This is a genomic window from Rhizomicrobium electricum (assembly GCF_011762045.1).
GTDB classification, from domain to species: domain Bacteria; phylum Pseudomonadota; class Alphaproteobacteria; order Micropepsales; family Micropepsaceae; genus Rhizomicrobium; species Rhizomicrobium electricum.
In genome coordinates, this window is the sequence record NZ_JAASQS010000001.1 from 169,173 (window position 1) to 211,773 (window position 42,601).

General features: G+C 64.1%; 37 protein-coding genes and 1 tRNA gene (1 of these 38 running past the window's edge). 18 read left to right on the plus strand and 20 right to left on the minus strand.

What is annotated here, in order from left to right; genetic code table 11:
• Positions 1 to 593: the end of a PAS-domain containing protein gene (locus FHS84_RS00830; protein ID WP_166929300.1), read on the plus strand. It extends 1,813 nt beyond the left edge of the window; 593 of the gene's 2,406 nt are visible here — the last part of the coding sequence; its start codon lies beyond the left edge, outside the window; its stop codon occupies positions 591 to 593.
• A 327-nt stretch (positions 594 to 920) separates the two neighbouring features.
• Positions 921 to 1,265 carry a PilZ domain-containing protein gene (locus FHS84_RS00835; RefSeq protein ID WP_166929302.1) on the plus strand — a complete coding sequence of 115 codons (345 nt, stop codon included), beginning with the start codon at positions 921 to 923 and terminating at the stop codon, positions 1,263 to 1,265.
• Between the two features lie 96 nt (positions 1,266 to 1,361).
• Here the strand turns inward: FHS84_RS00835 and FHS84_RS00840 are convergent, their stop codons facing one another.
• On the minus strand, positions 1,362 to 2,567 hold the full coding sequence (locus tag FHS84_RS00840) for an NAD(P)/FAD-dependent oxidoreductase (RefSeq protein WP_166929304.1): 1,206 nt from the start codon (positions 2,565 to 2,567) through the stop codon (positions 1,362 to 1,364).
• Positions 2,568 to 2,660: 93 nt separating this feature from the next.
• Between FHS84_RS00840 and tsaE the strand changes: the two genes are divergently transcribed.
• Genes tsaE through trxA form a run of 6 tightly spaced genes read left to right on the plus strand, consistent with a single transcriptional unit; the run spans position 2,661 to position 11,636 of the window.
• On the plus strand, positions 2,661 to 3,125 hold the full coding sequence (tsaE, locus tag FHS84_RS00845; protein ID WP_166929313.1) for a tRNA (adenosine(37)-N6)-threonylcarbamoyltransferase complex ATPase subunit type 1 TsaE: 465 nt from the start codon (positions 2,661 to 2,663) through the stop codon (positions 3,123 to 3,125).
• A 5-nt stretch (positions 3,126 to 3,130) separates the two neighbouring features.
• Positions 3,131 to 4,237 (plus strand): phosphotransferase, encoded by a 1,107-nt coding sequence (locus FHS84_RS00850; protein ID WP_166929315.1) that lies wholly within the window; start codon positions 3,131 to 3,133, stop codon positions 4,235 to 4,237.
• Positions 4,234 to 4,959, plus strand: a complete 726-nt coding sequence (locus FHS84_RS00855) for a nucleotidyltransferase family protein (protein WP_208393604.1) — start codon at positions 4,234 to 4,236, stop codon at positions 4,957 to 4,959. Before FHS84_RS00850 ends, FHS84_RS00855 begins: the two co-directional genes overlap by 4 nt.
• A gap of 39 nt (positions 4,960 to 4,998) precedes the next feature.
• Positions 4,999 to 7,929, plus strand: coding sequence for a double-strand break repair protein AddB (addB, locus tag FHS84_RS00860; RefSeq protein WP_166929317.1), 2,931 nt, complete (start codon positions 4,999 to 5,001; stop codon positions 7,927 to 7,929).
• Positions 7,926 to 11,282, plus strand: a complete 3,357-nt coding sequence (addA, locus tag FHS84_RS00865; protein ID WP_166929319.1) for a double-strand break repair helicase AddA — start codon at positions 7,926 to 7,928, stop codon at positions 11,280 to 11,282. The genes addB and addA overlap by 4 nt, the downstream gene beginning before the upstream one ends.
• A gap of 30 nt (positions 11,283 to 11,312) precedes the next feature.
• Positions 11,313 to 11,636 (plus strand): thioredoxin TrxA, encoded by a 324-nt coding sequence (gene trxA / locus FHS84_RS00870; protein ID WP_166929321.1) that lies wholly within the window; start codon positions 11,313 to 11,315, stop codon positions 11,634 to 11,636.
• On the opposite strand, the gene FHS84_RS00875 is transcribed toward trxA, so the two are convergent.
• The 3 genes from FHS84_RS00875 to FHS84_RS00885 form a co-directional block, all read right to left on the minus strand.
• On the minus strand, positions 11,633 to 12,199 hold the full coding sequence (locus tag FHS84_RS00875; RefSeq protein ID WP_166929323.1) for a DUF805 domain-containing protein: 567 nt from the start codon (positions 12,197 to 12,199) through the stop codon (positions 11,633 to 11,635). The genes trxA and FHS84_RS00875 overlap by 4 nt on opposite strands.
• Before the next feature lie 132 nt (positions 12,200 to 12,331).
• On the minus strand, positions 12,332 to 12,937 hold the full coding sequence (locus FHS84_RS00880; RefSeq protein ID WP_166929325.1) for a DUF805 domain-containing protein: 606 nt from the start codon (positions 12,935 to 12,937) through the stop codon (positions 12,332 to 12,334).
• A gap of 218 nt (positions 12,938 to 13,155) precedes the next feature.
• Positions 13,156 to 13,503, minus strand: a complete 348-nt coding sequence (locus FHS84_RS00885; protein WP_166929327.1) for a hypothetical protein — start codon at positions 13,501 to 13,503, stop codon at positions 13,156 to 13,158.
• Positions 13,504 to 13,757: 254 nt separating this feature from the next.
• Here FHS84_RS00885 and FHS84_RS00890 point away from each other — a divergent pair, with 254 nt between their 5' ends.
• The 3 genes from FHS84_RS00890 (at position 13,758) to FHS84_RS00900 (ending at position 15,864) form a co-directional block, all read left to right on the plus strand.
• Positions 13,758 to 14,324 carry a GIN domain-containing protein gene (locus tag FHS84_RS00890; RefSeq protein ID WP_166929329.1) on the plus strand — a complete coding sequence of 189 codons (567 nt, stop codon included), beginning with the start codon at positions 13,758 to 13,760 and terminating at the stop codon, positions 14,322 to 14,324.
• A 94-nt stretch (positions 14,325 to 14,418) separates the two neighbouring features.
• Entirely contained in the window at positions 14,419 to 14,979 is a 561-nt protein-coding gene (locus FHS84_RS00895) for a GIN domain-containing protein (protein ID WP_166929331.1), read from the plus strand.
• Between the two features lie 66 nt (positions 14,980 to 15,045).
• Complete coding sequence (locus FHS84_RS00900) at positions 15,046 to 15,864, plus strand: CPBP family intramembrane glutamic endopeptidase (RefSeq protein ID WP_166929333.1); 819 nt, start codon at positions 15,046 to 15,048, stop codon at positions 15,862 to 15,864.
• A 73-nt stretch (positions 15,865 to 15,937) separates the two neighbouring features.
• On the opposite strand, the gene FHS84_RS00905 is transcribed toward FHS84_RS00900, so the two are convergent.
• From FHS84_RS00905 to FHS84_RS00930, 6 genes are all read right to left on the minus strand, one after another.
• The gene (locus FHS84_RS00905) at positions 15,938 to 17,233 is read right to left on the minus strand and encodes a bifunctional folylpolyglutamate synthase/dihydrofolate synthase (protein ID WP_166929335.1); all 1,296 of its coding nucleotides are present in this window, start codon (positions 17,231 to 17,233) and stop codon (positions 15,938 to 15,940) included.
• Positions 17,233 to 18,162 (minus strand): acetyl-CoA carboxylase, carboxyltransferase subunit beta, encoded by a 930-nt coding sequence (gene accD, locus FHS84_RS00910; RefSeq protein ID WP_166929337.1) that lies wholly within the window; start codon positions 18,160 to 18,162, stop codon positions 17,233 to 17,235. Before accD ends, FHS84_RS00905 begins: the two co-directional genes overlap by 1 nt.
• A gap of 48 nt (positions 18,163 to 18,210) precedes the next feature.
• Positions 18,211 to 19,008: a tryptophan synthase subunit alpha gene (gene trpA, locus FHS84_RS00915; RefSeq protein WP_166929339.1), complete on the minus strand. Its 798-nt coding sequence runs from the start codon at positions 19,006 to 19,008 to the stop codon at positions 18,211 to 18,213.
• Positions 19,005 to 20,216 carry a tryptophan synthase subunit beta gene (gene trpB / locus FHS84_RS00920; protein ID WP_166929341.1) on the minus strand — a complete coding sequence of 404 codons (1,212 nt, stop codon included), beginning with the start codon at positions 20,214 to 20,216 and terminating at the stop codon, positions 19,005 to 19,007. The genes trpA and trpB overlap by 4 nt, the downstream gene beginning before the upstream one ends.
• Complete coding sequence (locus tag FHS84_RS00925; protein WP_243850564.1) at positions 20,213 to 20,887, minus strand: phosphoribosylanthranilate isomerase; 675 nt, start codon at positions 20,885 to 20,887, stop codon at positions 20,213 to 20,215. Before FHS84_RS00925 ends, trpB begins: the two co-directional genes overlap by 4 nt.
• A 326-nt stretch (positions 20,888 to 21,213) precedes the next feature.
• Positions 21,214 to 22,896 carry a carboxylesterase/lipase family protein gene (locus tag FHS84_RS00930; protein WP_166929343.1) on the minus strand — a complete coding sequence of 561 codons (1,683 nt, stop codon included), beginning with the start codon at positions 22,894 to 22,896 and terminating at the stop codon, positions 21,214 to 21,216.
• A gap of 442 nt (positions 22,897 to 23,338) precedes the next feature.
• Between FHS84_RS00930 and FHS84_RS00935 the strand changes: the two genes are divergently transcribed.
• Complete coding sequence (locus tag FHS84_RS00935; RefSeq protein ID WP_166929345.1) at positions 23,339 to 24,463, plus strand: energy transducer TonB; 1,125 nt, start codon at positions 23,339 to 23,341, stop codon at positions 24,461 to 24,463.
• Positions 24,464 to 24,596: 133 nt separating this feature from the next.
• Here the strand turns inward: FHS84_RS00935 and pyrF are convergent, their stop codons facing one another.
• Positions 24,597 to 25,295 carry an orotidine-5'-phosphate decarboxylase gene (gene pyrF, locus FHS84_RS00940; protein WP_166930120.1) on the minus strand — a complete coding sequence of 233 codons (699 nt, stop codon included), beginning with the start codon at positions 25,293 to 25,295 and terminating at the stop codon, positions 24,597 to 24,599.
• 668 nt (positions 25,296 to 25,963) lie between these two features.
• Positions 25,964 to 26,257 (minus strand): integration host factor subunit beta, encoded by a 294-nt coding sequence (locus tag FHS84_RS00945; protein WP_166929347.1) that lies wholly within the window; start codon positions 26,255 to 26,257, stop codon positions 25,964 to 25,966.
• 523 nt (positions 26,258 to 26,780) lie between these two features.
• On the opposite strand from FHS84_RS00945, the gene FHS84_RS22005 reads away from it, so the two are divergent.
• Complete coding sequence (locus tag FHS84_RS22005) at positions 26,781 to 26,915, plus strand: hypothetical protein (protein WP_279589248.1); 135 nt, start codon at positions 26,781 to 26,783, stop codon at positions 26,913 to 26,915.
• 66 nt (positions 26,916 to 26,981) lie between these two features.
• Complete coding sequence (locus FHS84_RS00950; RefSeq protein WP_166929349.1) at positions 26,982 to 29,624, plus strand: hypothetical protein; 2,643 nt, start codon at positions 26,982 to 26,984, stop codon at positions 29,622 to 29,624.
• Between the two features lie 995 nt (positions 29,625 to 30,619).
• Here the strand turns inward: FHS84_RS00950 and FHS84_RS00955 are convergent.
• The 3 genes from FHS84_RS00955 to cmk all read right to left on the minus strand — a co-directional run bounded on the left by FHS84_RS00955 (position 30,620) and on the right by cmk (position 35,647).
• Positions 30,620 to 32,920, minus strand: a complete 2,301-nt coding sequence (locus tag FHS84_RS00955) for a glycoside hydrolase family 2 protein (protein ID WP_166929351.1) — start codon at positions 32,918 to 32,920, stop codon at positions 30,620 to 30,622.
• Between the two features lie 189 nt (positions 32,921 to 33,109).
• Positions 33,110 to 34,855 carry a 30S ribosomal protein S1 gene (rpsA, locus tag FHS84_RS00960; protein ID WP_166929353.1) on the minus strand — a complete coding sequence of 582 codons (1,746 nt, stop codon included), beginning with the start codon at positions 34,853 to 34,855 and terminating at the stop codon, positions 33,110 to 33,112.
• Positions 34,856 to 34,990: 135 nt separating this feature from the next.
• Positions 34,991 to 35,647 carry a (d)CMP kinase gene (gene cmk, locus FHS84_RS00965; protein ID WP_166930122.1) on the minus strand — a complete coding sequence of 219 codons (657 nt, stop codon included), beginning with the start codon at positions 35,645 to 35,647 and terminating at the stop codon, positions 34,991 to 34,993.
• A 114-nt stretch (positions 35,648 to 35,761) separates the two neighbouring features.
• Here cmk and FHS84_RS00970 point away from each other — a divergent pair, with 114 nt between their 5' ends.
• Both FHS84_RS00970 and FHS84_RS00975 read left to right on the plus strand, forming a co-directional pair.
• Positions 35,762 to 36,046 (plus strand): type II toxin-antitoxin system ParD family antitoxin, encoded by a 285-nt coding sequence (locus FHS84_RS00970; RefSeq protein ID WP_166929355.1) that lies wholly within the window; start codon positions 35,762 to 35,764, stop codon positions 36,044 to 36,046.
• On the plus strand, positions 36,043 to 36,366 hold the full coding sequence (locus tag FHS84_RS00975; protein ID WP_166929357.1) for a type II toxin-antitoxin system RelE/ParE family toxin: 324 nt from the start codon (positions 36,043 to 36,045) through the stop codon (positions 36,364 to 36,366). The genes FHS84_RS00970 and FHS84_RS00975 overlap by 4 nt, the downstream gene beginning before the upstream one ends.
• 6 nt (positions 36,367 to 36,372) lie before the next feature.
• Here FHS84_RS00975 and FHS84_RS00980 read toward each other — a convergent pair whose 3' ends face one another.
• The 5 genes from FHS84_RS00980 to aroA form a co-directional block, all read right to left on the minus strand.
• Complete coding sequence (locus FHS84_RS00980; RefSeq protein ID WP_166929359.1) at positions 36,373 to 36,663, minus strand: hypothetical protein; 291 nt, start codon at positions 36,661 to 36,663, stop codon at positions 36,373 to 36,375.
• A complete protein-coding gene (locus tag FHS84_RS00985) occupies positions 36,660 to 37,310 on the minus strand; it encodes a nucleotidyl transferase AbiEii/AbiGii toxin family protein (RefSeq protein ID WP_166929361.1) in 651 nt (216 codons plus the stop codon). Before FHS84_RS00985 ends, FHS84_RS00980 begins: the two co-directional genes overlap by 4 nt.
• Positions 37,311 to 37,371: 61 nt before the next feature.
• Positions 37,372 to 39,615, minus strand: coding sequence for a glycoside hydrolase family protein (locus FHS84_RS00990; RefSeq protein WP_166929363.1), 2,244 nt, complete (start codon positions 39,613 to 39,615; stop codon positions 37,372 to 37,374).
• 61 nt (positions 39,616 to 39,676) lie between these two features.
• Positions 39,677 to 40,237, minus strand: coding sequence for a TIGR00645 family protein (locus FHS84_RS00995; RefSeq protein WP_166929365.1), 561 nt, complete (start codon positions 40,235 to 40,237; stop codon positions 39,677 to 39,679).
• Positions 40,238 to 40,248: 11 nt separating this feature from the next.
• Entirely contained in the window at positions 40,249 to 41,589 is a 1,341-nt protein-coding gene (gene aroA / locus FHS84_RS01000; RefSeq protein ID WP_166929367.1) for a 3-phosphoshikimate 1-carboxyvinyltransferase, read from the minus strand.
• A 191-nt stretch (positions 41,590 to 41,780) separates the two neighbouring features.
• Between aroA and FHS84_RS01005 the strand changes: the two genes are divergently transcribed.
• A complete protein-coding gene (locus FHS84_RS01005; RefSeq protein WP_166929369.1) occupies positions 41,781 to 42,266 on the plus strand; it encodes a TIGR02300 family protein in 486 nt (161 codons plus the stop codon).
• 115 nt (positions 42,267 to 42,381) lie between these two features.
• Positions 42,382 to 42,457: transfer RNA gene (locus FHS84_RS01010), tRNA-Ala, on the plus strand.
• Positions 42,458 to 42,601 lie beyond the last annotated feature (144 nt).

A 42,601-nucleotide genomic window follows, 5' to 3' on the forward strand; every position in this document is an offset into this window, starting at 1 on the left:
CCTCCACCCTCACGAGCCTGGTCAGCGACATTCTCGATCTCGCGATGATCGAATCCGGCGGCCTGCGCCTCGAACTCGAACGCGTCGACCTCTATCCGATGCTGAGCGAAGTGGCCTCGCACGCCCACGAATGGGGCGGCAAAGTCGGCCTTAACCTCAAGATCGACTGCAGCGAAGACGCCGGCTTTTTCCTCGCCGATGCGCGTCGCGTGCGGCAGGTCGCGTTCAACCTTCTCTCCAACGCCTTCAAGTTCACGCCCAAGGGCGGCACCATCATCCTCGGCGGCCGCATCGACGGCGAAGACGTGCAGCTCTGGGTCAAGGACGACGGCCCCGGCATGGACCCGGAAATGCGCGCCCGCGCGTTCGAAAGCTTCTCGGCGAAATCGACCGCCGGTCAGCGCGGCGGTGCGGGTCTCGGCCTCGCGCTCGTCAATCGCTTCGTCGAACTGCACGACGGCTGGGTCGAAATCGACAGCGGCAACGGCAGGAAGGGCAAGGAAGCCGTCGGCACCCTCGTCCGCTGCCACTTCCCCCGCCGCATCCACGACACTCCCCCACCGCTCTCCGAGCGCGAGCGGGAGATGGTGTGAGCCTTTCCGCTCCCGCCGGCGGAACTCCATCCGTACACGTCCTTTCTGCCCTCCGCTTCTTCTCGGGTGTACATGCACCATCGAAGGCGCACCTCCGGTAGAGAAGCAAAGGATCACGGATTATCCGACCGACACACGTATATCGCGAGACCTACAACCCTCGCGATCATGGCGAGGCGAAATCCACCGCCAACATGCTCGATTGCGCAAAACCGTTGCTTTTGACGCGTAGGCATACGCTTCAGGACATACGACAATAGAAGTCCTGGAGCCGCACCTTTTGTGGCGGACATAACGCTGGGCCGGCCCGAAAAGGTCGGCAATGGAATGATCGGAAAGCCGGATAAGAAACAAGAAGCGCGCCGCGAAGCTCGCCGTCGCCAGTTGGCGAGTGGACGATTGGTGGCCGCTGACGGCGCCACCTACATCGACTGCACCATTCTCGACACATCGGCATCGGGCGCACAAATCCGTATCGGACAAGGTCGCACGATTCCGGACAACGCCCGCTTGATCAACGTGCGCGACCGCACTGCGCACGATTTCACGGTGGTGTGGCAGCGCGATGGCCGGGCGGGCCTGCGCTTCGTGCACACCTACCCCTTGAGCAGCAACATGCCCGAACATCTCGGCTATCTGCGCAAGCACTGGCTCGACTGCGCCTGCCGGTAAATGGCGGCCGTACGATCAGCCAACAACCGACGGCTAACGCACTCGGCACATTTAGGGGTGTGGTGCAGACACCGTTGTGAGCGCGACAACGCTCCGTCACACCACGTTCTTGATCGCCACCGACATATCGCCGAGCCGTTCGGCGGAGACTTTTGTGCCTTCGGCAATCAGTTTGCGGCCGACGAGATATTCCGGCGCCATGTTCACCGCTTCCACCGCCGCCACCGCGCCGTCGCGCAAATGAAACACCGCGAACTTGCGGGCCACGGGATCGCCGCGCACGACCTGGACATCGTCCGGGCGCGTCAGTCCGGCGATCTGAAGCTTGAGATCGAACTGGTCCGACCAGAACCACGGCACTTCGTTATAGTCGCGCGGCTTGCCCGCGATTGCCGCCGCCGCGATCTTTGCCTGGTCGATGGCGTTCTGCACGCTTTCGAGCCTGAGCCAATTGCCGTCACGACCTTCATGCCAGGTGCAGTCGCCCGCCGCATACACGTTCGGATCGGAGGTGCGGGCGTTCTTGTCGACAACGATGCCGTTCTTGCATTCGATCCCAGCTTCGGCGGCAATCTCCACATTCGGCAGCACGCCAATACCCACCAGAACGACATCGGCCGGATACGACTTGCCGCCCGCACGCACCGCCGTCACCGCATCTTCGCCGTCGAACCCTTCGACGCCGGTATTGGTCACGATGGTCACGCCCGCGGCGCGATGCGCCCCTTCGAAGAAATCCGAAACGGTCTTCGAAACGGCGCGCGCCATGACGCGCTCCAAGGCTTCGAACACGGTCACTTCCAGCCCGTGCTTGGCCGCCACCGCCGCCACTTCGAGGCCGATGAAGCCGCCGCCGATCACCGCAAGCTTCCTGCCCTTGACGATCTCCGGCTGCAACGCATCGACATCGGCGATACTGCGCAGATAGTGAATGCCCTTGAGCTCGGCGCCCGCGCACTTGATCGGCCGGATGCGCGTCCCCGTCGCGATCAAAAGCTGGTCGTAAGAGAACTCGCGCCCGTCGCTTGACGTGACCGTCTTGGCGGCGCGGTCGATCGCCTTGGCGCTGGCGTTCAGGATCAGCTCGCACCCGGCTTCGGCGTAAGCATGCTCCGGCTTGAGGAACAGCCGCTCCCGCGCAAACGTGCCCATGAGATAGGCCTTCGACAGCGGCGGACGCTGATACGGCACGAACGCCTCGTCCCCCACCATGACGATGGAACCGGTGAAACCTTCGCTCCGGAGGCTGGCCACCGCCTGGGCGCCCGCCTGTCCTGCTCCAATGATAACGATCTGGCTCATGGCGGCCGGGTACCACGCCCGGCCCTGCCCCTGCAATCTTTCTGGAATTGGTCTCGTTGAGGCGCCCGCGCCGCCGGGCTAAAAGCCTTGGAAATGACCCAGGATTCGCCCTTTACCGCCCGCTTCGACCTGCCCGATCTGGCTGCCACCGCCGCCTTGGGGGCAAAGATCGCCTCCGGCTTGCAGGCCGGCGACCTGGTGGCGCTGGCGGGCGATCTCGGCGCCGGCAAGACGGCCCTGGCACGCGGCATCCTCACCGCCCTGGGTCTCTCCGGCCCGATGCCGAGCCCGACCTTTACGCTGGTTCAGGTCTACGAGGCGCCGCGTCTCGTCGTCCACCATTACGATCTTTATCGCCTCGAAGACCCGCGCGAACTCGCGGAGCTGGGTCTCGATGAGGCGCTCGAACAAGGCGCCGTTCTGGTCGAGTGGCCCGATCGCGCCGGCGGGCTTCTGCCCGAGGATGCTCTTATCGTTTCGTTGACCATGCCGGATGCTCAGTATCGCCGTGCCGAACTCACCGGACCGGCGCGCTGGGCGTCCGTTTTCCGGGGGTAATGTCCGTGTCCGATCGTTCCTTTGAAGGCTTTTTGCGCGACGCCGGCTGGGCCGACGCCGAACGTTTCCCGCTCACCGGCGATGCCTCCACCCGCCGTTACATCCGCTTGCGCCGGGGCGATCAGACCGCGCTTCTGATGGATCAGCCGCAAGGCGCCGAAGCCCCGACCGCACCCGCCAATGCCACGCCGGAAGAGCGCAAGGCGCTCGGCTACAACGCCGTCGCACGTCTCGCCGGAGCCGACTGCGGCCGCTTCGTGGCGGCCTCCAACTACCTGCACGGTCTCGGCCTCAGCGCACCGGAGATCTACGCAGCGGATGCCCCCAACGGCTATGTGCTGATGGAAGATCTCGGCGCCGATCTGTTTACGGACTCCCTGGCCAAAGGTGTTTCCGAGCGCCAGCTCTACAAAGGCGCCGCCGAGGTGCTCGCCACGATCCACGCCGAAACCGCTCCCGCCGTCCTGCCGCCCGACAAGCCGCTCCACGCCTACGACGAAACGGCGCTGATGGCGGAGGTGGATCTGCTTACCGAGTGGTTCTTCCCAGTCGGCCTCGGCCGTACCGCAACGGCAGACGAAGTCTCCGAATTCCACGGCTTATGGCGGGAAGCCCTGGCGCCGGTGCTCCACACCCGCCCCGTGTTCGTGCACCGCGACTACCATGCCCAGAACCTGATGTGGATGCCGGGCCGAACGGGCGCCGCACGGGTGGGCCTGATCGATTTCCAGGACGGCGTCGCCGGTTCGCCCGCCTACGACATGATCTCGCTGGTAGAGGACGCCCGCCGCGACGTTTCCCCCGAGACCGGGCGGCTCACCCTGTCGCATTACCTTAACAAAATGCGGGACCAAGGCACCCCGGTCTACGAAGCGGCGTTCGCACTGGAGATGGCCCTCTATGCCGCCCAGCGCAACACCAAGATCGTCGGCATCTTTGCGCGCCTGTTCCGTCGCGACGGCAAGGCCCGCTATCTCGACCTTCTGCCCAGAGTATGGTCGTATCTGAATAATGATCTTGCGCATCCGGCCTTGTCGGGGCTCAAATCATGGTATGATCGGGTCATACCGTTCGCGGCGCGTGGCGTCCCGAACATAGGGAGCAAGAGATGAGTTTACCGACGCGTGCGATGATCATGGCTGCGGGACTAGGCACCCGCATGCGGCCGTTGACCGACACGCGCCCGAAACCGCTGGTCGAAGTCGCCGGCAAGGCGCTGATCGATCACGCCATCGACCGGCTGGTTGCGGCCGGCGTCAACACCTTCGTCGTCAACCTGCACTACAAGGCCGAGATGATCAAAGAGCACCTTGCCCACCGCAAGGATGTCGAGATCATCTATTCCGACGAGAGCGACGGCCTGTTGGGCACCGGCGGCGGCGTCGCCAGGGCGTTGCACTATTTCGGCGACGAGCCGTTCTTCATCCACAACTCGGATACCATCTGGGTCGAAGGGTACGGTTCGGCGCTTGAACAGATGAAGAAGCGCTGGGACCCGGAGACCATGGATGCGCTGCTTCTGGTCGTGCCACTGATCCATTCCAAGGGCTATGAAGGCGTCGGCGACTTCCTGATGGATTCCATGGGCCATCTGAGCCGCGTTCCGCCCGGCCGCGTGTCGCCCTTCGCCTTCCCCGGCGTGCAGATCGTCCATCCGCGCCTGTTCGACAATCCGCCCGAGGGCGGGTTCTCCACCAACGTGATGTGGGATCGCGCCATCGAAAAAGAGCGCCTGTTCGGCATCCGGCTCGAAGGCATCTGGATTCATGTCGGTACCCCGCAGGCCGTGGCCGACGCCGAAGAATACCTGAGAGAACTTGCTCCTGCCGCCTAAGAAGCGCATGCCTGACGAGGGCGAAGCGGTTTTCGGACAATGAAGCGCGACACGACTTTAATCCCGCGCGGCCGCGCCAAGGTCTTCACCATCCCGGCGAGTGTGCCGTTCTCCGCCGCTCTGGCGCGAGGACTGCTACAGCGCATCGGCACGGACGCCGTGGCGCTTGCCGACGTCACCATCTACCTGCCGACGCGGCGCGCCGCCCGCAGCATCGCCGAGATATTCGCCCGCGAAGCCGGCGGCGCCGTCCTGCTGCCCGAATTCCGTCCGCTCGGCGATGTCGACGAGGACGAACTGCTGCTGGACACCGGCGCCGAAGCGCTGGACCTGCCGCCCGCCATCGCGCCGCTCAGGCGACGCCTCTTGCTTGCCGCCCTGATCCGGCGCTGGAGCCACGCGCGCGACGGGGGCACCATGACCTTCGGCCAAGCGGCAACGCTATCGCGCAGTCTGGCGTCGGTGATGGACGAAGTGGAGCGGCAAGGCGCCAACTTAAGCAAACTCGACGACCTCGCCCCGGCGTCGCTGGCCGAGCATTGGGCCGAAGTGAAGGAGTTTCTCTCGCTTATCGACAAGGCGTGGCCGCCGCTGCTCGACGCGGAAAAAAGGATCAATCCGGAAGACCATCGCAATCGCGCATTGCGTGCGCTGGCCAAGCGTCTCGCAGCAAACCCGCCGGAACGGCCGATCGTGGCCGCAGGCTCTACCGGCTCCATTCCGGCTACCGCCGACCTTCTCAGCATTATCGCGCGCCTGCCCAACGGATACGTGGTGCTACCAGGGCTCGACCGGGACCTCGACGCCGACAGTTGGGAGCGGATGGAACCGAACCATCCGCAGTTCTCGCTGAAGCAACTCCTGACGCACATGGACGTGCGCCGCGACGAGGTCGAGGACTGGACCGACGTGCTCACCGCCGCCGAACGCGAACGGCTGTTGCGCGAAGTGTTGCGTCCGGCACCGACCACCGACGCCTGGCGGGCACTGGCCGAAAGCCTAGATCCGCCTGCGGTCGACGGGCTGTCGCTGTTCGAGGCCGCCGATCCGGCGGAAGAAGCGGCGATCATCGCCCTGATGCTGCGCGAAGCCTTGGAGACGCCGGAGCGGCGCGCGGCGCTTGTCACCCGTGACCGTGGCCTAGCGCGGCGCGTGACGGCGGAACTGTCGCGTTGGGATATCGCCATTGACGACTCCGCGGGCCGTTCCCTGCCCCGCACACCGGCCGGTTCGTTCCTGTGCCTGCTGGCCGAAGCGGCCGACGAAGGCTTCGCGCCGGTTCCGCTGCTGGCTCTGTTGAAGCATCCGCTGGCGACGCTCGGCATGGAGGCGGCCGAATTCCGCCGGATGGCGCGTGCGCTCGATATCGCTTTGCGTGGCCCTCGCCCCGATGCGGGTCTTTCCGGTATCTTGAAGGCGCTGCGCGAAGCCCCGGCCGCGTTGCAGCACTGGTTCGCCAAGGTTGTCGAGACACTACAGCCGTTCGAAACGGCTTTGTCCGGCGCAGAAACACCGCTCAATGCGATCCTGAAGGCGCACATCGAGGCGGCGGACACGCTGGCGCCGACATTGTGGGCCGGTTCCGACGGCGCCGCCGCCAACGACTTCGTCCGCGATCTGGCGGATGCGGCGGGCGATCTGCCCGATATCGAAACGGGCTCCTACGCGCCGCTGTGGCGCGAGATGATGAACGAAGTGCCGGTGCGGCCGAGTTACGGCAAGCATCCGCGGCTGGCCATCCTGGGACCACTGGAAGCGCGGCTGCAAAGCTTCGATCTCGTGATCCTGGGCGGCTTGAACGAAGGCTCGTGGCCGGCGGCGGCAGCCGACGATCCCTGGTTCTCGCGACCGATGCGCGCCACGCTCGGTCTCGAACAGCCGGAACGCGCCATCGGCTTATCGGCGCATGACTTCGCCTCGCTGGCGGCCGCGCCGCGCGTGGTGCTGACGCGGGCACAGAAATCCGAAGGCACGCCGATGGTGGCGTCGCGCTGGATCCAGCGCCTGCAGCAACTGACGCGCGGCCTCGGCATCACCGACAAACTGGCGCTCGATCCCAAATACAGCGCGATTGCCGCGCGCCTTGCCGATCCCGGCGCCCCGCAGCCGGAACGGCCGCCTTATCCCAAACCGCCGGTCGCGGTACGCCCGCGCGAGATGTCGGTCACCGATGTCGAACGCTGGGTGCGCGATCCCTATACGATCTACGCCAAGAAAATCCTGCGCCTTCGCCCGCTCGATCCGCAGGACGCCGATATCGGTTATCTCGAACGCGGTTCGGCGTTCCATGCCGTGCTCGAACGCTTCGTACGCCGTCATGCCCAGACGCCTTCCGATGCGGCGGACAAAATCGCCGGGATTGTCGACGAGGTGTTCGACGAAATGGCGCTGCCGCGCGCGATCACGGCGGTGTGGCGGCCACGCTTCCTGCGCGCGGCGCAATGGTTCGTCGATCTCGAAACCGAGCGGCGGCCGCTGATCGCCGAGAGCTTCCTCGAAGTCCGCGGCGCGCTCGATTTTCCGGCAGGTGGAGGAACGTTCAAGCTTCACGGCATTGCCGACCGCATCGACCGGTTGAAAGCGGGGGGGGCGGCGATCATCGATTACAAGACCGGCACGCCGCCGAGCGGCGACCAGGTGAAGGTGCTGCTGTCGCCGCAATTGCCGCTCGAAGGCGCGATCCTGACAGCGGGCGGCTTTGCGGGGGTGCCCGCGATGGCGCCCTCCGAATTCGCCTACATCCAGATCAGCGGCGCCGCCGATCCCGGCAAAGTGAAAGCCGTCAAAGCCGATGCGGTGGAACTGACCACTGCCGCGCTCGACCGGCTGAAAGGCCGCGTGGCCCTGTTCGACCTCGCCGACACCGGATACGAATCCCGCGTGGCGCCGGTGCATGTCGACACCGAAGGCGATTTCGACCATCTGGCGCGGGTGCGCGAATGGTCGATGAGCGGATGGAGCGGGGAATGAACGCATCCGATCCGCGCGTCTCCGCTTGGGTTGCCGCCAATGCCGGTGCCGGCAAGACCTATACGCTCGCCAATCGCGTGACCCGCCTGTTGCTCGCGGGCGCGCCGCCGGAACGCATTCTGTGCCTCACCTATACCAAGGCGGCCGCGGCCGAAATGGCGGGACGCCTGTTCACGCAACTCGGCGAATGGTCGATGCTGTCGGACTCCGCGCTCGCCGAGAAGATCACCAAGGTCGGTGCCGATCCCGGCGGCAAAGAACAGTTGAAGGAAGCGCGGCGGCTGTTCGCCAAGGCGCTCGAAACGCCGGGCGGATTGAAGATCCAGACCCTCCACGCCTTCTGCCAATACGTGCTCAAGCGCTTTCCGCTCGAAGCGGGCGTGCCCGCGGCGTTCGATGTGCTCGACGACCGCTCGGCCGCGGATCTGATGGCGGCGGCGCGCGCCCGCGTGTTCGAACGGGCCGGAACCGGCGACGACGAGCTTGAGGCTGCTATCGCCCATCTCGTCACCCATGTCAGCGACAACAAACTCGACCAGCTTTTGCGCTGTGCGCTCGGCGCCGACCGCGGCAGGCTCGATGCGTTTTTTGCCAAAGCGGGAGACGACGATTGGGGGAGCCTGCTCAAGGCCGCGCATGGCGCCGGGCCTGACGACTCCCTAGATATGATCACCGGTGACTTCTGCAAGGCTCTTAAGGCCGAAGAAGAAACCCTGAAGGCGGCGATTGCCTGGCTCGCCACCGGCACCAAGGGCGATCAGGATCGCAGTGCGGCACTGGCGGCGGCGAAGGAACTGCGCGCCCTGGAGCAGTTCGACGGGCTCTGCGGCGTGCTGCTGACGGCCGAAGGCGCGCTGCGCAAAGTGCTGGCGACCAAGAAACTGCTGGATGCGCGTCCCGAGCTTGGCGAGTGGCTGGCGGAAATAGGCGAGCGGGCGATTGCAGCCAAGGCGCGGATCAACGCGGTGAAGGCGGCCAATCTGGCCCAAGCGGCGCTGACGGTGATCCACGCGGTGCGCGACGTCTATGCCGCCGAGAAGCGCGCCCGCAACCGGCTCGACTACGACGATCTGATCGTGCGGACGCATGGCCTCTTGCACGCGCACGGCTCGGCTTGGGTGCTGTACAAGCTCGACAACGGCATCGACCATGTGCTGATCGACGAGGCGCAAGATACGTCCGGTCTGCAATGGGACATCGTGCAGAAACTGACCGAGGAGTTCTTCGCCGGCGAAGGCGCCGAACGCGGCGAGCGCACGCTGTTTGCGGTGGGCGACGAGAAGCAGTCGATCTTCAGCTTCCAAGGTGCCGATCCGAAACAGTTCGAGGTGCGCCGGCAGTTCTTTGCCAAGCGCGCCGAAGACGGCAAACGCGAATTCCTGTATCAGCCGTTACAGGATTCCTGGCGCTCGGCGCCTGAGGTGCTGAAGTTCGTCGACGCCACCTTTGCCAGCGATGAGGCCCGCGATGGGCTGACGTCTTCGGGCGCTCCCGTCATACACAATGCGCTCAAAACCGATCTCAAGGGCTGCGTCGAGTTCTGGCCACCGGTGACGCCGGACGATGCCCCGGCGCGCGATCCTTGGGACCTTCGTCCCGTCGATATGCCGCGCGAAACCAGTCCCGTAGCGCGTTTGGCCGAGCAAATCGCCGACCGCATCAAAGGCTGGCTGACGACGCACGCCGCCCTGCCCGGCCATACCGACGCGATCACGCCGGGCGATATCATGATCCTGTTGCCGCGGCGCGAGCCGTTCGGCAGCGAGATCATCCGGCGGCTGAAGGAGCGCGGCGTACCGGTCGCAGGTGCCGACCGCATCGTGCTGACCGAGCAGATTGCGGTGATGGATCTGATCGCGCTTGGGCGCTTTGCCGTACTGCCCGAAGACGATCTCAATCTCGCCTGCCTGCTGAGGTCGCCACTTATCGGCCTCAGCGAGGAGCAACTGTACGAACTGGCGCAGCCGCGCAAAGGCACGTTGTGGGACGAACTCGCAAGCCGAAGCGGCGACTTCGGCGGGGCTCACGCCTTGCTGAGCGATGCGCGGGCGCGTGCGGACTTCATGCCGCCGTTCGAGTACTTCGCTCATACCCTGATCGCCGGACGCAGGAAGCTCTTGAAGCGGCTCGGCACGGAAGCCAACGACGTCATCGACGAGTTCCTGGCGCTGGCGCTGCAATACGAGAACCAATACACGCCGTCGCTCGAAGGGTTCCTCACCTGGGTCGCGCGCGGCGGCGCCCAAGTCAAACGCGACATGGAACGCGGGCGCAATGAAGTGCGCGTGATGACGGTCCACGGCGCCAAAGGCCTTGAGGCCGACATCGTCATCCTGCCCGACACCACGCGCCTGCCCAACGACGCCACCGCCAACGGCCAGATGCTGTATACCGGCGATGCCGTGCTGTTCCCAGTGGCGAAAGACATCGCGCCGGATGCGGTCAAGGCCGCCAAGGACGCCGCCAACGAAGCGGTGCTGAAGGAATATCGCCGCCTTTTGTATGTTGCACTGACAAGAGCCAAGGAACGGCTCGTGATCTGCGGCTTCGAAAACAAGAAAGGCACCAAGCCGGGAAGCTGGCACACACTGGCCGAACGCGCCGCCGAGGCGCTGGGGATCGCGCGCGAAGACGGCTCACGCGTGTTCGGCGAGGCCGCGCTTTGCCGCGTCGATGCCAAAGCGGTGACGGCGGTACCCGACACCGAGCTGCCGCTGTGGGCGACCACACCGGCAAAGGCCGAGCACCCGGCGCCGTGGCTGATCCGCCCCTCGGACGCGGCAGGCATGGACGAACCGGCCAAACGCTCGCCCCTGATCGGGGAAACGCCCAAACGGCGCGGACTTCTGGTGCACGCCATGCTGGCGCGCCTGCCCGATATCGCGGAAGGCGAACGGGCCGCCGTGGCCAAACGCTTTCTTGCCGCGCGCGAGGTCGATGCGGCGGAAGCCGAGCGGCTGATCGCGCAAACCCTCGCCGTAATCGGCGATGCCGCGTTCGCCAAAGCGTTCGCACCGGGGAGCCGCGCCGAAGTCTCGCTGGTCGCCGACCTGCCCGAGATCGGACCTGCGGCGCGCGTTCACGGCCGCGTCGACCGCCTCGCGGTGACGGACGACGAAGTTCTCATCGTCGACTTCAAGACCGGCATGCGCGTGTCCGAAGTTCCGCGGCTCTACGCAACCCAGATGGCGCTCTATCGTGCCGCGGCGGCAAGAATATTCCCAGGCCGACGAATCGCCTGTGCCCTTGTCTGGACGGAAGGCCCCGTTCTTGTGCCGCTTTCGGACGAACTTCTGGAAGCGGAAACAAGGCGTATCCGTTCTCGCCTTGACCCCGCGGGGGGGCAAACCTAGATATAGCGGGTTCTCTTCGAGGAATTGCGTATGTCTTCGCCGATCAAAGTTACCGATGCGTCGTTCCAGTCCGATGTGCTCAGCGCCGCCAAGCCGGTTCTGGTGGACTTCTGGGCGGAATGGTGCGGACCTTGCCGCATGATCGCGCCGGCCCTGGACGAGCTGTCGGCGGAACTCGGCGACAAAGTTACCTTCGCCAAGATCAACATCGACGAGAACCCCACCACGCCGCAGAAATACGGCGTGCGCGGCATTCCGACCATGATGATCTTCTCGCAGGGTCAAGTTGCCGCCACGAAAGTCGGCGCCCTGCCCAAGTCGAAGATCAAGGAATGGATCGAAAGCTCGATCTAGTCTCCGACCGACTGTGATGCGTTGGCGCGCGCGTCGACCGGTGTTTCCGGCTGGCGCGCGGCAGACGGGCTTGGCCCGAAGCGGTTCGTACCGGGCTCGCCCCGGCGCACATACAGCTCGATGAACGCCCACAGCGCGATCATGCCCAGCACCATCGTGACGATCAGCAGCCAGGCGGGAAGCGCCGGCGGTGCGCTGGTCGATCCGGTAATCATGCCGAGGCGGTAGAGCGCGAGATATTCGGCGACGTAGGGCGCGAGCCACATCAGGACCAGCCAGCCGGCGCCTTTGCCGCGATCGTGCAGGCGCTTGACGGTGATCGACAGCCCGACCCACAGCATCACCAAATCGAGCGCCGTCGCCGCGAACGCAAACAGCGGCGCGCTCGCGGCCGGCCAATACACGACGAACGAGGCGGCGCGGCCGAGCACGGTCGCGTTGTCCGCTTCCGGAAACACCACGCCCTCGGCCAGCGGCACGAACACCGAGATCAGCCCGTAGAGCCACATCCCGAGACGGCCGATGCGTCCGTGCGGACTGAACAAGAACCGGATCGCACCCATACCTCCGCCTCCTCGCGGCGCCGCGAGGATCGCGCAAGAACAAGCCGCCAGCAATGCCGCCGGCGACTTGTCCGCAGCGAAATTCCGCGCACGGATCGCGCGAGCGATCCGCGTCTTGGTGGGCCGTTGCGCCTATTCGGGCTTCGGCACGCAGCCCTTTGCCGGCTTCTCCGGATCGCACCAGTTCGGCTCGAGCGGATCGGCGCCGTACTTGTTCGCGCCCTTGGTGCCCTTGAGGCAGAACAGGTCGATGAACACCCACAGCCCGATCAGGACCGACACCCAATGCGCAATCAAGCTCGGCAGGCTGCCGTGCTTCATCGCCGCCATGCCGGCCATCATGCAGGGCGCCGCCGTGACGTAGCAGGCGTATCCCATCAGCACCAACGGCAGACCGAGATAAAGAACGAGCCACCACGCGCTGCGGCCGCGGTCGTGCAGGCGCTTGGAATAGACCGCCAGCTTCGACCACAGGTAGGCGACGTAGATCAGTCCGACGGCGATCATCGCCACCAGCGTAACTGTGCCCTTGCAGGCCGGCTTCGGGACCTTGCTCCAATCGACGACCGCTTGGCCGTGCTGCGCCTTGAGCGCGGCGATTGTCGCCGACCAATCCAGTCCAAGGCACGCGATCACGATCGCAACAATGGCCGCGATGATGGCGAAAAGCACCCAGAGCCAGATCTTGGCCCGGTTGATACGACCCGAAAACCCGAACAGGTAATGTCGTGCACTCATGAAGTCCCCCATTGCCCACTTTGTAAGCGGTAGCATCATCCCGCTGCACGGCGACGGGAACGTGACCCCGCGACACATCCGCCAACACGTGACGGGCGTAAGCGATCGCAAATTTCAACCGGCGGGCATGCTCCCGGCAGTCGCGCAGGAGCGCCCGGACCTCGGCGGTGTAGCGGCCGGATTTCACGGCATTGCGGTTGCCCGGCTGACCGCCGCGCTTACGGCTGGTCTTCGGTCTCGGCATCCGTCTCCGCCGTCTGGTCATTGAGAGCCGGTCTCACCGGTACATTCGTTTTCACGTTTCCGCGCGAGGGGGGACCCTGGTGGATGTAGGTGAACGTAAAGCCATCGCGCTGGCCGGACAGGTGGTTAAGCGCATTCGCCGCCGCGACCTGAAGCGCCATCAGGCGGGCCGCCGACATCCAGCGGTCGACGTAATAGCCGTCGATTTCGGTCCTTTTCTCGATGTGCCGCTGTATTCGCACGAAAGCGGCGTGGGCCGCTTCCATTTCCTCGACGAGCATCTCAGTAGCGCGAGCGACGGGATTGGGTGAGGTTTCGATCATGTGTCTCCTTGGGAATAGCCTTCCCTGGGGAGATGGGTAGTCACATGACCGGTTTCAAGGTTAATAGTCCTATTTTTCGCAAATTTCGCGAGCATTACCAATTTCCAAATGTTTGGTTGCAGAGTGCCGTACCGGACTGACGGCGATGTGTGCCCTCGTCTCATGCCGCGCCCCCGGAAATGCGATGGCCGCAAACTAGTGAAGAAGCGGCGGAAAGCTCCCATATTCCCGGAAGTTTTCTCAGGGAGATTTCCATGATCCGCGTTGTCGCCGCTGCTGCCACCCTCGCCCTCCTCACCGGAGCCGCCCTCGCCGGCACCGACATGAATTTTCCGACCTTCACCGGCATCAACGTGCATGGCGGCGGCAGCGTCGTGCTGCGCCACGGCCCGGTACAACGCGTCACCGTCATCAAGGGCGACATGTCCAAGATCGATCTGCACATGTCCGGCAACACGCTCGACATCAGTCCGTGCAAGAAATGGCTTTCGTGCTGGGGCTCGAATCCGCTCGAAGTGGAAATCGTGTCGCCCAAGATCGAGAACTTCGAAATCCATGGCGGCGGCGAACTGAAAGCCGTCGGCGACTTTCCCAAGCAGCCGACATTGCGCGCCGATGTCCACGGCGGCGGCGATCTCGATTGCCGCGCCATCCCGGCCGATTCCGTGACCGCCAACGTTCACGGCGGCGGCGACGCTTACGTGAATGCGATCTCGAGCATCAATGCCGAGGTCCACGGCGGCGGCGACCTGACCTACACCGGCAACCCGCCCCACATTTCCTCCCAGACCCACGGCGGCGGTTCCATCCATAAGCAGTAAGCGGAGCGCGCAAGCGCCCGTGCGATCGTTATCAATACAAACTGATCCGGGAGCGGTGGTAAGCTCCCGGCCGCTTTTTTCGAAGGAGACGTCCATGATCCGCCTTGTTGCCGCCACTGCCGCCGCCCTGCTGCTGTCCGGCGCGGCGCTCGCCGGAACCGACATGAATTTTCCGGTCTTCACCGGCGTCAGCGCCCACGGCGGCGCCAAGGTCGTGTTGCATCACGGCACGGTGCAGCGCGTGACCATCGTCAAAGGCGACGTTTCCAAAGCCTATCTGCACATGACCGGCAACACGCTCGACATCAGCCCGTGCAAGGACTGGTGCTGGAAAAGCCAGACGCTCGAAGTCGAAATCGTGTCGCCCAAGATCGACAACATGGATGCGCACGGCGGCGGTTCGATCAAGGCCGTCGGCGACTTCCCCAAAGTGCCCTCGCTGAATGTGGAAGCCCACGGCGGCGGCGCCATCGACGCCCGCGCCGTCCCGGCCGATACGGTGAACGCCAGCGCCCACGGCGGCGGCGCCATCAAGGTCAAGGCGCTTCAAACCATCAACGCCGAAGCGCACGGCGGCGGCGCCATTTCCTACGCCGGCAATCCGCCCCACGTCACGTCCCAGGTGCACGGCGGCGGCGCGATCAGCCGCGAATAAAGCCGACTGGCGCAAGCCCGATGCAGCGTGCAAACTCCCCCGCGCAATTTCGCAGCGGGGGCTGGGATGAAATTCGTTCGCACACTGATTTTGATTCTCATCGGCGCGGTGACGTTCGGCCTGACGATGACGTTCGCCGGCACGATCTCCGGCCCATCGACGATCGCCATTCGTGTCGGCCTCATCATCGCGCTGGGATCGTTGTGGCTGACGGCCCGAGGCTCCGCCGCCGCCTACCGGCCGATCTTCTTCGCCTACTTCGCCATCGCCGCCGGATTGACCGTCGCGTGGTACGGCGAGGAGCCGATCACCAAGTGGCTTGCGCTCGGCTTCACGCCCTTTTCCAATGCGGCGGCGAAATGCGTGCAGGCCGCGCTGATCACGGCGACCGTCCTCATCCTGACGCTGGCGAGCGGTCAGCGCCTCGATACGCTGTATCTGAGCAAAGGCCGGCTGCTACTCGGCCTCGGACTGGGCGTGTTGGGATTCCTCGTCTTCATCGGCCTCACCTTTCTGCCGGGCGGACCGTTCTTCAAGGCGGCGAGCTTCGCCGGGCTGAAGGTGCTGGCGCCGGCCGCGATCCTGTTCGCCCTGTCGAACGCCTTCATGGAAGAGCTGTTGTTCCGCGGCCTTCTGCTCAAACGCGCCGAAGCACTGACCGGGCCATGGACGGCGCTTTTCGCCACCACGCTGGTGTTCGCGCTGGCGCATATGCAGGTCACCTACACCGCGCAGGTGTTCGGCTTCATGGCCTTCGTGTTCGCGCTCGGCCTGATGTGGGGCCTCTTGATGCAGAAATCGAAAAGCCTCTGGGGCTCGGTCCTGTTCCATGCCGGCGCCGACGTGGCGGTGATCCTGCCGATCTATCAAGCGATGCTGCACTGATCCCGCTAAAGCAACTTTGGACTTTAAATTCGCGCGGTGCCTGCCATCGGCATGAGGCGAATTTAAAGTCCGCTTAGCCGTTCTCGGCGAGGATCGTTCCGGCGAGATAGAGCGAGCCGCAGATCAGGATGCGGGGCGTGTCTTCGTCCATGCGGGCCATGGCTGAGACCTGCAGCATGGCGTCTTCGACATCCTCGGCCGGCGAGGCTTCGAGGCCGGCGGCGCGGACGCGGTCGTAAAGCGCACCGGCGCCGAGGCTGTTCTCGTTGCCCGGAATGGTGATCGTCACGACGTGGCGCGCCAGTCCCCGGAAGGCGGAGAAGAAACCGACGGAATCCTTGTTCGCCAGCATACCGGCGATGAGATAGAGCGGTTTCTCGGCCCGCTCCTCGAGATCGGCCATGGCGCGCGCGACGGCGCTGGCACCATGCGGATTGTGTCCGCCGTCGAGCCAGACTTCGGCGCCCTTGGGCGCGATGTCGATCAACGGACCATGGGTCAGACGCTGCATGCGCGCCGGCCATTCGACCGTGCGCAGGCCTTTTTCGATGGCGGCGTCCTTGACCCAATCGGTGACGCGCAAGGCGGCGATCGCCGTGGCGGCGTTCTCGATCTGATGACGACCGACCAGGCGCGGCAGCGGCAGATCGAGCAGGCCGTCCATGTCCTGATAGACCATGCGGCCGTGTTCCTGATGGGCGAAGAAATCCTGCCCGAACGCGGTGACGGGCGCGCCCAGCACATCGGCGCGGCGCAGGATCACGTCGCGCGGCACATCCTCCTGCGCGCCGATGATCACGGGACTGCCGCGCTTGATGATGCCGGCCTTCTCGGCCGCGATGTCGGCGATTTCCGTGCCGAGGAATTCGGCGTGATCGAGCCCGACCGGCGTGATGATCGTGGCGCGCGGATGCTCCAGCACGTTGGTGGCATCGTAGCGGCCGCCAAGCCCCACTTCCATCACCAGCGCGTCGGCCTTATGGCGCGCGAACGCCAGGATCGCCGCCGCCGTGGTGATCTCGAAGAAGGTAATCGGCGCGCCGCCGTTGACGCGCTCGCATTCTTCCAGCAGCGCCGCCAGTTCGCTTTCGGTGATGAGATCGCCGGCGAGACGGATGCGCTCGTGGAAGAACACGAGGTGCGGCGACGAATAAACGTGGACCTTGAGACCTTGCGCTTCCAGCATGGCGCGGCAGAAGGCGCAGGTCGAGCCTTTGCCGTTGGTGCCGGCGACATGGATCACCGGCGGCAACCGCTTTTCCGGATGGCCCAACTGCGCCAACAGCCGCTGCACGCGGTCGAGCACGAGGTCGATCTTCTTGGGATGCAGCTTCAGCAGACGCTCAAGAACGATGTCGCTGCCGCCCATCACGCTCCGCCCGGAACTCGCGCCACCGTGCCCGCGATCACGCGCGGCGGCAACGGCAATACGGCATGCGGCTTCGACCGCTTCATCAAGAGGTGCAGCACCTTCGACAGCGTGGCGCGCATTTCCTTGCGATTGACCACCATGTCGATCATGCCGTGCTGCAGCAGATACTCGGCGCGCTGATAGCCTTCGGGAAGCTGCTCGCGCACGGCGTTGGCGGTGACGCGCTGACCGGCAAAACCGATCAACGCATTGGGCTCGGCGATATGAATGTCGCCCAGCATGGCATAGGACGCCGAAACGCCGCCGGTGGTGGGATCGGTGAGCACGACCACATACGGCAAGCCGGCATCGCGCAGCATGTCGACCGCGATGGTCACGCGCGGCATCTGCATCAGCGACAGGACGCCTTCCTGCATGCGGGCGCCGCCGGAGGCGACGAACAGGATGAACGGACGGCTTTCGTCGACCGCCGACTGCATGGCGTTGACGAGCGCCTCGCCGACGCCCATGCCGAGCGAGCCGCCCATGAAGTCGAACGGCTGCACCGCCACCATGACCGGCAGCCCGTCGAGAGTGCCGCGCGCCGCCGACAAGGCATCGATGCGGCCGGTCTTCTGACGGGCTTCGCGCAGACGGTCGGTGTAACGCTTCTCGTCGCGGAAGCGTAAGGGATCTGGCGCCACTTCCGGCGGGATCAATTCTTCGAACGTGTTGTTGTCGAAAACTTGCGCGAAACGCTCGGGCGCGCCGATGCGCATATGGTGGCCGCATTGCGGACAGACATACAGCGCCGCGACCAGATCGCGATGGAAGATCATCTCGCCGCAGGCGGGGCACTTGCGCCACAGATTGTCGGGGGTAGCGGATTTGACCGCGCCGATCAGGCTTTTGATCCGAGGACGGACGAAATTGGTGAGCCAGCTCATAGGTCTATCCTAACGCAATCCGGGTCGTTTCAACCACTCTTACTTTCGTCAGATGCGCGCCCCGTGCACCGCCTCCGCGAGTTCCGTGCAGTAGGCCAGCACGTCCTCGAGTTTCGCACCGGAGGCCATGCGATCGACGATGGCGGAACCCACCACCGCCGCATCGGCGAACTTCGCCACGGCCGCAGCCCGTTCCGGAGTCTTGATTCCGAAACCGACGGCGCAAGGAAGCCCGGTTGCGGCTTGCAGTCTAGCCACCGCGGCGTGAACTTCGTCGTCCGCGAAGCTTTTTGTTCCGGTCACGCCGGTGATCGAAACATAGTAGAGGAAGCCACCGGCCCCATTCAGAATGGTTTTCAGGCGTTCGTCGTTGGTGGTCGGTGTGGCCAATCGGACAATGTCAAGCCCGTGGGAAGCGGCCGGCAGGCGCAAAACATCGTCCTCTTCCGGCGGCAGATCGACCGTGATGAGCCCGTCGACGCCCGCCTCGACCGCATCCTTAACGAACAGCGCCGTGCCGTATTTGTGAATCGGGTTGTAGTAGCCCATCAGCACGATCGGCGTTTTGGCGTCGGTCTTGCGGAACCGGCGCACCAGCTCGAGCACCTTGGTCAGCCTCATGCCCGCCTTCAACGCGCGCTGCGAAGCGGCCTGGATCGACGGACCATCGGCCATCGGATCGGAAAACGGCACGCCAAGCTCGATCAGATCGGCCCCGGCAGCCGGCAGCTTTTCGAGCATCGCGGCGGTGGTCTCGCCATCGGGATCGCCGGCGGTGATGAACGGAATGAAGGCGGCACGATTGGCTTTCTTCAGCTCTTCGAAACGGGCGGCAATGCGGCTCATATCTTCTCTCCCAGCACGGCCGCGACCGTGTTCGCATCCTTGTCGCCGCGGCCCGACAGGCAGGCGACGATCAGCTTGTCTTTTTCCATCTGTCTGGCGACGCGCATCACATGGGCGATGGCGTGCGAGGATTCGAGCGCCGGGATGATGCCTTCCAGCCTCGACAGCGCCACGAAGGCGTCGACGGCTTCCTTGTCGGTGGCCGAGAAATACTTCACGCGGCCGGTGTCGCGCAGCCAGGAATGCTCGGGGCCGACGCCGGGGTAATCGAGACCGGCGGAAATCGAATGCGCTTCCAAGACCTGGCCGTCGTCATCCTGCAACAGATAGGAGCGCTGGCCATGCAAGACGCCCGGAATGCCTTTCGACAATGTGGCGGCGTGATACGGCGTATCGGTGCCCTTGCCCGCCGCTTCGACGCCGTGAATTTCGACATCGGCATCGTCGAGGAACGGATGGAACATGCCGATGGCATTGGAGCCGCCGCCGACGCAGGCGGTGACAAGATCCGGCAGACGGCCTTCGCGTTCCAAAATCTGCGCCCGCGTCTCGGTGCCGATCACGCTTTGGAAATCGCGAACCATGGCGGGATACGGATGCGGGCCGGCGGCGGTGCCGATCATGTAGAAGGTGTCGCTGACGTTGGCGACCCAGTCGCGCATCGCTTCGTTCATCGCGTCTTTCAGCGTGCGCGAGCCGGATTTGACCGCGCGTACCTCGGCGCCGAGAAGACGCATGCGGAAGACGTTGGCCTTCTGACGCTCGACGTCGACCTCGCCCATGTAGACGACGCACGGAAATCCGAACCGCGCCGACACGGTTGCCGCCGCCACGCCGTGCATGCCGGCGCCGGTCTCGGCGATGATGCGGGTCTTGCCCATGCGGCGGGCGAGCAGCACCTGCCCCAGGCAGTTGTTCACCTTGTGCGCGCCGGTGTGATTGAGGTCTTCGCGCTTCAAGTAGATCTTCGGGCCGCCGCAATGGGCGGTGAGACGCTCGGCGAAATAGAGCGGGCTCTCGCGGCCGACATAGTGCGTGAGCAGGCCCTTCAGCTCTTCGTGAAAAGCCGGATCGGTCTTGGCCGCCTCGTAGGCCTGTTCGAGTTCGAAGATCAGCGGCATCAGGGTCTCGGCCACGAAACGTCCGCCGTAACCGCCGAAATGGCCGTCGCTGTCGGGACCGGTGCGATAGGAATTAGGCGTATTCACGAGGGGGTACCTCCTCTGGCGGCGGAAACGAACGCCGCAATGAGATCGGGATCTTTCACGCCGGGCGCAGTTTCGACCCCGGACGACACATCGACGGCGGACGGATCGCAGGCGGCAATCGCGCGAGCGACGTTGTCGGGCTTGAGACCGCCGGCCAAGAACCAGGGACGGGCAAAGCTCCGGCCCTTGAGAAGCTGCCAGTCGAACGCCGCGCCGTGGCCGCCGGGAACGGCACCGGGAGGCGCTTTGGCGTCGAACAGGAACATCTCGACGAACGGCGCGTAGGCGGCGACAGGCGCGAAGTCGGCGGCTTCCGCAATCGGGAACGCCTTGATCAGCGGCACGCCGAAGCGGGCATGAATGGCGGCAACGCGCTCGGCCGTCTCGCGGCCGTGAAGCTGAAGAAACTCGGGACGAACGGCGGCGAGGATGGCGGCGATGGCCTCGTCGTCGGGATCGCAGGTGAGCGTCACCAGACGCGCCCGGCCGCGGATGCGCTCGGCCAGCGCCCGCGCCGGCTCGAGACCGAGGTGGCGCGGCGACTTGGGGTGGAACACCAGACCGCAGAAATCGGCCCTCGCCCGCACGGCCGTATCAGCCGCGGACGCGGTGTTGATCCCGCAAATTTTCACGAGAGGCGCCATATCCCGGCGCTTATCGCCGCCGCGCATGCGGAAATCAAGCGATGCGGGAGAAACAGGCTAAGCTATTGAAGAAAAATAATTTTCACGCGGAGATGCGGAGGCGCGGAGAGACCGTGCCAACCATTGGGCTGCCCACGGTTGGAGAGATTGGATCGCCCGCGGCCCAAATCCTCCGCGTCTGCGCGCCACCGGGTGCCTATTACGGCTGTTGGAAATGTCCGTTTTTGCCCAGACCGGACTTTCGCGCGACGACCGGGTTGCTCCAGCCACGGACGTTCGTTCCGCACGAGTATTCGGGCGGGGTCGCCTCCGCGCGGCTCCAATTTTGCACTCGAAACGGCTTGCCGTGGATGTCAGCCCGCCTTCGCGCTCGACTGCCAGAAGGCGCGCTCCTCGCCGTCCGGATCGTCGGCCACGCGGCACTGACTGTTCAGCAACATCACGGCACGGCGGGCGGTGTCGTAGCGCGGCCACGCCGGCTGGCCCGCCGCCGAGGGCACGCCGCTGCGCGCGAAGCTGGCGAAATAGCCGCTCATCGCCTTGGAGGCTTCGGCCAGGCCCGGTCCGTTCCCCTGCAAATCGGGAATGTCGTAATTGTAGAAGGTGATCGCAATGTCGGTGGCGTGACCGGCGCGCAAAGTCCAGTCGGTGCCGGCGATCGGGTGATTGGACTCGTAATCGTTGCGATAGCGATAGACCGGTGCGGGCTGCTGCGATTTGCGATCGGCGACGATCACGGTGTGATTGCCCATGCGGATCGCGGTTTCGATGGCGATGCCACGTTCCACCGCTGTGACCTTCGGCCGTGTCTTTTCGTATTCGGCGAGCACACGGTCTGTCAGAGGCCCCAGAACCTGATGCGCCCGAGCCTTCAGCGCCGCGTCATCCATCCGGAAGAAGTCCGGATTGCCCATTTCGAATAAGGTGGCTTCGTCGCGCGCATTGCCGATCAGCAGCGGCATGTCGGCCGATAGCGGTGTGGCGTCGGGAGCAAACGGAGCGCGCGGCAGGACGGTGCCGTCAACCACCGGCCCCCAATCGCCGGGACCAAAATCGTCATACAACGGCGAAGGCGGATTGGGATGGCTGGCGAGCCATCCCTTGGTCGGCGTGCCAAGCGGGCCTTTGCTCCCGGCAAGTTGAATGGCAAGGAGCTTGTCGGCCGGCACATCGGCCAGCTTGCCGACATCCTGGGGACCAAGGTCCAGCCCCGCCAATACGCGACGCGCGTTTTCGGTGGCCATATCCTTCGAGTACCCACGCAGCATGGTGCCGCTCTGGATGCCGGCTTTGTGGAACAGTCCGTGGGCCGTGGGCATGGCCATCAGCGTGCAGGTCTTGAGGCCGCCGCCGGATTCGCCGAACACGAAGACGTTGCCGGGATCGCCGCCAAAGGTGGCAATGTTCTGCTTCACCCAATTCAATGAGGCGACAATATCCAACATGCCCTGATTGCCGGAATCGGCATATTGGGCCCCGCCCAGCTCGCCGAGATAAAGATAGCCTAGCAAGCCGAGGCGGTGGTTCATGGTGACCACCACGACATCATACGTGGAGGCCAGACGGCCGCCATCCTGAACGCGATGTCCGCCGGAGCCGGATTCAAAACCGCCGCCGTGACAGAACACCATCACCGGACGCTTGCCGCCGTCCTTCACCGCGGGCGTCCAGACGTTCAGCACCAGGCAATCTTCGCTGTAGGCCGGCTCGTGTTCGCCATAGCTCGTGCCGGCAGGCTGCAACGCCGGCGGGCCCAAGCGAGTGGCATCGCGCACGCCAGTCCACGGCGTCACCGGCGGCGGCGCCTTGAAGCGGTTCTTGCCCGAGACGGAGCCGGCATAGGGAATGCCTTTGAACGCCAGCGCACCGCGGCCGTGGCCGCCGCGGAGACGGCCATGTTCCGTCTCGACTTCGACAACCGGGCCGACCGTTTGCGTGTACCACGGCGCATCGGCCGCGCGCGCCGGAAGCCAGGGCGCGGCGACAGCGGCGGCACCAGTGCGGAGGAGAACGCGGCGGCTGAAGGGGTCAGTCATGATTTCCTCTTGAGCTTCTTCTTGTGCCGGGCACGTGAGGGTGCCGGAAGCGTAGTCGATCACCGGAACCGGCAGCAAACCCGACGGCCGTGCATGCGGAAATCAAGCGATGCGGGAGAAACAGACTAAGCTATTGAAGGAAAATAATTTTCACGCGGCGGCGCGGAGACGACGTGCCGACCATTGGGCTGCCCGCCGCTTGGGGATCGCCCGCGGCCCAAATCCTCCGCGCCGCTACGCCTTCGCGTGCCGTTTTCTCGCGCCGTGGCCGCGAACGACGAATGTCCGCTTCTGCCAAAACTGGTCATTCGGCAAAGGACGAAGATGCGCAAGAACACGCCATTTCCCGATGTTGCCTGTGGCGCAAAGGCCCTATTGGCCGGGCGTCGCTGTCAATTATCATGCGACAATGCCAGATTGAATTCGGAAACGGGGGGCATGCATGGGGTATCGAGTTGTTTCCGGGCTCATGACGGCACTGGCCTGCTTGTTATGGAGCAGCCCGCTGATCGCGCAAGAGAAGAGTGATCTTCCCGTGGTCGAAACGCTTCTGTCTTGCGGGAAGGACTGCAAAAGCGCGACCGATCCCAAGCCCGACAATGAGCACACGACGAAATACCCTGGTGTCGTACTAACTGGTTTTGTGATGGACGATAGGATGCGAAATGGTCCTATGCCGGATGCTCTCGTGCTGTTGCGGGCGACCGTTACAAAGGACGGGATTCTGAAAGATCCGAAGGTCGTCCGGTTGATCGGCGCGTCAAAATTCGCGGAAGCGGCGCTGGAATCCGTTAAAGACTGGCGCTACCAGCCCGCAACGCGGGGCGGCGTGCCGGTTGACCGCCCGAATTGGGAAATCAAGGTCCCCTTTGTTTCACATATAAGTGACGCTATAAGCAATTCTGATATTGCCCTTTTCGGCCAGGCCAGTGCTCTTTCAGCCGAGGGAAAACATACAGATGCGATCGCAAAGCTTCTGCCCGTTCTGTCAAAGCTCGATCTGACCTTCTACGAACGCGAGACGGTCTCCCTTCAACTGGCAATCGACTATGCGCAGCAGGGGGATCTTCTGAGCGCGCGTGAATATCTTGATGACATCGCGCTCATCGGCGACCGCTATCTGGCCAAGGAGCAGCGTCCTAATTTTTGGCGAATGTTGGCTCTCATAAACGCCAAGACCGGACAGTTGGTGGAGGCGAAGCAGGCCTTCAGCGTACTGAACGCCATCCAACCCGTCGCCGCGGATGATCCGCTCGCCAAGCTGGCGCAGGCGGCCGACCAAAAAATGCACAATGACAAATTGCTGACAGCGACGGGACGCATCGCCAAGGCCAGCGGGCTGCCAAGTTGGTCACACTACTTGATGCGGCACAACTTCACATTTGTGAAGGTCAGCGGCAAGCTCGACCGCTTGAGCATCTGGTGCGGTGAACGTCTGCTTGAATCCGCGTTCAGCGACAAAGCGGAATGGCATATCCCAAAAGACTGGTCGTTGTGCAGGCTGGATGTCTACGGCGATCCTGGCGCGACCTTCACACTGGCGGAAATGGACGATTCACCTAGCTAACATTGGCAGGGTACACGACCCGTGTCGGCGCGTTCTCGTCTACGCCGGTGTCCGGGGGGATGTCGCTTTACGGCGCAACCAGGACCTAGCCGGACGGCAGCCGCAATGGGCGTGAAGCGGAACTCGGGGCCGGTTATAGCCCCAACTCTTCCGCAATCGCCTTGGCGGCTTCGGCGGGGTCGGGGGCGGCGGTGATCGGGCGGCCGATGACCAGAATGTCGGCACCCGCAGCGACTGCCTGTTTCGGCGTCATCACCCGTTTTTGATCGCCGACCGCGGCGCCGGCCGGACGGATGCCGGGCACGATGGTGAGGAAATCGGGCCCGCAGGCGGCGCGGACCGTCGCCAGTTCGTGGGCGCTGCAGACCACGCCATCGAGACCGCTCTTTTTGACCAGAGCCGCCAGGCGCTCGACCTGCTCCGACGCGGGGGCGCGCTGGCCGACCATCTCCAGCACGGCATCATCCAGGCTGGTCAGCACCGTTACGGCGATCAACAGCGGACGCGGGGTCCACGGCGCGATGGCATCGGCCGCGGCGCGCATCATCGCCTCGCCGCCCGAGGCGTGGACGTTGAACATGGCGACGCCGAGCCCGGCAATCGCCCGTGAAGCCCCCGCCACGGTGTTCGGAATGTCGTGGAATTTGACGTCGGCGAACACCGGCAAGCCGATTTCGGCCACGCGGCGGATCGCATCCGGCCCCAGCGCGGTGATGAACTCCAATCCCACCTTCAAGCCGCCGACATACGGCTTGACCGCGCGCGCCAGCGAAAGCGCGTTGTTGAGGTCCGGCGTGTCGAGCGCGACGAAAACGGGATTGGGAAAGCGCATCATGACCTTCTGCTGAGTCGTTGAGATTTTAGATGAGAATCAGGTGTTCACTCGCCAAAAACCGAGCGTGGGAGTCGCGAGTCGGGGCAAGCCGAAACATTAACAACGCACAGCATACATCTGTGTACGACTCGGTATGTATTACGAATCACAATTCGCAACTGATCTCTCCGGCGCTTCATGCAAGACGAAGCCCCGCTTCTCCCCAGATCATTCCTGTGCATGAATAGAGCGCGGAATGCAAGCGTCAAACGACGCGTGCGTCATCCACAAGGCGCAAAAAAACGATTGATGGAAATGGTCACATACACGCTCGCGCGTGGTTCATTACGAGCACGTCACGACGAAGCAATGAGACAGCGCATCCACTTCGAATGTTGGAGAAAGCGACCCGCCGCTCATGCTTCCGCGATAGCGTCCCGCGACGCCGGGTGCTCCACATGAACCGCTATTGAAACAACGAAGGAGGCGCCGAGTAGGTTTGCATGGCGGAGGAAGACCGGCATAGCGCCAGGCGATCACCCCACCGCCGCCCTCGGCGGATACGTCCGCCGCCATTCAAGCGGCGCGACTTGGCCGAAGCCTCTGCTCCGCGGGGGAGGAAAGAAACGCACGCGCAAACGCGCCCAGCGTCGCCACCGAGCGCTCCGTGAGATTATGGCGATACGTTACGATCCGCTGCCGTTGATATTGAGGCGCTCGCGCAATTCCTTACCCGTCCGGAAGAACGGGGCGCGTTTTTCGTCGACCGAGACGGGCTCACCGGTGCGCGGATTGCGCCCCATGCGGGCCGGGCGAACCTTGACCGAGAAGGCTCCGAAACCGCGCAACTCGACGCGGTGCCCTTCCGCTAAGGCCTTGGTGATCTGATCGAGAACCGTCGAAACGATCCTCTCCACATCGCGGTGATATAAGTGCGGATAGCGCGCCGTCAGACGTGCAACCAATTCGGACTTGATCATCCCCTTGCCCCTGACAGGAACGGCGCGGCGGGCGGTGCCACGAACCGGTCCGGCATGGGTTAACCCTGTCAGAGGTTGGCTCGCCCGTCAACAGGAAGCCACTGAAATCCCAGCCCTTTTTAACCACACTCGCGACAACCCGCGAATCAGGACGAGCGGGCGAACGGCCTCGCCTAACGCTCCGCGGGACGGCGGCGGCAATTCCCACTCCAATTGCACAGCCTCGCCGGGATAGCGGTTAAGCTATTGTTTTTAAATGATACTCTTTGGGCAACCCAAACATCTCCGCAATCCATGGCAAAACCCGGCTTTCGAAGGCTGTCGGCGGCAGGCCGTGGCCCCATATCCATTCGGGCACGTAAGGCGGGCCGGGCAGCCGGGACGAGCGCGATTGTCACACCCCCCAAACTGTCAGCCGCGTTGACAGATTCGGAACCTGACGCGGAATTCAAGTTCCCGGCCGTAGCGCAAAATCGCTGGCACCCCGATTGCACAACCATGGTTAGCAGACTGGGGGTTTGCCATGCACAGCATCCTTCTCGTTACCGCGACGCTCCTTGGCGCCGTCAACGCCTCCACGCCAATGCATGCGCCGGCGCTATCCACACTGGTGCTGATCGGACTTCTCCTGCTCGGGGTGCTGCGGACGCGGCCTTGAGGCCCGCCGTTTTTTTGCCGCTCGGGAGGCGGTAGATAACCCTCGCCATCCAACAGCGGCAGCACCATGCCCAAGCTCGATCGCCGGTCATTCCTGTCGCGCGGAGGAGCAGTCGCCGCGGCTCCGCTCGTTACCGCCGCCGCACCGGCCGCTCCGGTGACCCTGGTGCTGGACGGCAATGACCCGGTGGCTTCGGCCCGGCCGGTCCTGCGCGCCGCCCACGCCCTGCAGCAGGCGCTTACCAAGGCCGGTTTTGCGGTCCAGCGCGCCCAGACACCCGCCCAGGCCAACGGCCTTTGCATCATGGCGGTCAGCGCGACGTTTCCGGTGGGTGCAGGAGCACTCGCCGGCGCCCGCGTACCGCAGCCGGTGGAACCGGAAAGCCTGGCACTGTTCGAGACCAAGCTGGCGGGCAAGCCGGCGGTGGTGGCGTGCGGCGCCGATGCGCGCGGGCTGATGTACGCCCTCTACGAACTCGCCGACCGCGTGGCGAACGGCACGCCGCTGAAGTTTCCCCAGCCGGTGATCGAAAAGCCCGCCAACGCGGTGCGCAGCGTGATGCGCCAGTTCACCAGCGAGACCTACGACAAGCCGTGGTTCTACGACCGCGCGATGTGGGGGCCCTATTTCGCCATGCTGGCGGCGAACCGCTTCAACCGCATCGATCTCACCTTCGGTCTCGGTTACGACAAGCTCGATGCGGTCGCCGATCCCTATCTGGTGTTCGCTTATCCGTTCCTGATGGCGGTGCCGGGCTACGATGTGCGGGTCGCCAATCTTCCCGACGCCGAACGCGCCCGCAATCTGGCGGCGCTGCGCGCGATCAGCGATCTGGCCGTGAGCTACGGGCTCGATTTCCAGCTCGGGCTGTGGATGCACGGCTACGAACTGAAAAATACGGCCGACGCCAAGTACGTCGTCACCGGACTTTCGCCCGACAATCACGCCGCCTATTGCCGCGACGCGCTGACGGCGCTGTTGAAGGTATTGCCCGCCGTGTCGAGCGTGGGGCTGCGGATTCACGGCGAAAGCGGCGTGGCCGAGGGCTCCTACGATTTCTGGAAGACGGTGTTTGCGGGCGTGGCGGGCGCCGGGCGCAAGATCGAGATCGATCTGCACGCCAAAGGCCTCGACAATCGCATGACGGCCGACGCGCTGGCGACCGGGATGCCGGTGAACGTCTCGCCGAAATTCGCCGCCGAACATATCGGCCTGCCCTATCATCCCGCCGACATCCGGCCGAGCGAAATTCCCGCCGCGGGCGCCGAAGGCAAAGGCCTGATGACGCTGTCCGAAGGCCAGCGCAGCTTCACGCGCTACGGCAATGCCGATTTCCTCACCGAGGACCGCAAATACACGGTGCGGACGCGGGTGTTCTACGGCAGCCAGCGCATTCTGGCCTCGGGCGGAGCGGCCGCCGCGGCGGCGTACGGGCGCGCCTTCCAGTTCTGCGGCATGACCGGCTTCGATCTGATGGAGCCCCTGACCTATCGCGGACGGCGCGGGACGGCGGTGCCGGGCACGCGGCGCTCGGGTTATCTGCCGGAGCAGATGGAGCCGCAATACGACTGGCAGAAATACGACGCGTGGTATCGCGCCTTCGGACGGATGACCTACGCCCCCGACACGGCTGCGGACGCCGTGACACGCCCCTTCAAGGACGCCAAAGCGCGGGCCGTCGAAACGGCACTGGCCGCCGCCAGCCGCATCCTGCCGCTGGTGACGACGATCAGTTCGGTCTCGGCGGCGTGCGATCTCTATTGGCCGGAAATGGACGGCACCATGCCGATGGCGCGCGAAGCCGAACCGTCGTCGCTGTTCTTCGATACGCCGTCGCCGAAAACCTTCCAGAACGTGACGCCGCTCGACCCGCAACTGTTCTCGTCCTGCCGCGACTTTGCAGGCGAGCTTCTTGGCGAACGCAGCGGCCGCTACGCGCCGGTGGAAGCGGCGCTGTGGCTCGACGGCTTCGCGGCCGAAACCGAAGCGGCGCTCAAAGCGGCGGGCGTGCCGAAAAGCATCGAGACCGCACGCCTTGCAGTGGATGCCGAAATCCTCGCCCTGCTCGGCCGCTTCTACGCCGCCAAGTTGCGCGCCGGTACGGCGATGGCGCTGCACGACCGCAATAGCGAGCGCAACACGCTCGCGGCCGCGATTGCGGACTACAAGAAAGCGCGCGGGTTCTGGGCGAAGATCGCGGCGCGCGCGCATGGCGTCTATGCGTCCGATCTGTCGATCAGCGACCGCTTCACCGAACGGGGGCAATGGGCCGACCGGCTGAAGGATATCGACACCGATATCGCGGCGCTGGAAGCGCGTTTGCCGAGCGTGACCGTTGTCACCGAGGCGCCCGCCGGTCTCGCTGCTATTGCCGAAACGCGCGCGCGCGATCCCTTGCCGGTGCAGCACACTGTGCCTGCGGGTTTCACGCGCGGGCAAGCGGTGCCGCTGCTCGCCGCGGTGCGCGAAGGCCTGACCAAAGCGACGCTGTGGTACCGGCACGTCAACGCGGCGGAGCGCTGGGTCGCCGTCGATATGACCTCCACTGCCGACGGCTGGCATGGCGAAATCCCGGCGGCGTACACGGATAGTCCGTACCCGTTGCAATACTACTTCGAATTCCGCGCCGCCCCGAGCCGGGCCTGGATTTCTCCCGGCTTCGACGACAAGCTCTTGAACCAGCCGTATGTGGTGATCCGGGCGGGGTGAACCGCGGCTGCGCTCCATATACCAAAGGCGGAATCAAGATTCCGCCTTCAGCCTCAAGCCCGCCGCCGCCTCCGGAGGCCGTTTTCAGGCGGCGATCGACAGGCGCATTGGTCTCTTTCTACGGAGTGCGTGGGCAAACCCACCGCCTTGCGATACGGCCGATGCCGCCTTGGCGGTCTTAGACGGACTTACGTATCCTCGCGGGGGTCATGCCTTTGCAGCGCGTGCGGGCGCGATACTCCTGTATTTGCGCAGATCGTTTAGGCCACGCGACGGATCGGAAAAGTGTCTCCCATTTTTCCGGTCGCGCTTATCGGCCGAAGATCGTCCTCCATTGTCAAACACCGCATTTCGATGTGGGTATGCGGTGCCAACAGTTCAAGACGTGAGGAAAACTATTTTTCTGCACCTAGTTGCGCGACGCAGCCGCAATAATTTCCGGAAGATGGACGAATGAAACGCGTCACAATGATGAACGGAATTGGTGAAGAAGCGCGCAGCGTTTTCCCCTGCTGTCATTCCCGGCCGAGCCAAGACGCGTCAGCGTCCTGCGAGGGGAAGGGAACCCAGGTCGTGTCAACGGCACGCTGCTGGTGATGATCTTCGCTCGTTCTTCTTCGTCGAATGCGTTTCGGCTCCTGGGTCCCCTTCCCGTCGCTGCGCTGTGCTAGCTCCGCCGGGGATGACAGATAGGGTGCGCTCGTGGAGGGAAGAAAACGTACGCGGAGGAGTCACGCTCTCCATTTCTGCACCGCGCATTCTTTTCTGCCCCACGCGGGCGCACGAGTTTTCTGCGTTGGCACTCAGAACGCGGGGGGAAGTGTCCGCAGTCGCGCGCAGCGCGCTAGGACAAAGGGGGGCTTATCTTCGCGCAAAAACGATCCCCCCTTCCCCGCCTTCGGCGGGACTTCCCCCCACGGTCTTAGTGCCGGTATGAAAACCTTGCGCCCGTGGAGGGCAGAAAAGGAAGGGCGAAGTCGCGTGGACGCCCGACGCTACACCATTTCCGGCGGCGCGGCGGTGAGCTTGAGGAGTACCGTTTTGGTGCCGAGCCGCGGATGGGTGGCGGTGAGGGTTACGGTGCCTGCGGTTTCGCGGGCGCGGATCCACACCGCCCCGACGCCGCCGAACAGTGCGAACGGATTGTCGCCGATGAGATCGGCCGGGCCATCCAGTTTCAGCACGATAGGATCGTTGGCGAACGGCCGCACATTGCCGAATTCGTCGGTGACCTTCAGCACCACGCGGGTGACATCGGCGCCGTCGGCAGTAAGCTCGCTGTCGTCGGCGGCGACCACGAATTCGCGATCCGCGCCTTGGCCGGAAAGCAGGCGGGTGATCTTCAACGCGCCGCCGATATAGCCCTCGATCTTCAGATCGCCCCAGTCCCAGTCGATGGTGTGTTTGAGGTCGACCGTGAACGGCGCGTATTTCAGGTGCGGGAACTGCTTGCGGTCGGGCTCGACCTCGGCGAACTGCTTCCAGCCCTCCGGACGCTTCAGATAAAGACGCAGCCGCTCGCAATTGGATGCGATCATCGCGGTATCGAAATGCTCGTTCGAGTCGCCGATGGCCCAATGGAACGCCGGTTCGAGCACGATCTCTTTCTCGGGCGCGATCTGGGAGCGGTAGAACGCCGCCGCCGGCTTGGGCAGCCGGAAAATGTCCATCACCCCGTGATAGCAGATGCGGTCGCCGGAGCCGAAATTGTTGTGCGTGTTGTAGTCGAAGGCGCACCAGCCGATGGCGCCCGAATAGCGCGGATCGCTCAACATGGCGTCGTGCATGCGCGCGTGGCGGATGAAATGCTCGGTATGCCGCTCGTTGTTGTCGATCGGCTTGGTCGGGAACATGTGGCCGCAGAATTCGGTGTTGAGCTGGCGCGAATGGCGCGGCGGCTTGAGCGGCCAGCCGAAGTCGTTGATGGTGAAGACGTCTTCGAGGAATTCCGAATTATAGTTGCCGCCGGTGCGGATGCCGCCGGTCTGGCGGGTGGGATCGAGCAGATGCGCCAGCGCATTGGTGCGGGTGTAGAAGTCGTGATCGTCGGCCGATTCATTGATGCGCACGCCCCACAGCGCGATCGACGGATGGTTCCAGTCGCGCGTAACCATGCGCTCGACGTTATCGACCGCGATGTCCTTCCAGGCGGCATCGCCGATATGCTGCCAGCCGGGAATTTCCTCCAGCACCAGAAGCCCGAGTTCGTCGCAGGCATCGAGGAAATGGTGCGACTGCGGATAATGGCTGGTGCGCACGATGTTGATGTGCAGCTCGTTCTTCAGAATCCAGGCGTCGTGACGCTGCGCCCGCTTGGCCATCGCCTGCCCGACGAAGGGAAACGTCTGATGGCGGTTGAGGCCGCGCAGCTTCACCGGCTTGCCGTTGAGCTCGAAGCCGTGTTCGGTGAATTCGGCATGACGGAAACCGAAAACGCGGGTGTCCTCGTCGATCACCGCCCCGTTTTCGATCAGGCGCACGCGCACGGTGTAGAGCTTGGGGCGATCGAGATCCCACAGCGTGATCTTGGGCAGCTTATGGAAGGACACCGTCGTCTCCGCTCCCGCAACCGCCTTCGTGGCCGTCGCCAGAACCTTGCCGCCGTCTTCCAGGCGCACTTCGAGCTTTTGCGCGGACTTGCCCTTGTCGGTGAGGCACAGAACGTCGAGCGCGGGCGCGGTCAGCACCGATTTCGGCCGTACCGCGATGTTGGCGACGAAGCTTTGCGGCACGATGCGCAAGGCGACTTCGCGATAGAGCCCGCCGAACGTCAGATAATCGATGACATTGCCGAAGGGCGGAATGTCGGCGCGCTCGGTGGCATCCACTGCGAGCGACAGAAGGTTTTCTTCGCCGGGTTTCACCTGCCCCGTCACTTCGAACGAGAACGGCGTGTAGCCGCCCTTGTATTCGCCGAGCCGCTGGCCGTTGACGTGAACGGTGGTGGCCGTCATCGCGCCTTCGAAATCGATAAAGACGCGCTTGCCCGCCGCCGATGCGGGAACGCGGAACTTGCGCCGGTAGAGCGAAACGAACTCGTATTCTTTGTCGTCGAAATTGTGCCAGGGAAGCACCTTGTTGGTGTGGGGCACGATCACTTTGGCCATGCTGGTTTCATCGAAACCCGCCGCGTGACCGCCGGCCGGAACGGAGGGCAGAAAGCGCCAGCCGCGATTCATCGGCAGGATGCGCCCCGCCGGAGCGGACTGAGACTTCGCCGCCGCAAACGCCTGCGCACCGAGCGCCGCCGCGCCGGCCAGAGCCGTTCCCGTCTTGATGAAATCGCGCCGATCCATTCCATGCCTCCCGAATATATTTATATGATAAATACTGTACATTGATGCCGGACGAACACAACACGCTGCGCCCCGCTAAAGCACAATTTTGTGTGAGTTTTTCGCCCGGCGCCAGGACGCGTGCCCGAACCAAACAAAAAGCCCGGAGATTGCTCTCCGGGCTTTTCGAACGCTTGCTGAAGAAGCGGCTTACTTGTCGCCGTCTTCTTCCTCTTCCTGGTGCTTGCGCAGAGCGGCACCGAGGATGTCGCCGAGGCTGGCGCCGGCGTCGGAGGAACCGTACTGAGCAACGGCTTCCTTCTCTTCCGAAATTTCGCGCGCCTTGATCGACAGGCTGATGCGGCGGCTAGCCTTATCGACCTGGGTCACAAGCGCATCGACCTTGTCGCCGACGCCGAAGCGTTCGGGACGCTGATCGGCACGGTCGCGCGCCAGATCGGAGCGGCGGATGAACGCCCGCGCGCCGCCGTCGAGCTGCACTTCGACACCGCCGTCGTTGACTTCCGTGACCACGACCGTGACCACCGAACCCTTGCGCAGCGGACCGGCCTTCTCCATCGGATCCTGGTCAAGCTGCTTGATGCCGAGGCTGATGCGTTCCTTCTCGACGTCGACGTCGAGCACCTTCGCCTTGACGGTCTGGCCCTTCTGGTAGTCCTGCACGGCGACGTCGCCGGCCTTGTCCCAGGAAAGGTCCGAAAGGTGGACCATGCCGTCGATCTCGTCGGCAACGCCCACGAACAGACCGAACTCGGTGATCGACTTGATCTCGCCTTCGACGACGGTTCCCGGCGGATGTTCGGCCACGAACACCTGCCACGGATTGTCCTGGGTCTGCTTCAGGCCCAGCGAAATGCGGCGCTTGTTGGAATCGACTTCCAGCACCTGCACGTCGACTTCGGCACCGGGGGTGACGATCTTCGACGGGGCGACGTTCTTCTTGACCCACGACATTTCCGAAACGTGGACCAGACCTTCGACGCCCGGCTCCAGCTCCACGAAGGCGCCGTAATCGGTGACGTTGGTGACCTTGCCCTTGAAGCGGACGCCCTGCGGATACTTGACCGCAACGCCTTCCCACGGATCGGTCTGCAGCTGCTTCATGCCGAGGCTGATGCGCTGGGTGTCGTGGTTGATCTTGATGATCTGCACGGTGACGGTCTGGCCGACCGACAGAACTTCGGTCGGATGCGAGACGCGGCGCCATGCGATGTCGGTGACGTGCAACAGGCCGTCGACGCCGCCGAGATCCACGAACGCGCCGTAGTCGGTGATGTTCTTGACCACGCCTTCGACCACCTGCTTCTCCTGCAGGGAGGCGACCAGCGACGAACGCTCCTCGGCGCGGCGCTCTTCGAGCACGGCGCGGCGCGACACGACGATATTGCCGCGACGGCGATCCATCTTCAGGATCTGGAACATCTGGGGCTGGTTCATCAGCGGGCCGACGTCGCGCATCGGGCGAACGTCCACCTGCGAACCGGGCAGGAACGCCACGGCGCCGTCGAGGTCGACCGTGAAGCCGCCCTTGACGCGGCCGAAGATGACGCCCTGAACGCGCGCCTGATCGTTGAACGCCTTCTCGAGGCGGACCCAGCTCTCTTCGCGGCGGGCCTTGTCGCGCGACAGGACGGCTTCGCCCATCGCATTCTCGACGCGCTCGAGATAGACCTCAACCTCGTCACCGACGACAACCTTCGGCGCCATGCCCGGCATGGCGAATTCTTTCAGCGAAACGCGGCCTTCCGTCTTCAGCCCGACGTCGATCACCGCGAAGTCGTTTTCGATCGCGACGATCTTGCCTTTGATGACCGAACCTTCGGCCGGGGACTGGGTGACGAAGCTCTCTTCGAGCATGGCCGCGAAATCATCGCGGCTGGGGGACGAAATCGATTCATCCCGGACTTTGGTGACGGAGTTGTGATGGCGAGCCATGGATCCTCTAAATGTTCAAACGGGTTTGCCGGCCGGATCGCTCCGGACGGACTTCCACGCGCGCGCGATCGCCCGCATGGCGGTTGGTTTTCAGAAAAGTTCGGGAGGCTGACGACAGCGCCCGCCGGGTCTCCTTTACCCCTTGGCAGACGAGGCCAGCACGTTCTCGACCGCTGGAGAAACCAGGGCGAGGGCTGCCGCGAACGCAGCGTCTATATCCAAATTGGAGGTGTCGAGCAACTGGGCGTCATCGGCCGGCTTCAGGGGCGCCACGGCGCGCGTGCGGTCGCGCGCGTCCCGCTCCTGGATTTCGGCCAAAAGGCGAGCTTCGTCAGGGGGATCGCCGGGATTGGCGGCGCTGAGTTCCAGCCAGCGGCGATGGGCGCGGACTTCGGCAGAGGCGTCGACGAACAGCTTCACGGTGGCGTCCGGGCACACGACGGTGCCGATATCGCGGCCGTCGATCACCGTGCCGGGGGGCAGTTTGGCAAAGGTGCGCTGGTAATCGAGCAGCGCCTGGCGGACCGCCGGATGGGCCGAAACGATTGAGGCCAGCATGCCGACCGCGGCGGTGCGGATGGCCGGATCGTCGGCGCGGCGATGATCGATATGGCGGGCGGCTTCGACGGCGTCGGCCTCTTTCTTGGGATCGCCATGCGCCTCGGCCACCCCGAGCCCGACGAGCCGGTACAGCGCCCCCGAATCGAGATGATGGAAGCCGAAATGCTTGGCCAGCTTCTTGGCGAGCGTACCCTTGCCCGACGCGGCGGGTCCGTCAACGGCGATGATGATGGTCATGTCCGTGTCCTTGTTCCCTAAACGCTTATTGCCAATCGAGGGCGGAGGGAAGGTTGAAGGACGCCACACACACGTGTATGATTAAATCATACACCGAGAGACACCCCGATGCGCAATACCAGCCCGCTCAGCATCACCCTGCCCCACGACATGGCGGCGATGGTCAAAGAGAAGGTCGCGTCCGGTGAATACGCCACCGAGAGCGAAGTGATCCGCGATGGCCTACGCATCCTCAAGGCGAGAGACGAGATGGTCGAGGCTTGGCTTCGCGGTGAAGTCGCCAAGAGCTATGATGACCTCGCAGCGGGAAAAGAAGGGGGCATTCCGGGCAAGGACGTGATGACCAAACTGCGCGCCAGTTATCGGGCCCGGCTGTCCAATCGCGGGAAATGAAAGAATATCAGGTCGTTTTTGCACCCAATGCGGAGCAGGACCTCGATGACCTCTACTGTTACATCGCTGATCACAGCGGCTTGGCGCGGGCGGAAGACTTCGTCGGCGAACTGGTCCAAGAGTGCTTGGAACTCCGAGCCTTTCCCGAACGCGGAAGCCCGCGCAGTGATATCCGCCCCAACCTGCGAACAACCAGCTACGCCAGACGGGTTACGATCGCCTATTCTGTAGATCAGGGAGCATACACGGTCGCTATTCTCGGCATTTTCTACGGCGGCCGAGATTTCGCTCACCTGCTAAAAGGCGACGATCCAAAGTGACGCCATTCAGCCGAATTTGCGTTCCGGCATGGCGGGCGCAGGATACTGGCCCAGCCGGACATGCCAATAGCACCACGAACGCGGGTCGATAATGCCCGGCGGCGCCTTCAGCAAGGCTTCGCGAAAATCGGCTTCGGTCAGATAGCGGCGCAGAATGTTCATGTCCTCGTGCGTCGCCCGCGCGAAAGCATAGGCCAGAAACCGCACCGGATCGGCCAAGGCTTGTTCCGGCGGCTCGAACCACACCAGCCTTCTGGCCAGTGCCGCGGTCTCGTCGTTGAGCGGAATCGGGGTCATGAGAGACCTTCGATGTCCGGCAGCCGGTCGAGATCGACTCTGGCGACCGCCTGGACCAGTCGCGTTCTTACCGCGGGCGGCAGAGCGTGCAAAGTGCCTTCCTCGAAGAAGCACAGCGCCTTGAGCGTGATTTGCGGATTGAAACTGTCGCTGTAGATCGCTCGTGCGCAGGCAAGTGCCTCAGCCAGGGAAACGCCGTGCGCCATCAGTGCATCGATGTCGATGTAATCCTTGGCTTCCGCCCGCACCTGGACGACCCGCGCTTTTGCCCCCGCCAAATCACGGAGCGAGGCTATGCGCACGGCGTTTGGGGCGATCAGCGGCGGCAGGAGGCGTTTCAACTTCGGCAGGCCGAAGAACGATAGCTTGACCGGCCCGCCTCGGTCGACAAGGCAACTCAACGTATCGGGATCACGTTGAATCACCTCCGCACCGCCGAGAAACGAAAACGACGGCAGCAAAACGTCGGGATCAAGCGATCGGTCGGAGAAAAAATCGAAATCCACCGACGCACGATGACCGAGCTGCAGCGCGATGGCTGTACCGCCGTAGAGCACGAAATGCTCCGGCAATTCGCCAAGTTCGTCCCACACCCGTCGCTGCGCGGGGGGCAAAATGTCGAGGCGGGGGGCGAACGGTGTTCCCATCAGTTCACTATAGGCCGGACGTCATCGACCAACCAAGAGCTCCAGTAGACAACGAATTCCCTCACTTCCCTTCGGAAAATTCCTTGAACAGGGCGGGATCGGTTTCTTCCAGCACCGTGATGCCGTGCAGGTGGTTGGCGGAGACCCAGGGCAGCCAGAAGCGGTGGCCGCCGACGCCGCGGCCATGCCAGCCGGGGCCCATGCTCCAGTGTTCCTGCTGCCAGCCCGGTCCCTTCATGTCGTAGAGCCGGCCCGGCAGCGCCACCATCGACTTGGTGTCGTGCAACAGCACGCGCGCGACGTCGCGATAGTGCGTGTCGCCGGTGAGGCGATAGAGCTTGGCATAGGACGGCACCGCCCAATCGAGATACTCGTCGGCGCCGCCGGCCGAGAGCGCCGTGATGCCCTGCAAGCCGACGGTCGGAACGCCCTTCTTCCAGTGCAGATCGGCGTTATTGGCATCGACCGGCATCGGCAGGTTCCAAATCCAGATCCAGCTCTCGGCGAAATCGCCGGCGGCCTTGGCGCGCTCCAGCCACTTGGCGTCGTGCGTGGCGTCATAGAGGCTGAGATAGGCCTCCAGGCTCAACATGCCGGCTTCCTTGTCGGTGATGTTGGGATTGTCGCTGGCGCCGCCGACGAACAGTCCGCGCTGGCCCCAGTTCGACCACACGAACTCCCCGGCCTTGAGCGCCGCATCCTGGTATTTCGGATCCTTGGTGATGGCAGTCATCAGCACCAGCAGCGGCACCGGCGCGTAGCTGGCGGTTCCGCTCGCCTCGGCAACAGCATTGCTGCCGCGCTCCCAACGCCGCGGAAACGAGCCATCGGCGCGCTGCTGCTGAATCAGCCAATCGGAATAATTCTTCACCCAGGCGAGCCATTCGGGGTGATCGCGGTTCAGCGCCTTTTCGCGCGCGTAGGCTTGCATCAAGACGCGCATGTCTTCCGTTGCGTTGCGCAAATAGGGCGACAGCCAGACGTGATCCCACACCTTGCCGGTGGCGAGATCGTAGCCGGTTCCCTGCAGCGGAACGGTCGGCAGCGCTTCGATCATCGATTTGATGATGGCGAGGCCGGTGGCGCGCATCTTTTGCCCGCGTTCGCTCGGATCGCGGTCGCCCTCCCGCAGCAACTGGTCGGCGCATTCGAGATTCTTGCTGACGAACCCCATGCCGATCATCGTCCAGTTCCATTGCAGCTTGTCGGTCACGGTCGAGAGTACGAACGGAATGCCGGTGCGGCCGCCGATGGTGGCGGAATTGGCCTGCAAGTGGTCGAGCAGGACCGTTCGCACCTGGGCGACATCGATTGGCGTCACCGGCGGCTTCAGCGTCTGCCACGCCCAGCGCCAGGCATTGCGCGACATCTGCGGGAACGAACCGTCGTGGGCAATGCGGAACGCGACCTGATAGTGGTGGTCGACACCACGCGCGATCGGATGATAGCGCCGTACCGGCGACGGCGCCGACATCATCGGCTTATCCGGCAGCGGCGGCCCGAACAATCCGACATTGCCGGGGAAATCGAAGCCGAACTGGACCGGACCGTCTTCGACCTGCTTGGCGCCCAAGGAGCCGAACTGGAAACGGGCGTCGGTCAGGATCGGCGCACTCAGCGTCGTATCCGCCATGGTCGTGTCGCCCCGCGGCGACGGATCGAGAATCGAAACCGACCATCCGCCGGCAAAGGCCATCGCAAACAGCGGCGCCGGCAGCATATCCTCGCGGACGACCAGACGATGGGCCGCAAAATTTAAGGTGCCGCCGGGCGAGCGCGGGCCGTCGAAGGTCGGGTCGGCATAGAGAATGCCCGGTGCCAGGAATTTCACGTCGTTCCAGGCGACACTGCGCTCGACGTCGAACGCAATGGACGAGGCAAATCCCCCCTGCCCGTCGGCCATCACCTGAACCTGCCGCGACACCGTCACGACATCGCCGTGCATCGTCCAGACGTCGCGGATGTGGAACAGCGCGCGGCCATGCTCTTTGAGATCGGCTTCAGCGACCACGCCATCCGGCGTGCGGCGCAGGGTCTTGTATCCCGCTGCCAGCGACTGCGGCACCTGCCCGTTGTGGAGGATTTCGACGCGTGCGGGGCGGGCTTGCGCGATGCGCGGCGTGCCGTCGATCCGCAGCCCCCAATCGCCTGGGCCATTACGGACGAAGGCGACTGCAGGTCCGCCGTCAACGCGGCCCAATTCCATCGGAGGTGCCGCCTGCGCGGCCATGCCGAGCAGACAAAAGACAACCAGAGAAGCCTTGCCGAACATGTCGTGCGCCTCCAATGCCGTGAGGCGTGACATACCGGTTTTCACGATCAGCGCCTACGCTTGCGTTAGTCGCACACCGCGATGGTTGTGGCTGCTACGGCTCCGGCTTCAGGTGGTGTTTCTTGCCGGTTTCTTCGGACTTGGAGGCGATCCAATCCATCAGGGCGAAGAAGACGCCGGAGGCGAGGAACGTCATGTGCAGGCCGATCAGCCACGAGAGCTTCTTGGGGTCCATCTCGGCGCCGGTCTTGGCCAGCTCCATGAAGGCCCGCAGAAGCGAGATCACCGAGATCGCGACGATCGAGCCGATCAGCTTCATCTTGAGGCCGGAGAAATCGAGCGTGCCCATCCAGGCGGGGCGATCGACGTCGCCGTGGGTGTCGATCTTGGAGACGAAATTCTCGTAGCCGGAAAACACCACGATGATGACGAGGTTCGCCGCCAGCGACAGGTCGATCAGCGACAGCACCAACAGGATGACGGATTCCGGATCGAGCGCGAAATGCACGATCAGGCCTTCGTAAAGCTCGTAACAGAAGCTGCCGAGCAGCATCACCAGCGCCAGCACGAGGCCGATATAGAACGGCGCCACCAGCCAGCGGGCCCCGAACAGAAAACTCTCCAGCAGGTATTCCAGCCCCTTGCGCTCGCGCATCGTACTCTCCCCTAGCCTTCCGCGAACACCGCGCCGAGGCCGCCCATCAGATTTTCGAACTCGGGGAAGCTTGTCGCGATCATGGCCGTGTCGTCAACCGTGACCGGGGCTTTTGCGGCCAATCCCATGACAAGAAACGCCATGGCGATGCGGTGATCCATGTGGGTGGTGACCGTGCCGCCGCCGGGAACGCCGTCGCCGCCGAGACCTTCGACCACCATGCCGTCTTCCAGCTCCTGCACCGTCACGCCGTTGGCCCTGAGGCCGGCAATGATGGCGGCGAGGCGGTCGCTTTCCTTGACGCGAAGCTCTTCGAGACCGCGCATGATGGTGTTGCCGTCGGCAAAGGCCGCCGCCACGGCGAGGATGGGGAATTCGTCGATCATGTCGGGGACGCGCTCGGGCGGGACTTCGACGCCCTTCAGCGCCGAGGCGCGCACTTTGATGTCGCCGATCTGCTCGCCGCCCGATTCGCGCTGATTGACGATCACGAGATCGGCGCCCATCTCCTGCAGGGTCGTGAACAGGCCGGTGCGGCGCGGGTTCAGCAGCACGTCGTGAAGCAGAATGTCGGAGCCGGGCACCAGCAGCGCTGCCACGATCGCAAACGCCGCCGAGGAGGGATCGCGCGGCACCGCCACGCTGATCGCCTTCAGTTCCGCCTCGCCGCCCACGGTGATGACCTCGCCGCCGTCCGGCAGGGGCTCGACCGAAATGTCGGCGCCGAACGCCGCGAGCATCTTTTCGGTGTGATCGCGGGTCAGAGTCTTTTGCGAAATCCGCGAGCGGCCGGGGGCATTGAGCGCCGCCAGCAGCATTGCCGATTTCACCTGGGCCGAAGCCATCGGCACCAAATACTCGACCGGCATCGCCTCGACGGCGCCCTTCAGGGTGACCGGCATCAGCCCGCCGGGACGGGCGTCATATTCGGCTCCGTACAATTTTAACGGTTCCAGGACCCGGCCCATCGGCCGTTTGCGCAGGGATGCGTCGCCCGTAAACACCGCGGTGACCGGGGTGGTGGCCATGGCGCCCATGACGAGGCGCGAACCGGTGCCGGAATTGCCGAAATCGAGCACATCCTCCGGCCGGCGCCAGCCGCCGACGCCGGTTCCGGACACCTTCCAGGCCCCCGGCCCCTGGCGGACCACCGAAGCCCCGAAAGCGCGGACCGCTTCGGCGGTGTTGAGCACGTCCTCGGCCTCCAAAAGCCCGGTAATCCGGGTTTCTCCGAGGGCCATCCCGCCCAGAATCAGGGCGCGGTGGGAGATCGATTTGTCGCCGGGGACGGTGACCGCCCCCGTCAAAGCCGACGAACGGCAACCTCTCAGGGGACGGGCTGGGCTGGACATGGTGGAAATCCTCCGGCTCAAGGGGGAAAAGGCCTAGCCCAACGGTTGGCCGGGTCAAGGGGTTCTCCGCTGCGCGGGGGGTGCGGCGTCGGCGACCGCGACGCGGCACATTTCCCTGAAACGGGCTCTTTACAGACCCCTGCAACCGTGGCAAACGACCCGCCCTTCGGAAAGCGAACAGGACTCCGACATTGGTCAAAGCTGATCTTGGTACGAAGCGCGTGTGCCCGTCTTGCGGAGCGCGGTTCTACGACCTGAGCAAGCGTCCTATCGAGTGCCCGAAATGCAGTTTCGCATTCGAGCCCGAAGCCCTCTACAAGCAGCGCCGTCCGCGTCAGCCGGAAGCCGCTGAAGCTCAAGTCCCCGCCGGCGAGACCGACGACGAGGATAACGAGGAGGAAGTCGCCGAGAAGGAAGAGGCGATCGTCGAACCCATCGAGGGCGAGCCCGAGCTCGATACCGGTGAGGAAGACGGCGAGGAAGAGGAAGTCGCCGAGGAGCCCGAGCATGCCGAAGGCATGAGCGTGGTCGAAGGCGAAGACGCCGCCCTTGAGGAAATCGACGACGAAGACGTCGAAGAGGATGACGGCGACGACGGCCTGCTCGAAGAGGTCGAAGAAGACGAAGACGATGTCAGCGGCATCATTGACGCCGACATCGAGAAAGACGAGCGCTAGCTTTTTTTGTCGCGCAACCGGGCGGGAAAACCGCTTCACACTTTTCGCGGTTGCGCTTAAAGAAGCGTTCCTGATTTGCCTACCCCCGCCTCCCAGGGCGGGACAGTCTGGATAAGGGGCCATAGCTCAGCTGGGAGAGCGCCTGCATGGCATGCAGGAGGTCAGCGGTTCGATCCCGCTTGGCTCCACCAGCCTACGCTGCGCAGCAGCGGAGGCTGCCGCGACGAAGCCCGCAGGGCGAAGTCGGGCTGGACCTCGGATAGCGCAGCTTCGGCTCGGCAAGCCTCTCTTACCTCCGACGATTTTGCTATCTAGCTCCACGCTGCGCAGCAGCG

Coding starts and splice junctions, on each gene's coding strand:
- FHS84_RS00835 (WP_166929302.1), top strand. CDS start 921: ATGATCGGAAAGCCGGATAAGAAACAAGAAGCGCGCCGCGAAGCTCGC.
- FHS84_RS00840 (WP_166929304.1), bottom strand. CDS start 2,567: ATGAGCCAGATCGTTATCATTGGAGCAGGACAGGCGGGCGCCCAGGCG.
- tsaE (WP_166929313.1), top strand. CDS start 2,661: ATGACCCAGGATTCGCCCTTTACCGCCCGCTTCGACCTGCCCGATCTG.
- FHS84_RS00855 (WP_208393604.1), top strand. CDS start 4,234: ATGAGTTTACCGACGCGTGCGATGATCATGGCTGCGGGACTAGGCACC.
- addB (WP_166929317.1), top strand. CDS start 4,999: ATGAAGCGCGACACGACTTTAATCCCGCGCGGCCGCGCCAAGGTCTTC.
- addA (WP_166929319.1), top strand. CDS start 7,926: ATGAACGCATCCGATCCGCGCGTCTCCGCTTGGGTTGCCGCCAATGCC.
- trxA (WP_166929321.1), top strand. CDS start 11,313: ATGTCTTCGCCGATCAAAGTTACCGATGCGTCGTTCCAGTCCGATGTG.
- FHS84_RS00875 (WP_166929323.1), bottom strand. CDS start 12,199: ATGGGTGCGATCCGGTTCTTGTTCAGTCCGCACGGACGCATCGGCCGT.
- FHS84_RS00880 (WP_166929325.1), bottom strand. CDS start 12,937: ATGAGTGCACGACATTACCTGTTCGGGTTTTCGGGTCGTATCAACCGG.
- FHS84_RS00885 (WP_166929327.1), bottom strand. CDS start 13,503: ATGATCGAAACCTCACCCAATCCCGTCGCTCGCGCTACTGAGATGCTC.
- FHS84_RS00890 (WP_166929329.1), top strand. CDS start 13,758: ATGATCCGCGTTGTCGCCGCTGCTGCCACCCTCGCCCTCCTCACCGGA.
- FHS84_RS00895 (WP_166929331.1), top strand. CDS start 14,419: ATGATCCGCCTTGTTGCCGCCACTGCCGCCGCCCTGCTGCTGTCCGGC.
- FHS84_RS00900 (WP_166929333.1), top strand. CDS start 15,046: ATGAAATTCGTTCGCACACTGATTTTGATTCTCATCGGCGCGGTGACG.
- FHS84_RS00905 (WP_166929335.1), bottom strand. CDS start 17,233: ATGGGCGGCAGCGACATCGTTCTTGAGCGTCTGCTGAAGCTGCATCCC.
- accD (WP_166929337.1), bottom strand. CDS start 18,162: ATGAGCTGGCTCACCAATTTCGTCCGTCCTCGGATCAAAAGCCTGATC.
- trpA (WP_166929339.1), bottom strand. CDS start 19,008: ATGAGCCGCATTGCCGCCCGTTTCGAAGAGCTGAAGAAAGCCAATCGT.
- FHS84_RS00925 (WP_243850564.1), bottom strand. CDS start 20,887: ATGCGCGGCGGCGATAAGCGCCGGGATATGGCGCCTCTCGTGAAAATT.
- FHS84_RS00930 (WP_166929343.1), bottom strand. CDS start 22,896: ATGACTGACCCCTTCAGCCGCCGCGTTCTCCTCCGCACTGGTGCCGCC.
- FHS84_RS00935 (WP_166929345.1), top strand. CDS start 23,339: ATGGGGTATCGAGTTGTTTCCGGGCTCATGACGGCACTGGCCTGCTTG.
- pyrF (WP_166930120.1), bottom strand. CDS start 25,295: ATGCGCTTTCCCAATCCCGTTTTCGTCGCGCTCGACACGCCGGACCTC.
- FHS84_RS00945 (WP_166929347.1), bottom strand. CDS start 26,257: ATGATCAAGTCCGAATTGGTTGCACGTCTGACGGCGCGCTATCCGCAC.
- FHS84_RS22005 (WP_279589248.1), top strand. CDS start 26,781: ATGCACAGCATCCTTCTCGTTACCGCGACGCTCCTTGGCGCCGTCAAC.
- FHS84_RS00950 (WP_166929349.1), top strand. CDS start 26,982: ATGCCCAAGCTCGATCGCCGGTCATTCCTGTCGCGCGGAGGAGCAGTC.
- FHS84_RS00955 (WP_166929351.1), bottom strand. CDS start 32,920: ATGGATCGGCGCGATTTCATCAAGACGGGAACGGCTCTGGCCGGCGCG.
- rpsA (WP_166929353.1), bottom strand. CDS start 34,855: ATGGCTCGCCATCACAACTCCGTCACCAAAGTCCGGGATGAATCGATT.
- FHS84_RS00970 (WP_166929355.1), top strand. CDS start 35,762: ATGCGCAATACCAGCCCGCTCAGCATCACCCTGCCCCACGACATGGCG.
- FHS84_RS00975 (WP_166929357.1), top strand. CDS start 36,043: ATGAAAGAATATCAGGTCGTTTTTGCACCCAATGCGGAGCAGGACCTC.
- FHS84_RS00980 (WP_166929359.1), bottom strand. CDS start 36,663: ATGACCCCGATTCCGCTCAACGACGAGACCGCGGCACTGGCCAGAAGG.
- FHS84_RS00985 (WP_166929361.1), bottom strand. CDS start 37,310: ATGGGAACACCGTTCGCCCCCCGCCTCGACATTTTGCCCCCCGCGCAG.
- FHS84_RS00990 (WP_166929363.1), bottom strand. CDS start 39,615: ATGTCACGCCTCACGGCATTGGAGGCGCACGACATGTTCGGCAAGGCT.
- FHS84_RS00995 (WP_166929365.1), bottom strand. CDS start 40,237: ATGCGCGAGCGCAAGGGGCTGGAATACCTGCTGGAGAGTTTTCTGTTC.
- aroA (WP_166929367.1), bottom strand. CDS start 41,589: ATGTCCAGCCCAGCCCGTCCCCTGAGAGGTTGCCGTTCGTCGGCTTTG.